Genomic DNA, 55,967 nt, shown 5'->3' with positions numbered 1-55,967 from the left:
TTCAAGCTGGGCCCGTCCGTTCGCAGCGGCGAGGGTGGTGATTTTGGTGGCGGTGGCGCGAGTGCATCTTTTGACGGCCCAGCGGAAGCCGAAACAGCTTCGCTGATGCAGACAGCAGAAGACACGACCAGCTCATTGTCAGATGCAGGTAACGCCCTGGACGGTGTGGCCGATGGCGACGAGCTGGTCATCCCCCTGCTGGTGATTGCGCTGCTGGTGAGGCTGGCGATGGCCTCACTCTATGTGGTGTACACGGCCCCTGCCCTGATGGCCGAGGTCGCACTGGACGGGGCGCTGTCCTACACCTTGTACCGCAAGCTGAAAAAAAGTGACCAGCAGCACTGGCTGCAAACAGCCGTCAGGCGCACAGTCTGGCCATTCCTGCTCACAGCCGTCTTTGTGACCCTGACCGGCTACGGGCTCCATGTGCTGGCTCCTGAAGCACGCACCATCAGCGAAGCGCTGCATCGCCCTCACTGAGGCTGTCCTGTCATGTTTCTTGAGTTGCTCCTCCTGCTGCTTGTTCTGGCCGGCATGGGCTGGTATGTTGTGCACCGCCAGCAAGCCATGAGCCGCGAACTGACCGCGGTTCGCATGGCCATCACCGAGCTTAACGAACAAGGGCAACTGACGTTCTCTGGCGCTACTGCACTTGTGCTGTGGGAAAGCACTACCCGAGGCGGAGATGCCAACACAGGACCCTGGCAGACGGGCTTCTTTTTGTGCCGCATGCCAGACGCCCACACACATTACTGGCTGGAGATCGCGTCGACACGAAAAGGCCAGCCCGCCCGATACAAGCTGGAGCAGCTTGGCGAGCTGGAACTGGCCTGCATCCGGGCCTTGCACCCGGATGCCATGAGCTGACCTGGAGGAGGCTTAACCGACCTTGGGCAGACGCGCCAGAGCAGCCTCAATGGCCTCTTGCGGGTACTCGTAGTCTTCCAGCTGACCGGCAAAATACTTGTCGTAGCTCGCCATGTCGAAGTGGCCGTGGCCTGACAGGTTGAAGAACAGCACTTTCTTCTCGCCTGTTTCCTTGCAGCGCAAGGCCTCGTCAATGGTGGCGCGAATGGCGTGGCACGACTCAGGCGCCGGGATGATGCCTTCGGTACGTGCGAAGGTCACCCCCGCATCAAAGGTTGCCAACTGAGGCACCGCCACCGCTTCGATCAGCTTCTCGTGATAGAGCTGTGAAACGAAGGTGCTGGCACCGTGGTAACGCAGGCCACCTGCGTGGATGGACGGCGGCATGAAATCATGCCCCAGCGTGTACTGCTTCATCAGCGGGGTGAGGCCCACGGTGTCACCAAAGTCGTAGGCATAGTGACCACGCGTCAGGCTTGGGCACGAGGTGGGCTCGACCGCCACCAGTCGCACCGGCTTCTTGCCCGCTGCCGTATCGGCGAAGAACGGGAAAGCCACACCACCGAAGTTCGAACCACCACCACAAGGCGCAAAGATCATGTCGGGCCAATCACCCGTCATCTCGAATTGCTTCTTGGCCTCCAGACCGATCACACTCTGGTGCAGCAGCACGTGGTTCAGCACGGAGCCCAGCGCGTAATTGGTATCAGGCCGGCTGGCAGCCTCTTCCACGGCCTCGGCAATCGCCAGGCCCAGCGAGCCAGGGTTGTCGGGGTTCTCGGCCAAAGCGGCCCGGCCTGCATTGGTCAGGTTCGTGGGGCTGGCCAGCACCTCGGCACCCCAGGTTTGCATCATGGAGCGTCGGAAAGGCTTTTGCTGGAAGCTCACCTTGACCATGTAGACGCGCACATCCACGCCAAACAACTGGCCAGCCAGGGACAGCGAACTACCCCACTGCCCTGCCCCGGTCTCTGTCACCAGGCGTGTGATGCCAGCTTGCTTGTTGTAGTAGGCCTGCGGCAGGGCCGAGTTGAACTTGTGCGAACCAGCCGGGCTGATGCTCTCGTTCTTGAAATAGATCTTGGCCGGCGTACCAAGGTGCTGCTCAAGCCGGTGGGCACGCACCAGCGGTGTCGGTCGCCATTGACGATACAGCTCACGAACCGGCTCAGGAATAGGCACCCAGCGTTCACGGGTGACCTCCTGCTCGATCAGCGCATCGGGGAAGATGGCCGACAGTGCATCAGGCGTGACAGGCTTGCCATCAGGGCCCAACACGGGCTCAGGTGGGCTGGGCAGGTCTGGAACAATGTTGTACCAGTGGGTCGGGATGTCGTTCTCGGAAAGCAGGAACTTGGTTTGCGGCATGTCTCAATACCCATGACGAGCGATAAGCCAGCAAACTTATCGAGTTTTGACCGTATGGTCAAACCCGCCCGCCGAGAAAACGACAGGACGTTGGCTCAGATCAACGGCGAGCCTTGTCGAGAGCCTGCTCCAGCGTGGCCTGAGTTCGCAGATCGGCACTCTGCGCCTGCCACTCGGCCACCGCGGTAACCACCTTGCGCTGCGCTTCTACAGCCCGCTCCTGGGTCTGCATGGCTTGCTCATCATCGGGCTGGCCAATCTGGGAGATGAAGCGAGCCATCATGGACTCGATCTGTTGCTGCCGCTTGGCTTCATCGGGCTCCACCTCTGCCAGCAAGACCCCAGCCATCAGATTGGCTTCGGCAGGTGTGAATTCGTTGCGCGACACCCGATCAGGCAACTCGGCCAACAGGTCCTTGGCCAATTCTTTCCGGTGTTGAACGTCCTTGGTCCCGTCCAGCCCCTGCCATGCCTCGAAGTGCCGCTGGTAACCCAGGTAGCTCACGACACGCTGCGCTTCAGCATCAGGGAACCCTGCCTTCTTCATGGCGCCTTGAATGGCCTTCCAGTCATCAGGCCTGACACTGTCTGATGGCATCGCCGTGCTTTGTGCCGCATGTCCAGCCGATTGGGGTGACACGCTACCAAAAGGCGAGGAGCCATCAGCCGGAGCCGAGGTTGACGTGACCGCATCAGACGAAGGTGAGCTCTGACCAAACCAGGCCCAGGCAGCCACACCCAGCACACCGGCCCCCACGACGCTGATGAAAAGCGGCTGCTGCCAGAAACGAGCGTTGTTGTAGACGATCATGAAACTAACGGAGTTCAGAAAACAGAAAATCCGTCAGATCGCTGACCAGACAAACTGGCCAACCGATCTGCCGGATATAAAGCGTATATCAGTTCGGGTTATTGAGCAGGCACGTATGCCTTGGTCGACACCGGCTTGCGCAGCTTCAGGGCGACGTCGATCAGGATCTTGCCGAAATCGGTGTCCTTCATGATGTATGGAGCGAACTTGGGCAGAGCCAGTGCAGTGGCCATGGTGGTGATGGCGTCGTCTGTCAGATAGAGGTTGCCCAGCTCTTCGTGGCCCGTCACACCCAGCGGGAAGATCTTCACAGACAACTTCAGTGCACTCAGCACGTCGAAATTGTAGACAGCGGCCTGGGCTTGCGTCACGCCACCGATGGGGGTGACGTCGGCCAGCACCTGGCCGGTTGCAAAGTTGATGGTGAAGTTGGCCAGTGTCAGGCCAATCTTGGTGCCGTCGGTCTTCACACGGGCGATTTCGAGGGCCGAACCCTTGGCTGCACCAGCGGTGATCTTCAGGCTGGAGTTGACCGTGATGCTGGTCACGGGCAGGTTGAAGGCACCTTCAGTCGACGTGGCGCTGGCATTGCCAAGCGGGGTCACGTTGATGCTGAACAGGCCGAATTGTTCGAGCGCGTCTGCCGAGAAGGCCTGCACCGAGTTGGCCTGAATGGCTTCAGTCGGGATGGTCAGAGCGCTGGCAGAAGCGGCACCGGTGGCCAGAACAGCGGCGACAGCGAACGAACGGATGGACATCTGCATCTCGGAGCTCCTAAGTGTGTCTTGCTCAGCGCAAGTTGTGTTGATGTGTCTCCATGTTGCCGCCCCTCGTTATATGCAAGCCCCCCTTGTTTGGGGGTTAAACCACATCAAACGCATCGCGTTCAGGGTAAGTGCTAGGCCATGCTGCAACAGATGAATTCGGGTTCGCCCGAGGAACTGGTAACAACCCGACAAAGAAAAAGCCGCCGGGCTTGCACCTCGGCGGCTTGCGCTGTCAGCAGCCGGTTCACACCGGCCAGCCAGATCAGTTCTTCGACTGGTCAACCAGCTTGTTCTTGGCGATCCAGGGCATCATGGCGCGCAGTTGGCCGCCAACCACTTCGATCGGGTGCACGGCGTTCAAACGACGACGAGCAGTCATGCTCGGGTAGTTGGTCTTGCCTTCCAGGATGAACATCTTGGCGTATTCGCCAGTCTGGATGCGCTTCAGAGCGTTGCGCATGGCTTCGCGCGACTTCTCGTTGATCACTTCCGTACCGGTCACGTACTCGCCATATTCGGCGTTGTTCGAGATCGAGTAGTTCATGTTGGCGATGCCGCCTTCGTACATCAGGTCGACGATCAGCTTTAGCTCGTGCAGGCACTCGAAGTAGGCCATTTCAGGAGCGTAACCAGCTTCGGTCAGGGTTTCGAAGCCCATCTTCACCAGTTCAACCGCGCCACCGCACAGAACGGCTTGCTCGCCGAACAGGTCGGTTTCGGTTTCTTCACGGAAGTTGGTTTCGATCACGCCACCCTTGGTGCCGCCGTTGGCAGCAGCGTAAGACAGAGCGATGTCCTTGGCCTTGCCAGACTTGTCCTGGTACACAGCGATCAGGGAAGGCACGCCGCCGCCCTTCAGGTACTCGGAACGCACGGTGTGGCCAGGGCCCTTCGGGGCAACCATGATCACGTCCAGGTCAGCGCGAGGCACGACTTGGTTGTAATGCACGTTGAAGCCGTGAGCGAAAGCCAGCACAGCGCCTTGCTTGATGTTGGGCTCAACGTTGTTCTTGTAGACCTCGGGGATGTTCTCGTCAGGCAGCAGGATCATGACGACGTCAGCGCCCTTGACGGCTTCATTGACTTCAGCGACCTTGATGCCAGCGGCTTCCACCTTGGACCAGGATGCGCCGCCCTTGCGCAGACCGACCGTCACGTTGACGCCGGAATCGCGCAGGTTTTGAGCGTGAGCGTGGCCTTGCGAACCGTAACCCACGATGGTGACGTTCTTGCCCTTGATCAGGCTCAGATCAGCGTCCTTGTCGTAATAGACCTTCATGTTGTTGCTCCGTCAGATAAACGTGTGAAGTGTGCTTGGGGGCCCAAGCGTGATGTTGATGTTGCGGGAGTTGCAGCCTGATGGATGAACCAGGCCTTAGACGCGCAGAATGCGCTCGCCACGCCCGATCCCGCTGGACCCGGTGCGCACGGTTTCGAGGATGGCCGCACGATCAATGCCTTCAATGAAGGCGTCGAGCTTGGATGCGTCACCCGTCAATTCGATGGTGTAGGTCTTGTCCGTGACGTCGATGATGCGACCACGGAAGATGTCGGCCATGCGCTTCATTTCTTCGCGCTCCTTGCCGACAGCTCGCACCTTGATCAGCATGAGTTCGCGCTCGGTGTAGGGGCCTTCAGAGAGGTCCACCACCTTGACGACTTCGATCAGGCGATTGAGGTGCTTGGTGATCTGCTCGATGATTTCATCGGACCCATTGGTCACGATGGTCATGCGCGACAGCGAGGCGTCTTCGGTCGGAGCCACGGTCAGGCTCTCGATGTTGTAGCCCCGGGCGGAAAACAGGCCCACCACGCGGGACAGCGCGCCGGGTTCGTTTTCGAGCAGCAATGCAATGATGTGTTTCATGGTGATCGTCCTTTCGGGCTCCTGGGCCGGGAGGCGGTAACCTGCCGGCTTTGGCCGCGTGGTGCGATAGGAAATGTGTCGGGTGTGATCTGCCGCGCCGAGACAGACTGCCCGCGCAGACACCGGCAAGCGTCTGGCTGCAGCCTGCCCCGCCGTGGCAGGGCTGTGAAGTCCTTACCGGATCAGAGCTCCTCGGAGCCCAGCAGCATCTCGGAGATGCCCTTGCCGGCACGCACCATCGGCCAGACGTTTTCGGTCGGGTCGGTACGGATGTCCAGGAACACCGTGCGGTCCTTGATCTTGATGGCTTCCTTCAATGCGCCTTCCACGTCTTCCGGACGCTCGATCAGCATGCCGACGTGGCCATAGGCCTCGGCAAGCTTCACGAAGTTCGGCAGCGCGTCCATGTAGCTGTGCGAGTAGCGGCCGGAGTATTCCAGCTGTTGCCACTGACGCACCATGCCCAGGTAGCGGTTGTTCAAAGACAGGATCTTGACCGGCGTGTTGTACTGCAGACAGGTCGACAGCTCCTGGATGCACATCTGGATGGAGCCTTCGCCGGTGATGCAGAACACGTCCGAATCAGGCTTGGCCAGCTTGATGCCCATGGCGTACGGCAGGCCCACACCCATGGTGCCCAGGCCACCGGAGTTGATCCAGCGGCGCGGTTCTTCAAACTTGTAGAACTGCGCAGCGAACATCTGGTGCTGGCCCACATCGGAGGTGATGTAGGTGTCACGCCCCTTGGTCAGCTTGCACAAGGTCTCGACCACGAACTGCGGCTTGATGACTTCATCCGAGTTCTTGTAGTGCAGGCACTCGCGCTTCTTCCACTCGTTGATCTGGTTCCACCAGGCGGCCAGCGCATTCTGGTCCGGCTTCTGCTGGGATTCCTTCAACTGGGCCATCAGCTCGATCAGCACGTCCTTGACATCGCCCACGATAGGGATGTCCACCTTCACGCGCTTCGAGATCGAAGACGGGTCGATGTCGATGTGGATGATCTTGCGCTCGACCTGGGCAAAGTGCTTCGGATTGCCGATCACGCGGTCGTCGAAGCGGGCGCCGATGGCGATCACCACGTCGGCGTTCTGCATGGTCATGTTGGCTTCGTACGTGCCGTGCATGCCCAGCATGCCCAGGAAAGTCTTGTGCGAAGCCGGGATGGCACCCAGACCCATCAGGGTGCTGGTGCTGGGGTACCCCAGCATCGTCACCAGGTCGCGCAGCTCCTTCGTGGCCTCGGCCATGATCACGCCGCCGCCCGTGTAGATGTAGGGGCGCTTGGCGTTGAGCAGCAGTTGAACAGCCTTGCGGATCTGACCGCCGTGGCCCTTGCGCACCGGGTTGTACGAGCGCATTTCAACCGTTTCCGGGTACTTGAAAGCCGTGGTCTTGAGCGACACATCCTTCGGGATGTCGACCACCACCGGACCGGGGCGACCGGTGCGGGCAATGTGGAACGCCTTCTTCAGGGTCTCGGCCAGGTCAGCGACATCCTTCACGAGGAAGTTGTGCTTGACGATCGGACGGGTGATGCCCACGGTATCGCATTCCTGGAAGGCATCCAAGCCGATGGCCGTGGTCGGCACCTGGCCGGTGATCACGACCATGGGGATCGAGTCCATGTAGGCGGTGGCGATACCGGTGATGGCGTTCGTCACGCCAGGGCCGGAGGTCACCAGGGCCACACCCACATCGCCAGTGGCGCGGGCATAGCCGTCGGCAGCGTGAACGGCGGCCTGTTCGTGGCGCACCAGCACGTGCTCGATGGAATCTTGTTTGTAGAGCGCGTCGTAGATGTAGAGGACGGCGCCGCCGGGGTAGCCCCAGATGTACTTCACACCCTCGGCTTGCAAGCAGCGAACGAGGATCTCGGAACCATTGAGGACTTCAGGATGAGTAGGAGAGGACATATCCATGAGTAAAAAAGAACCTTTCGGAATTTCTCTGACGAAAAACGATCGGTGCCCCTCCTCAAACAGCAACTGCGACAACGGATTGCCTGCGTGCTCGCCCTTGTGAGGCGGATTCGGAGCCTGCGCGGTCTGCCACTGATACCTTGTTCCGGTTGCAGCTCAAACCAGATCGAAAATGGCGCAAAGACGAACATTATCGCACCCCTTGGGAAAACTGCCAATGTCGCAGCGCAGCAAGATGCAGCATGCGCGGCAATGCCATAATCCGGCCGCGCAAAAAACTTTACTCCCGAGCGACTTGTTCGTTCCGCGTTTTGACACCGCTGCCCACTCCTTCCCCTGCCGAAGAGCTCAACAGTTTTCTGATGAGCGTTGAGCGACGCGCCTTCAAGCGCACTGCCTATGCCGTGCGTGACGATGACGCTGCGCTGGACATCGTGCAGGACGCCATGATCCGCCTGTCTCAGAGTTACGCGGATCGCCCCTCGAACGAGTGGCCGATGCTGTTTCAGCGCATCCTCTCCAACGCCACGCTGGACTGGTTCCGCAGGCAGAAGGTGCGCAACGCGGTTTTCCAGAACATGGGCGACATCGAGGCGGCTGTTGGCGACGAGGACAACGACTTCAATCTGCTGGAAGCCCTGCAGATTGACGAACCAGGCACGGAAGGTGCTGATGATTCAGCCAGCAGGACCGAAATCCTGACGCTCATTGAAGAGGAAATACAAAATTTGCCAGCTCGTCAACGAGAAGCGTTCCTGCTGCGTTACTGGGAGGAACTGGACGTTGCCGAAACGGCTGCGGCCATGGGGTGTTCCGAGGGCAGTGTGAAAACGCACTGTTCCAGAGCAGTCCAAGCCCTATCCAAAGCACTCAAAACCCGCGGTATTACATTGTGAAAAATCTTCCAGAAACCCCGCTGAGCGCAGCGCAAGTCGAGGCGCTGCAGGCCCGATTTGCCAAGCGCGTCAGTGCGCGCCTGGATGATGCTGCGCAATCGCTGCCGCACGACATCTCCGAGCGCTTGCGCGTTGCACGAGAACAGGCCATCAGAGCAGCCTTGAGCCGACAGGCTCAGGCGCAAGTGGTGGTCGCACCTGTCAGCGACCTGGTGGTCGCGCCTGCGCTGGTGCCCGCCGGTGCGCCGGGCATGACAACAGTCGAATCACAAGGCGATGCTGCCCCGAGCCTGGTTGACGAATTGGCCGAATGGTCGATCCAGCTGGTACAAGGGCGCAAGCACCCCACCAATCGCACCGGATTGGGTGAAGACAAAACCCCATGGGGATGGCGACTGGCTTCGCTGGTGCCAGCCGTGCTGCTGGTGGCAGGCTTGTGGGGCATCCATGTGTGGTCTCGACACGAACGCGTCCAGGCTGCTGCAGAAGTGGACATGGCGCTGCTGACCGATGACCTGCCGCCGGCAGCCTACACAGACCCAGGGTTTGAGGAATACCTCAAGGCCGACAATGCCCCCGCCCAGGCTCAAAGCCTGCCCGGCCAGGAGAAGGATCTGGATACCCCAACCCTGACAGACGACGAAGAGATCGATCCGAAGGGGGCCACTCAGCCATGAGCAAACATGCTGAACGAGGTCTGTCAGCATGTGTCTTGTGTCTGCTTATCCTGATCTGGGCAGCAGCACAGCATGCCCCTGCGCATGCGGCGCCGCCGGCGCATGCCACCCCGCCCAAAACGGCCTCTGCCCCTGATGCACCTGAGTGGAACGAGTTGACACCCGCACAACGGCAGGTGCTGCAACCGCTGGCCCACAGCTGGGGAAAAATGGACGATACGCGTCGCGAAAAGTGGATCAGCCTGGCCAACGGTTACAAGAACCTGTCTCAAGCTGATCAGCAAAAGATGCGCGATCGCATGATCCAGTGGTCGCAGCTACCCGCCAAACAGCGCGGGGAAGCTCGGCTGCGTTTCCAGGAAACGCGCCAGTTGACACCTGAAGAGCGACGCCAGAAATGGGAAGCGTACCAGGCGCTGTCACCAGAAGAGCGCAAGTCACTGGCTGATCAGGCCAAACGCAAGCAGGACCCTGTGTTGCTGCCCGACGACGTGCAAGGCCCACGCGAACAGGCGCAACAGGCACTCAACAAGCGCCGCGCCGCAGCCAGGGCTGACGGCGTCAAGACCAATGAAGTTCCTACGGCCGTACACGGCTCTGCCACGCCAACGGCTGTGGCACCATCCGTGATCAAGGCCGGGCAAGGCGCCACAACCAGCCTCGTCAACCAACGCCCGCAGCCACCTCTGCACCAGCAAACGGGGCTGCCCAAGATCAACGCAACCAGTGATTTTGTCGACCCGGTGACCTTGATGCCCAAGAAAGGTGCCCAAGGTGCCGGCATCACACCGGTATCGCCGTCGACGCCCTCTTCCCGCTGATGTTTCTCAAGAAATCTGCTGCCCCGACCTATGAAGCCGCAACGCCGGACATGTGCGTTGCCCGAGCCCAGGCTCCAGCACCTTCCCTGCGCCGCCGAATGGCGGCTTTTCTCTATGAAGGGGTGTTGTTGTTCGGCCTGGTGATGGCCGTCGCCCTGGTGTTTGGGATTGCCGTAGGGCAGCGACATGCCATGACCCACCGCGAAGGCCTGCAAGCCTGGCTGTTCCTGTCTTTTGCCCTGTATTTCATCTGGTTCTGGACACACGGTGGCCAGACCCTGGCCATGAAGACCTGGCACCTGCGCATGGTCAGCCAGGACGGGGGCACCATCAGCATGCCGCGCGCGCTGGCACGATTCCTGGCGTCATGGGTATGGTTCATACCCTCGCTGGCAGGATCCTGGCTGGCCGGATGGCACCAGTCCAAGCTGCTGTACGGTGCCATGGTGGGCTGGGTGGTGATCTATGCACTCAGCGCCCTGCTCAATCCCAAGCATCTTTTCTGGCACGACATGCTGTGCGGCACCCGCCTGATCGACAACCGAGCCAACCCCACGCCATGAGCCGTTTTTCCGTTTGTGTCTATTGTGGTTCCCGCATGGGGAACGAAGCAGCTTTTGAAGCTGCAGCCCGCGAAGTGGGCAAGCAGATCGGTCAACGTGGCTGGCAGTTGGTCTATGGCGGTGGCAGCACCGGGTTGATGGGCGCGGTGGCAGATGCCACCCTGGCGCACGGTGGCACCGTGATCGGCGTGATCCCTGAACGGCTGATGAACCGCGAGATGGGCCACAAGGGCCTGACTGAGTTGCATGTGGTCGACAACATGCACCAACGCAAGCACATGATGGCCATGCATGCCGATGCCTTCCTGGCGATTGCCGGCGGCATTGGCACGATGGAAGAGATCTTCGAGGTGTGGACCTGGCGCCAGTTGGGGTATCACCACAAATCGCTGGGCCTGCTCAACACCAACGGCTATTACGACGACCTGCTGCGCTTCATTGACCGCAGCCGTGAGAGCGGCTTCCTGTGGCCGGATGTGCAACAGCTGCTGATGGTTGACACCACGGCGAGCACCTTGCTCGACCGCCTGCACCACGAAGCACTGGCCCTGCAAAAACAAACGCCGCCAGACTCGGCTACAGCGAGCCCTGGCGGCGTGACGCCGGATATCTGAATCAGACGGCCGATTCGTCGGTCTCGCCGGTACGGATGCGCACGACCTGATCAACCGAGGTGACGAAGATCTTGCCGTCACCGATCTTGCCGGTCTTGGCTGCCTTGATGATGGCTTCAATGCAGCGATCGACATCGCCGTCCTTGACCACGACTTCGACCTTCACCTTGGGCAGGAAGTCCACCACGTATTCGGCGCCACGGTAGAGCTCGGTGTGCCCCTTTTGACGACCAAAGCCCTTGACTTCCGTCACGGTCAGCCCCGTCACGCCGACCTCGGCCAAGGCCTCACGCACTTCTTCGAGCTTGAACGGTTTGATGACGGCGGTGATCTGTTTCATGGGGGAACTCCGAAATGGGTCAGATAGAAGTCAATGACCTTGATTATCAAGGATCAATACACAATCGACGTGATTATCGTCACGCGCGGAAGCGGGAAGTGATGGGATAACGCCAATCACGCCCGAAAGCACGGTGCGTGACACGGATGCCGACTGGCGCCTGGCGGCGCTTGTACTCGTTGATTTTGATCAGACGCGTCACTTTGTCAACATCGGCGGCATCAAAACCTGCCGCAACAATGGATTCAATGGGCTCGTCGTGCTCCATGTAGCGCTCAAGAATGGCGTCCAGCACCTCATAGGGCGGCAGGCTGTCCTGGTCTTTCTGGTCTGGGCGCAACTCGGCTGACGGTGGCCTGGTGATGATGCGCTCGGGAATCGGCTCAATTTGCCCCTGGCGGACTGCTTCGCTGTTGCGCCACAGCGCCAGCTTGTACACCAGCGTCTTGGCCAGGTCCTTGATGACCGCGAAGCCCCCGGCCATGTCGCCATACAGGGTGCAATAGCCGGTTGCCATCTCGCTCTTGTTGCCCGTAGTCAACACGATCGACCCAGTCTTGTTGGACAGCGCCATCAACAAGGTGCCGCGGATACGCGCCTGGATGTTTTCTTCTGTGGTGTCTTCTGGCAAGCCGGCGAACATGGGCGACAGCGCCTGCTTGAAGCTTTCAAACGTGGGGGCGATGGCAATTTCTTCGTGACGCACGCCCACACGCTTGGCCATGTCCTCGGCATCGATCCAGGAGATGTCTGCCGTGTAGGGCGACGGCATCATCACGGTACGCACCTTGTCCGCCCCCAGCGCATCAACCGCGATGGCGAGCACCAACGCCGAGTCAATACCCCCCGACAGACCGATGATGGCCCCCGGGAAACCATTTTTGCCCACATAGTCGCGCACGCCGCAGACCAGCGCAGCCCAGATCTCGGCTTCGGGTGACAAACCCGGTGCCATGGGCCCGGACACACTGCCATCAGCCGACACCGACACATGCAGACAAGCCGCTTCGAAGCTGGGCGCACGCGCAGTCACGCCACCACCCGCATCGACCGCAAACGAGGCACCGTCGAACACCACCTCGTCCTGACCGCCCACCTGGTGGGCATACAGCAGCGGCAAACCGACACGGCGGGCCCGGTCACCCATGCGCGCCTCACGCTCGGTACGCTTGCCGGCGTGGAAGGGCGAGGCATTGATGACGGCCAGCACTTGTGCACCCTGCTCTTTGGCCGCCTTAGCGGGCTCATCGAACCAGGCATCTTCACAGATCAGCAAGCCCACCCGGTGGCCCTGCACATTGAATACCAAGGGGGCCAGGCCCGCTTCACGCCCGCTCACGAAATAGCGGCGCTCATCGAAGACCTGGTAGTTGGGCAACTCGCGCTTGGCATAGTGCCCTTCGATCTGCCCGGCGCGCAGCACCGAGGCGCCGTTGAGCAGGCGCGGCGCCGAGAACGAACGTGAGTGCAGATCTGGCACCCCGCCTTGCAAGGGGTGCCCCAGCACCAGCGCCAGATCGGGCAAATCAGCCAGCGAGGCGGCCACTTGCTGCAACACCTGCTCACAGGCCAGCAGGAAGGCCGGACGCATCAGCAGGTCTTCCGGCGGATAGCCGCAGATGCCCAACTCTGGGGTCAGGATCAGGCGAGCCCCGTCGGCATAGGCCTTGCGAGCCCCTTCGATGATCTGCCGTGCATTGCCCGCGAGATCACCCACCGTGGGGTTGAATTGGAGCATCGCCACGGACAAATCCGAGGTGGCAGACACTGTCGACACTGCAGCAGGTGATTCGAGACTCATGGGAAACATGGACAACGGTAAGGACGCTCAAGGCAGCATGGTAGCCGCCCTGGAGGTGTTTCATCACACCGAGGGTGATGCAAGCTGGTCCGAGCAGTGGCATGCCAGCCCGGCCACACTGCCCGAAGTGGCATGGGACAGCCTCGCTGCAGGTCAGGAGGGAGGCTCGCCCTTTCTACGCTGCGCGTTTCTGAGTGCCTTGCATGACAGCGGCAGTGCCTGCCCCGAGACAGGCTGGTCACCGCAGTTTCTGACCCTGCATGATCAGACAGGAGCGCTGCGCGCAGCCTGCCCCTTGTATGCCAAGACACACTCCTACGGTGAATATGTGTTCGACTGGGCCTGGGCCGACGCGCATGATCGGGCGCTGAGGTCTGCAGGCCTGCGCTACTACCCGAAGCTGCTTTCGGCCGTGCCCTTTACCCCAGTGGCGGGGCCACGCTTGTGCAGCGACCAGCAACTGCCACCAGAGGCCCGGTCGCGATGGCGAACACGCTTGCTGCAAGCGATTGAAGCACGTGTGGCCGCACAAGGCTGGTCATCGGCGCATGTGTTGTTTCCGCCTGCACAAGAGGCTGTCGAATCGGCGCCACGCGGCTGGCTGTTGCGCGAAGGGGTGCAGTTCCATTGGCACAACCGCTCCACAGGGCCATACCAGGACTTTGATGACTTCCTCAACGCCCTGCACCGGGACAAGCGCAAGAAGATCCGCCAGGAGCGGCGTAAGGTGGCCGAGGCCGGCGTGGTGTTCAAAGTCAAGGAAGGTGCGCAGATCACCGCGACAGACTGGGCCTTCTTTTACCGCTGCTATGCCCAGACCTACCAGGAGCGGGGGCAGCACCCTTATCTGACCCCGGCATTCTGGGAAACCGCAGGCGCGGCACTGACGGACCATTGGGTGTTGTTTGTGGCCGAGCGTGCGCAGCAGCCCATCGCCTGCGCCCTGCTGGCCGTTGACCGATCACACCGGCGCGCCTTTGGCCGCTATTGGGGGGCGGTGGACAACGTGTCATGCCTGCACTTCGAGGCCTGCTATTACCAGCCGATTGAATGGTGCATTGCGCAGGGTTTTCTCGACTTCGAGGGTGGAGCCCAAGGCGAACACAAGCTGGCGCGCGGGCTGGAGGCTGTTCCCACGCGGTCACTGCACTGGATTGCGCAACCTGACTTCAGGGATGCGGTGGCCGACTTCTTGCAACGAGAGCGCCATCACGTTCACTCGTACATCGACGAACTGGACGACCGGAGACCGTTCAAATACCTAGACGATGTAAATTAAATGAGTGGCAGACTTCCTGCCACATCAATAAACAAACACAGGCAGGCTCTTTCATGTCAACTCCAAACTCCCCTCCAAGGGCGCCCGACCATCCGCCATCCATCATGGACATCGAGGCCTCGGGCTTCGGTCTGGGCAGCTATCCGATCGAGATCGGCATCGTCATGCCTGACGGGCGTGCCTGGTGCAGCCTGGTCCGCCCAGAAGCCGACTGGCAACACTGGGATCCGAATGCGGCGGCCATGCACGGCATCACCCGCGAACAGCTGCAACTGTATGGGCGCAGCCCGACTGAGATTGCAGACATGCTCAATGAGTGGCTGCACGGCGAGGTCATCTATTCAGACGCCTGGGCGCACGACTTCACCTGGTTGAGCAAGCTCTACGACGCCGCCGAACGCACGCCGCATTTCCGCCTGGAAAACCTGCGGCTGCTGCTGTCCGACGACGAAGCGGCCTCCTGGCACGAACTCAAGCGCCAAGTGGCATCCACCCTGGCGCTGGAACGACACCGGGCCAGCGCAGACGCCCGGCTGCTGCAAACCACGCTGATGGCACTGCGGCAGGCGGAAGCAGCCTGATCAGTAGCTGCGGTTGCGGTTGGCGTCTTCCATGTCGCGCATGCGCTTGCACTCAGCATGGCCCTCGTATTCAGGGCGTGAGCAATGGCGCTTCATGCAAATGGCCAGACTGATGAAGGTCCGGTCGCCACAAGCCAGACGGGGGTTGAGCGGCTGACGCGTGGCCGCCGAGGCAACAGCCGACGCTTGGCTCGCCTTGCTGCTGGCTTTGGCAACGCTGGCTTTGGGAGCCGGAGTCGAGGCGGCCACTGCCGTCGAGGCTGCCGACGCCACGGCCGATGCCTCGCCCACCGGTGCCGCCTCGGCCGCATGGCGGTGCTTCCACCACCCGGCAAGGGCCAACACCACACACGTGGCGACGAGCGCCCCTCGCCACCACGTCCGTCCAGATTGCCCTGCTGTGGCGACCGAGTCCGCTGCCAAGGCATCTTGGCTGCTTGACGGCGCCTCGACGGGCGCCGTGGGGTCCGGTATCGGGATCGTGACGGGCATGGGCGCGTGGGCCGGTCGTTCACTGTCCGGTGTGGGCACGCGGTGCGCAGGCACGGTGGTCATGTAGGCCGCAGCCTCAATGGCCACGTGACCCTCGGGCCGCTCGCCTGACTCCGGACGGACAAGAATGGTAGGTTGAACCGCCGGGCTCGACTGAGCTTCCGCTTGGGCAGAAACCACAATGCCCGACAACTCCTGGCGCCATGCGGCCACCGACTCAGGGCGATCTTGAGGACGCACCGCCAATGCATGGTCAATGGCCAGCACGAAACTGTCGCTGAAGGAGCAGCCAAACCCGCTGTTGAGGCCTTCGCGGAGTTGCGCGAGCATGGGCATGTCATCGTGAACCGCCCGTGCGCTGGCCGGCACAGGGGGCCGACCGGTGATGCAAAAGTGCACCACCGCAGCCAGCGCATAGAGATCGGTCCATGCCCCCTGACGCAATTGAACCGTTTCGGCGTATTGCTCGATCGGGGCAAAGCTGGGCTTGAGGATCGCCGTGAGGGCCTGTGTCTGGTCGCCAATCACCCGGCGAGCGGCCCCCAGGTCCAGCAACACCGGGCATGGCCAGTCACCTCGGTCATGCTCCAGCAACATGATGTTGTCTGGCGCGATATCGCGGTGGTAGATGTGTTCGCGGTGCAGCAAATCAAGCGCACCCAGCAAGGGGTTGACCAGCTGCCGCAGCCAGTTTTCATCAGGCGGCGCGCTCATCTCTCGGCGAGCCTGCTGCAGGGTCCGGCCTTTGTAGTAGGGCATGACCATGTAGGCCGTACCCTGCTCTTCCCAGAACCGGTAGACCTTCACCAGCGCCGGGTGATCAAATCGCGCCAGCAAGCGCGCTTCGTTGATGAACGATTTGAGGCCCAGTGCGTAGGTTTCCGCATGCGCCTGAGAGCGCAAGGTCACCCGGTGCTCAGCATCTCGAACAGCCAGCGCACCCGGCATGTACTCCTTGATCGCGACCTGGCGCTCCAGCGCATGGTCCATGGCCAGGTAGACGATGCCGAACCCACCTATCCCCAACACTTGCAGGATTTCGAATTCGCCAAGTCGGCTTCCAATGGGCAGGGTGTCGTGATCGACAGCAGCGGGCATGAACGGACAAATTTCAGAATGTGGGGTAGAGCTTAACCGAGACACTTGGCAACATCTGTCAGGGACATCGGCTCCCCACCCACGTAGCAGAAGAGACTCCAAATAAGTCTCAATTTGCAGGGGGAGTCCGAATAACTTGACGCGTATCGGTCACAGATTGTCTGTTTGTGTCATATCCCCGCAAGGTGGGGGTGCACCAAGCCGGTGCAAACGCCATGACCCGTTGAATGCACTGGTATAACCCCTTGGTGCCAGGTGTCATCAGCATGAAAAAACACAAACTCGATACGACCAACCTTCCCCGCGTTGTGATCATTGGCTGTGGCTTTGGCGGCTTGGAAGCCGCCAAGGTTTTGTCGCACGGCCCCGTAGACATCACCGTGATTGACCGGACCAACCACCATCTGTTTCAGCCGCTGCTGTATCAGGTGGCGACGGCCGGTCTGCCAGCGCCAGCCATTGCCGGGCCCATTCGACATATCCTGCGCACGGAAATCGCCCGTGGCAACACCACGGTGCTCATGGGCGAGGTGATGTCCATCGACTCGGCATCGAAATGCGTGGTGCTGGATGGCGGTGAGCACATCCATTTCGATTTTCTGATCCTTGCAGCAGGTGCCACCCACAGCTATTTCGGCCGCGATGACTGGGCGAAATACGCGCCGGGCCTGAAAACGCTGGGGGATGCCTTCACGATCCGCCGCCGCGTGTTGACCGCCTTTGAAAACGCAGAACGTGAAACCGACCCGGTGCGGCGCGAGCCCTGGTTGACCTTTGCAGTGGTGGGCGCAGGGCCCACCGGCGTCGAAATGGCCGGCACGCTGGCCGAGATCGCCCAGCAGACGCTGCGTGCGGAATTCCAGCGCATTGACTCGCGCCGTGCCCGCGTGGTGCTGCTCGAGGGTGCGCCACGCGTGCTGGGCACCTTCCCGGAAGATTTGTCCGAGCGTGCCAAAGAGCAGCTCGAAGGGCTTGGCGCCGAGGTCCTGCCGGGCGCCAAGGTCACCAACATCAATGCCTTTGGCATCCACTACGACATGGTCGAGGTGGGGCCGGATGGCAGCAAGCAGACGGTATCGCATTTCCTGCCCACACGCACCGTGGTGTGGGCCGCAGGGGTCGCGGCCTCGCCGCTGGGCAAGGCACTGTCCAAGAGCACAGGCTGCGAACTCGATCGGGCCGGGCGAGTTATCGTGCAACCGGATCTGTCCATCCCCTCGCACCAGAACATCTTTGTGGTGGGTGACTTGGCCTCGGCCAAGAGCTATCTGGACCCCGACAACCCGACGCTGGTACCCGGCGTGAGCCCCGGAGCCAAGCAGATGGGGCGCAAGGCTGCCCGCAACATCCTGCGGCAACTGGCCGGACAGGAAACCCAGGCATTCCGCTATTTCGACTACGGCGCACTGGCCACCATTGGCAAACGTGCGGCTGTAGCCTTGGTCGACATCCCCTTCACCAAGAAGAAGATCAAGTTCAGTGGTTTCCCAGCCTGGCTGTTCTGGCTGTGGGTCCACATCTACTTCCTGATCGGGTTCCGCAACCGCACCGTGGTGTTCATGGACTGGGCCTGGGCCTATTTCACCTCGCAGCGACACGCCCGCGTGTTCCCGGACCCCCACGCACTGGAGCCCAATGCCGTGGTGGTGCACAGGGATCCGAACGCACCGTCACCCGACACGAAGTGAGTCGTGGCAACATTGGGCGGTATCCAATCCGACCCATGTTGCGCTGATGTCCGACTCCCTTGCTGCCTCTGCCCTCTCCTCCGTGCCACAACGCCTGGCAGCCCTGCGTCAGCGCATGGTTCAAGAGGGCTGGCAAGCCTGCCTGATCCCCTCGAATGACCCTCACTTGTCGGAATACCTGCCGCCTCGCTGGCAGGCGCGCGAATGGCTGAGTGGCTTCACCGGGTCTGCCGGCACGCTGCTGGTTGGCGCCGAACATGCGGCATTGATGACCGACAGCCGCTACTGGGAGCAGGCTGAGCGCGAGTTGCAGGGCTCAGGCATTGACCTGGTCAAGCTGGACGGCCCGCCCACACCGACCATCACCAGCTGGCTGCAACGCCTTGGGCGCCCGGCCGAGGAAGTGAAAGTGATGGCCGCCGACGGACTGGTGCTGGGCCTCGCCCAAGGGCAGGCCCTGCGCGATGCTCTCACGGATGCAGGCTGGCTGCTGCAAACGGACCGCGACCCTGTAGACGGTATCTGGGCCGACCGCCCGTCCGTGCCCATGAACCCGGTGTCCGAGCATGCCGCCCCCTATGCCTCGACACCACGTGCGGACAAGCTGGCAGCCTTGCGGCTGGCCCTGCAGGACAAAAGTGCCACCCACCACTGGATTGCCACGCTGGACGACATTGCCTGGCTGCTCAATCTGCGTGGCAGCGACGTGGACTACAACCCGGTGTTTGTGGCGCATGCCCTGGTCGATGCGCACCAGGTGACCCTGTTTGTCGACGCCGAGAAGGTATCGGCTGAGCTGGCAGGCCGCCTGCAGGCGGACCACATCGTCTGCCGCCCCTACGAAGAGGCACTGACTGCCGTGAAGGCCCTGCCTGCGGACGCCACACTGTGGATCGACCCCAAACGCATCACCTGGGGGCTGCGTGAGGCCGTGCCGGCGAGCGTCAAGGTGATCGAAGCGCTGAACCCGACGGTGCGGGCAAAGTCTCGCAAAACAGATCAGGAGGCCCACTTCATCCGGGAAGCGATGGAGCGTGACGGGGCCGCGATGGCCGCGTTTTACGCCTGGTTTGAGTCGGCGCTGGGACATGAGTACATCAGTGAACTGACCGTGGACGAGCGCCTGTCCGCCGAACGGGCAGCTCAACCCGGCTTCGTGTCGCTGAGTTTTCCGACCATCGCGGGCTTCAATGCCAACGGGGCACAGCCCCATTACCGCGCCATGCCGGATGCGTTTGCAGTGTTGAGCACGCCTCAGGGTTTGACCGCCCAGGGGCTGCTGCTCATCGACTCGGGCGCACAGTATGTGGGCGGCACCACGGACATCACCCGTGTGTGGGCCATTGGCGAGCCCACCGCCGAACAGAAACGCGACTTCACGCTGGTCCTCAAGGGCACCATGGGTCTGTCGCGCATGGCCTTCCCGAAGGGGACGTTGGCGCCGATGCTCGATGCGGTGGCGCGCGCCCCACTGTGGGCGCAAGGCATGGACTTTGGCCATGGAACTGGACATGGCGTGGGGTACTTCCTCAATGTGCACGAGGGGCCCCAATCCATTTCAAAAGCCATACCCACACCCGATCACGCCATGCAAGAAGGCATGGTGACGTCGATCGAGCCCGGCTTGTACCGGCCTGGCCAATGGGGCATCCGCATCGAAAACCTGGTGCTCAATGTCGCGCGTGCACCTGCCGTGCCGAGTGCACCGATTGGCACGCCCGAATATGGGGAATACCTCGCCTTCGAGACACTGAGCCTGTGCCCCATCGATACGCGCTGCATCGACCTCAAGCTGCTGCGCCCGGACGAGATCGACTGGTTGAACCGCTACCACGCCGAGGTGTGGCGCCGGGTCAGCCCGCTGGTCGAAGGCCCGGCCAAGGCCTGGCTGGCCCAGCGCACCCAGGCTCTGTGAAGGGCCGCACCGCAGCGGTGCACGCCACCCGCTTTTCCACTCAAAAAAGCTGGCACTCTTATTGCATGTAGTCAGGCATGAGAGGAGCGATGTCTGATCGTTTCTTCGACAGGGTAGCTAGGGTTCCGGCCTCGCGCAGTTTGGCGAGGTGACTGGTCCGAGAGCTGCCGGCCTGGTGTCGGTATCGACTGGCTCAGGCTCCACGGCGGGACAAAAGCCCGGGAGGTTCGCTTCATCGTACAGACGAAGTGTCCTCTCTCATTTGTCCAATCTGCCTGGAGCTCTCTATGCGTCGAATCACCCGCACCCCGCTGTCAGCCCCGTCTTCCCATGAGGCGTGCTCTGCTCGCCTGACAGGGTCTTCGCTGTCCCAACGACTGAAGACCCAGGTGCTGAGCGCCATGGCCGCGGTCGCCGCCGCCATGGCCCTCTCAGCACCCTTGCCTGCTGCCGCCGAAGTCAAGGTCGGCGTGTCCGACTGGCCAGGCTGGGTCGCCTGGTATGTGGCCGAACAAAAGGGCTTCTTCAAGAAACATGGCGCCGACGTGAAGCTCGTCTGGTTTGCCAACTACACCGATTCGATTTCTGCCCTGTCGTCCGGCCAACTGGATGCCAACTCGCAGACTTGGTCGGACACCATGGGCCCGCTGGCCAAAGGTGTGCCCGTCAAGACCATCCTGGTCAATGACAACTCTGCCGGCAATGACGCGGTCGTGGTGTCGCCCAAGATCAAGTCCTTCAAGGACCTGAAGGGCAAAACCGTGGCGCTGGAACAGTACAGCGTGTCGCACTTCGTGCTGGTCAATGCACTGGCCAAGAATGGTCTCAAGCAAAGTGACGTCAAGATCGTCAACCTGAGCGCCGGCGACGCTGCTGCTGCCTTCATGGCTGGCCGGGTCGATGCGGCCGTGGTGTGGAACCCCTGGATCCACCAGATCGAAGTCAGCGGCAAGGGCAAGGCGCTGTTCACCTCCAAGGACATGCCCGGCCTGATTCCCGACTTGCTGGTCGCGCAGGACAAGGCCATCAAGGCCAAGCGCAAGGACCTGGTCGGGATGATCAAGGCCTGGTTCGACACCGTGGCGTTCATCAAGGCCCAGCCCGATGAGGCCGCCAAGATCATGAGCAAGATCGTCAGCCTCAAGCCCGACGAATACAAGGTGCTGTTGCCCGGTACCAAGTTCTTCGACGCAGCAGCCAACAAGGCCGCCATGGATGCCAAGGACCCGCTGTCGCTGATTGCCGTGGCCCCGACCGTGACCAGCTTCTTGTTGGACAACAAGCTCATCGACGGCAAGCCCGATGTGAGCAAGGGCGTGGATGCCAGCCTGCTGGCCGAAGCCCTGAAATAAGTCTCTCACTGCGCCATCAGAAGGACGCTCCGCATGCAGGCATCAAGCAAGCCCCCCTCCCGCCCCAACCGGTTGCTGGCCATTCGCCAAGGCATTCCTGGCTGGCTTTACTGGACTCTCGCGGTGGCAGGCTTGCTGCTGCCTGTGCTGGTCTGGATCATCGCCACCTCGATAGGTCATGTCGACCCGGTCTTCCTGCCCAGCCCGGCCAGCGTGCTGGAGCGCACCAAGGCCTGGTGGGACGATGACCTGCTGGGCGACATCGGCATCAGCGTGATGCGGGTGGTGGTGGGCTGGGCCTTGTCAGCCCTGCTGGCGATGCCCCTGGGGCTGCTGATCGGCACCTGGCGAGGCTTCCAAGCCTTGATGGAACCGCTGATGGACTTCATCCGCTACATGCCGGCCGTGGCCTTCATTCCCCTGGTCATGGTGTGGGTGGGCATCGATGAAAGTGCCAAAGTGGCGGTCATCTTCATCGGCACGTTCTTCCAAATGGTGCTGATGGTGGCCGAAGACGTGCGGCGCGTGCCAATGGCCCAGATCGAGGCGGCACAGACCATGGGGGCCACACGCGGAGAAATCATCGAGAAGGTGATCGTCCCCTCGGCCAAGCCGGCCCTGCTGGACACCCTGCGCGTGACCATGGGCTGGGCCTGGACCTACCTGGTGGTGGCCGAGCTGGTGGCCGCCAACTCGGGCCTGGGTTACGCCATTCTGAAAGCGCAGCGCTTCCTGCAGACCGACAAGATTTTTGCCGGGATCCTGCTGATCGGTGTCATCGGTCTGGTGATCGACCAGCTCATGCGCTTTGCCCACCGCAAGGCCTTCCCCTGGATGTATGCCCGCCACTGAGGAGTCAGACCATGAGCATCCAATGTGAACACCTCTTCAAGACCTACCCCGGCGCCACGGCCCCTGCCCTGCAGGACGTGAGCCTGAGCGTTGCGCCCGGTGAGTTTGTGGTCCTGGTCGGCGCGTCCGGCTGTGGCAAATCGACTCTGCTACGCACCATGGCCGGCCTGGAGGACTACAGCGAGGGCACGCTGATGACCGATGGCCAGCCAATTTGCGGCCCCGGCCCGGATCGGGCCATGGTCTTCCAGCACTACAGCCTCTACCCCTGGCTGACCGTGCAGCAGAACATCCGCTTTTGCCGACAGCTCAAGGCCCACACGCGCGACCGCAGCAGTGCAGACGTGGAAGACGCCGCGGGGCGCGCCGATGCCCTGCTGCGCCTGATGGGCCTCACCCATGTGGCCGAGGCCTACCCCAGCCAGCTCTCGGGCGGCATGCAGCAACGTGTGGCCATTGCCCGCGCGCTGATGAGCAAGCCGCCCATCTTGCTGATGGACGAGCCCTTTGGTGCGCTGGACGCCCAGACACGCGAAGTGATGCATGACCTCATCAAGTACGTGCACCACCTGGAGCGCACCACCATCATCTTCGTGACCCACGATGTGGAAGAAGCCATCTACCTGGGTGACCGCGTGGTGCTGATGGCGCCACGCCCAGGACGCATCGACTCGATCCACACCGTGCCGCTGCCGGCGAAGCGCTCGCAGGACATGCGCATGTCGCCCGAGTTTCTACAGCTCAAGCGCACCCTGCTGGATCGCATCCGCGAGACCTCCGGCATGAAAACCGATTTCGAACTGCTCGACAAGCTCAGCCGCTCGGCCGAGGCCGTTGCCTCTGGTGCGCAATGAGGCGCGAAGCTGTCGACAAGGAGCCCCACATGACCTCGTCTTTCCTTTTTGAAGTTCCCGACAACCCACCTGTGGCCAACCCGGTGGATGCCCCTGCCTTCTGGCGCCGTTTTGCGGCTGATCTGCCCGAGGACCGCGTCATGTGGTCGGAGATCGTGCCCGGCGGCTGTCACTGGTCGTATGTGATGCCGCGCGGCAGCCGCCTGCGCATGGTCGCGCTGGATGCGGGTGCCAACCTCAGCATGGTGCTCTACCACGCCCGGGAAAAGCTGGAGCGCTACAACATGCCCGACTCGCTCAAGGCCCAGCACACTGCGCACTACACAAGGGGCCATGTGCTGATGAGCGACATGGGCCGCTCCCTGGCCAGCATCACGGCAGACACCGTGGGCTGGCACGACCCGCTGGGCGCTCTGCTGGACCACGAACGCATGCTGGCGAAGTACGGTGACCACAGCTTCCACGACTACCGCAACGGCATGTTCCGCAGCGGCAAGGATGGCCTGCTCATCGAAATTGGCAAATATGGCCTGAGCCGCCGCGACCTGATCGCCCCGGTGAACTTCTTCAGCAAGGTGGCCGTCGACGCCGAAGGCCGATTCCAGTTTGCGCCCGACCATGCGCCCGCCGGCAGCATGGTGGAGCTGCGCTTCGACATGGACACCCTGATCGCCCTGTCGACCGCACCGCACCCCCTCAACCCATCGCCCAGCTACGCACCCGGCAAGGTGGGCCTGGCGGCCTGGAAATCAGGCCCTGCGCCGGCAGACGACTACTGCCGGGCATTCCGCGGCGAATGCGCCCGGGCCATGCACAACGCCGACATGCTCTACCTGTGAGCCGCGAAGGAGAACCCCGATGACTGCTGCTGCCATCCGCATCCAGGAAAGCGCCCTGCAACCCGAACAGGCCGTGGTCAACCACGTGCTGCCCTCCGGCGAGCCCTACCTGCTCCAGTTCAACCAGGGCCAGACCCTGCGCATTGTTGACCTCGAAGGCAACCAGGCCGTCGACGTGCTGTTCTACAACGCCAACGACCTGGCCGAGCACTACAGCGCCACCGACACCATGCTGGCCCAAAGTGGCATCTACCTGACCACCGGTTCAGTACTGATGTCCAGCGAAGGCAACCCCATGCTCACCATCGTGGCCGACACCTGCGGCCGCCATGACACGCTGGGTGGTGCCTGTGCAGCCGAAAGCAACACCGTGCGCTACGCCCTGCAAAAGAAGTTCATGCACAGCTGCCGGGACAACTACCTGATCGCACTGCAGCATGCCGACATCGGGCTGGGCAAGCGCGACCTGGTGCCCAACATCAACTTCTTCATGAATGTGCCCGTGACCAGCGATGGCGAACTCACATTTGCCGACGGGGTATCCGGACCGGGCAAATACGTCGAGCTGCGCGCAGAGATGGACATCCTCATGCTGGTCTCCAACTGCCCGCAACTCAACAACCCGTGTAACGCCTACAACCCCACCCCAGCCCAGTTCCTGGTGTGGGACCCCGTCTGACGCAGCTCCCCTGACCGGGGCATGTGCCCCGCCCGGCAGGACGACCTGCCGCGTGCCATTCCCTCACGCAGGACGACCTGCATGCGCTGCTGAAAGCCCGCCCTCATGACTTCCGCTGCTGCTCCTCGCTTCGACACGGTCCTCATCGCCAACCGTGGCGCCATTGCCTGCCGCATCATCCGCACCCTGCGCAAGATGGGTCTCAAGGCAGTGGCCATCTACTCGGAGGCCGATGCCGATGCGCGCCACGTGTCCCTGGCCGACGCCAGCGTCTGCGTGGGCCCGGCCCCTGCTGCCCAGAGCTACCTGAATGTCGAGCGCATTCTGGAGGCCGCCCGCCAGACCGGCGCGGGAGCCATCCACCCCGGCTACGGATTCCTGTCGGAAAACCCGGGCTTCGCCCAAGCTTGCGAAGAAGCCGGCATCGCCTTCATCGGGCCCTCGCCCGAGCAGATGCGGGCCTTCGGCCTCAAGCACACAGCACGCGATCTGGCTCAGCAACACCAGGTTCCGCTGTTGCCGGGGACCGACCTACTGCACGATGTGGTGCAGGCCAAAGCCGAAGCCCAGCGCATTGGCTACCCCGTGATGCTCAAGAGCACGGCCGGTGGCGGCGGCATCGGCATGCGCCTGGTGCGCACCGACGCCGAACTCGAAGCCGCCTACGACGCCGTGGCCCGTCTGGCGCAGTCCAATTTCAAGGATGCCGGCCTGTTCCTGGAGAAATTCGTCGAACGCGCCCGTCACATCGAGGTTCAGCTGTTTGGGGATGGGCGCGGCCAAGTCGTCGCCCTGGGTGAGCGCGACTGCTCGGCCCAGCGCCGCAACCAGAAGGTCATTGAAGAGACCCCCGCGCCCGGCTTGTCGGCCGACACCCGCAGCGCCCTGCTCGACTGTGCCGTGCGCCTGGGCCAGGCGGTCAGCTACCGCTCCGCCGGCACAGTCGAATTCGTGCTCGATGCCGATACCGGTGCCTTCTACTTCCTGGAGGTCAACACCCGGCTGCAAGTCGAACATGGCGTGACCGAACAGGTCACCGGGGTGGACCTGGTGGAGTGGATGGTGAAACTGGCCCGCGGTGACGTGTGGAAGCTGGAAGCGCCGTCTCCCCAAGGGGCCTCGATTCAGGTGCGGCTCTATGCCGAAGACCCCGCCCGCAACTTCCAGCCCAGTGCCGGCGTGCTCACGGAAGTGGTCTTCCCCGACAACGTGCGCCTGGATGGTTGGGTCGAAACCGGCTCGGATGTCCCGCCCTACTACGACCCGATGCTGGCCAAGCTGATCGTCACCGCCCCGGATCGGGCACAGGCCGTCGCCAAACTCCAGCAAGCGCTGGCGGACACCCGTCTGGCCGGCATCGAAACCAATCTGCGCTACCTGCGTGCCGTCACGGCCGCACCGGTGTTCGTGCAAGGCGAAGTCGTCACCCGCACCCTGGGGCAGTTCGCCTGGCAACCGCGTGCGCTCGAAATCATGGAAGGTGGTGTGCAGACCACCGTGCAGGACTGGCCGGGCCGCACCGGCTACTGGGATGTGGGCGTGCCACCTTCCGGGCCCATGGACGACCTGCACCTGCGGCTGGCCAACCGCCTCATTGGCAACGATGAAGGTGCAGCAGCGCTGGAGTGCACCGTCGGTGGCCCCACCCTGCGCTGCCATGCGGACACCGTGATCGCCCTGACCGGTGCGCCCATGCCCGTCACCCTGGACGGCCAGTCCCTGCACCACGACCAGGTCTTCAACCGTGCGCTGCCCCTGAAAGCTGGCAGCGTACTGAAGCTGGGCACCGCGCCGCTGGCCGAAGGCGGCGCCCGTACCTACCTGGCCGTGCAAGGCGGGCTGGACGTGCCCCTTTACCTGGGCAGCCGCAGCACCTTCACCCTGGGGCAGTTTGGCGGACACGCCGGCCGCACCCTGCGCACCGGCGACATGCTGCATGTGCACCCGGCCCCGGAAGGCGCCCTCGCATTCGCCGACCTGGGGCTGGATGCGCCACGCCACCCGGCACATGCCCTGCCCCAGCAACTCACGCCCACGCTCAGTCGCCACTGGGATATCGGCGTGCTATACGGCCCGCACGGCGCTCCAGACTTCTTCACGCCGGAAGACATCACCACCGTCTTCGCCACCGACTACCAGGTGCACTACAACAGCAGCCGCACGGGCGTGCGCCTGATCGGCCCCAAGCCGCAATGGGCGCGCACCGATGGTGGCGAGGCAGGCCTGCACCCATCCAACATCCACGACAACGCCTACGCCATCGGCGCCATCGACTTCACCGGCGACATGCCCGTCATCCTGGGGCCTGATGGCCCAAGCCTGGGCGGCTTTGTCTGCCCGGCCGTGGTGGTATCCGCCGAGCGCTGGAAACTGGGCCAATTGAAGGCCGGCGACACCGTGCGCTTCCACGCCATCAGCCATGAACAGGCCGAGGCCATGCAGGCCGCACAAAACCGCCTGCTGGCAGCCGTGGGCCAGACCGTGGTGCCCGATGCCGTCAGTGCCCCTGCACTGCCCGAAGGCACACCGGCCGATGAGGTGGCCAGCACGCTGACGCCTGTGCTGTCTCGCCGAGAAGCCAGCCAGAGCGAGCACGACCTGCCCGCCCGCTGTGTTCGCCAAGCCGGTGACCGCTACATCCTGGTTGAATACGGCCCGCTGGTCCTCGACCTGGAGTTGCGCTTCCGCGTGCATGCCCTGATGACGGCGCTGCAAGCGCTGCGTGATGCCGGCAGCCTCGTCGGCATCATCGACATGACCCCTGGCATCCGCTCGCTGCAGATCCACTTCGAGCCAACCCAACTATCTCGTGGCGACTTGCTGGGCGCCATTGATGCAGCCGAAGCCAGCCTGCCCGCCATCGACGACATCACCGTGCCCACCCGCACAGTCTGGCTGCCGCTGAGTTGGGACGACAGCGCCACCCGCCTGGCCATCGAGAAGTACATGCAGTCGGTGCGGCCTGATGCACCCTGGTGCCCCAGCAACATCGAGTTCATTCGCCGCATCAATGGCTTGGACAGCATCGAGGAGGTCAAGCGCATCGTCTTCGAAGCCCGCTACCTGGTCATGGGCCTGGGCGATGTCTACCTGGGTGCACCCGTGGCCACGCCCCTGGACCCCCGCCATCGCCTCGTCACCACCAAGTACAACCCGGCTCGCACCTGGACCCCCGAGAACGCCGTGGGCATCGGCGGTGCCTACATGTGCGTCTACGGCATGGAAGGCCCCGGCGGCTACCAGTTCGTCGGGCGCACAGTCCAGATGTGGAACCGCTGGCGCGACGAGCGGGGCGGTGCAGCCGACTTCGAAGCCGGCAAGCCCTGGCTGCTGCGCTTTTTTGACCAGGTGCGCTTCTACCCTGTCGGCGAGAAGGAGTTGCTGCAGATGCGCCGCGACTTCCCGGCCGGCCGCATGAAGCTGCGCGTCGAACACGGCACCTTCAGCCTGGGCGAATACCGTCGATTCCTGGCCCACGAGGCCCACAGCATCGCAGCCTTCAAGGCGCAGCAGCAACAGGCCTTCCATGAAGAGCGTGAACGCTGGAAAGCGTCAGGGCAGGATGGCAGCCTGAGCGAGCCCGACATGGCTGAAGGCGTGCCGGAAGAGGCCCTGCCGGAAGGTGCCACAGCCGTAGGCAGCCCCGTACCCGGCAGCGTCTGGAAGGTGCTGGTGACCGAAGGGGACACCGTGACCGAAGGTCAGACCGTGGCGGTCGTGGAGTCCATGAAAATGGAATTCCCGGTGCTGTCCCCGGTTGCAGGCCAGGTGCTGAGTGTGCGCTGCAAGGAAGGCAGCGGCGTCACGGCTGGGCAGCAGGTGGTGGTGGTGGGCTGAGGCCCGCCCTCCTGCTGAAACCAGCTGCGGGGATGCGGCTTAGCGCAGGCGCCCCACGTAACGCTGTTCGACCTGGCGCATGGCAGCCACGTTTTGCTGCAACGACGCCAGCACGCTGTCAGGCCAGGTTGAGACCTCGGCTGTCGGGGCCGGTGCGGCCGGTGCTGCCACAGCAGCTGGCGAAGCCTCGACAGGCTTCGCATGGCGGCGCGGACGCAGGTCATCCAGTGCAGCCTCCAGCTTGTCTGCCCAGGAAGCGAGATCGGGGTCGTTCTCCGCACGGCAGACCCGGATGATCTCGGTGGCGTACTCCAGATTGCAGGCCATCCACTCGGTATCCGTGACACGTCCGAGCTTGCGACGGATCAGCACATGGATATGAGCAGCAATGGCCAGGCGTGAACTTTCTTGACTCATGTTCGGGGTACTCCTTCTTGGGGATCACCCGTATGCAACATGGATGCCAGACCATTTCAGCTGCTGACAAAGAGGCAGAGCAAATTGATCAGGTAGCAGCGCACCACACCGGTGCGCATGGCGCCCAACTCACTGCCCGATCAACACCGGACCGCCCTTTGCCAAGGCCTGCTGGTAGGCTGGCCGGGCATGCATCTGGTCGCGATAGCGCAGCAGATTGGGCGTCTGAGACAGATCGCCCCCGCGCGACAGCAAGGCCTCGACTGCAAAGCTCATCTGGAAGTCGGCCAGGGCGATCTGATCCCCCGTGAACCAGGCATGTGTCGCCAGGTGCTTTTCAATGAAGGCCGTGGCATTGGCCAGATTGGGATCGATCAGCTTCTTTTGAACCTGTGCACACAATTGTCGGGCGATCGGCCTGACGAAAAAAGGCATGGGCTGCGTCGGAATGGTCATGAACACCAGTTTCATGACCAGCCAGTTCATCAGCGAGCCTTCGGCATAGTGCATCCAGAAGCGCTGCTGGAAGTGGGCGTCAGCACCGGCAGCCGGCACCAGGTTACCCAGCGATGCAGGCGCCTGCGCCCCATAGCGCTCGACCAGATATTCCAGAATGGCGGCCGACTCGGCCACCACCAGATCACCATCGGTGATAACCGGCGACTTGCCCAGCGGATGCACCTGCTTCAACTCAGGCGGTGCCAGTTTGGTCTTGGGGTCTCGCTTGTAGACCTTGATCTGATACGGTAGCCCCAACTCTTCGAGGAGCCACAACACGCGCTGCGAACGCGAAAATTCCAGGTGGTGTACGGTGATCATGCAACGGATGATAGATGAAGCCGCATCACTGCGCCGAAGGGCTCAACATGTCCCCACCCAGCGCCTGATACAGCGTCACGGCGTTGTTCAGGCGGTTCAGACGGTTTTCTGCCAGGCTGTTTTCCGCCGTGCGGCGAGACTCCTGTCCATCCAGCCAGGTCTTGAGCGGAATGGCACCTGCGCGGTACTGCACCTCATACAGGCGCTCGACCTTGCGCGCAGCAGCCAAAGCGATTTCGAGCTGCTCAGCCTGCGCATCGTATTGCTGGCGAGCCGACAAGGCATTCTCGACATCAGCCAGCGCCTGATACCAGGTCTGGCGGAAGGCCACGATGGCCACATCGGCGTCGGCCTGCGAAACCGCCACATTGCGCTGCATGTCGCGCCACTGCACGAAAGGCAGCACCAGCCCCGCACCCAGGGTGCCGATCGGGTGTGCCAGCACGTCAGACAAGGCTGAGCTGCTGCCCCCTACGCTGCCGGTCAATGTCAAGGTCGGGTAGTAGCCAACCCGAGTGGCATCGACCGTGGCCACGTTCTCGCGCAGGCGCAATTCAGCCGCCTTCAGATCCGGCCGACGGGTCAGCAAGGACGCCGGCAGTCCAGCCTCCACTGCTGGCAGCCCTGCATCCGGCAACCGCGCCAATTCCGGGAAGGCCGCACCGGGTGGGCCATCAAACAGAATGGCCAAGGCATTGCGTGCCTCCACCCGTTGCTGAATCAACTGGGTATGTGACGCCAATTGCGACGTCAAGGTCTGGGTTGCTTCGGCTTCTTCCAGACCGGAGGCACTGCCCGCACGGTGCTGAGCCTGCACCAGCTCCAGCGTCTTGCGCGCATAGGCAATGCTTTCCTCGCTGGCCACAATGCGCTGGTTCAGATAGGCAATCTGCCAGTACAAGTCCGTGACGGTGCCCACCAGAGACAAGCCTGCCGCCTGCCGGTCTTCTTCCGTGGCCTGCGCCTCCCAATCAGCCACATCGCGCAAAGCGGCCAGACGCCCCCAGAGATCCAGCTCCCAGCTGACCTCGGCAGCGGCCGTGTTGGTCCGGGTGGTCGATCCGCCCGACAGGCGACGGCTGTTCGAACTGCTGGCCGACACGCTCACGGTCGGCAACTGGTCACTGGCTGCCAGGCCCGCCTTCAACTGGGCCTTGCGGACCTTGATGGCCGCCTGAGCCAGATCCCCATTGCGTTGGAGCGCTTCCGCTACGAGCTTGTCGAGTTGGGCATCTCCAAAGCGGGTCCACCAGCGGTCAGCCGACTGCGCATCTGGCTGGGCCGTCGTACCGGCTGCTGCCGAAGCTTGCTGCCAGGATGCCGGCACCCTGACATCAGGACGCTCGAAGGCAGTGCGCTGGCTGGCACACCCAGCCAGCAGGCTCATCGACACCATCAGGGCCAGGGGAATCAGGCGCGGTTGGTCCATGTTCATCTTCAACACTGTTTCACCACTTTCACTGACGGGCCAGCGCCTCGACAGGATCAAGACGCGCGGCACTGCGCGCCGGCAGGAAGCCGAACATCACCCCGATCAAGGAGGACACGGCCACGGCCAACACGATGGAAGCCACCGAATAGACCATCTGGAACGAGCCCCCGACCAGGGTAAAGACTTCACCAATCAACAAGGCCAGGGCAATGCCGAGGATCCCGCCAAGCAGACAGACCAGCACGGCCTCGATCAGGAACTGACGCAGGATATCGCTCTGACGCGCCCCCACCGCCATGCGCACCCCAATCTCCTGGGTCCGCTCGGTCACCGACACCAGCATGATGTTCATCACCCCGATGCCGCCCACGATCAGCGAGATCACGGCAATCGACGAGATCAGCAACTTCATGGTTTGCGTGGTGCTCTCGATGGTCTGCCGGATGCTGTCGCTGTTGCGCACAAAGAAGTCCTGAGAGCCATGTCGCTGCGTCATCAGCTTGGTGATACCTTGCTCGGCTGCAGCCGATGACACGCTATCACTGACCCGCACCGTGATGCTGCGCACATAGGACTGCCCCAGCAAACGGCGCATGCCTGTGGTGTAAGGCACCCAGACATTGAGGTTGTCGCTGGCCATGAAGGCGCTGTCCTGGGGTTTGGTCACCCCGACCACTCGCACCGGCACACTGCCCAGGAAAATCACGGCCCCGATCGGGTCCTCCCAATCCGCGAAGAGCGCCTTGAGGGTGTTCGGGTCGATCACGGCTTCCTGACCTTGGCGACGCACGCTCTCGGCATCAAAGGCCTGGCCCAGATCCATGTTGTAGCCCTTCACCCGGAAGAACTGGTCTCCCACCCCGGTGACGTTGGCTGTGGCCTCCAGGTTGCCACGTCGAGCCGTCACGCTGGTGCTCACGCTGGGCGACACGCTGTCGACATAGCTCAGCTTGGCCAGCGCCTCGGCATCGCGCGGCACCAAGGTGCGGATCTTGCTCGCCTGCCGGTCACCAAAGTTCTTGCCCGAGAAGATGTCGATCGTGTTCGTCCCCATGGACGCGATGTCCTTGAGCACCCGCTGCTGCGAGCCTTCACCCAAGGCCACCATGGACACCACGGATGCGATGCCAATGATGATGCCCAGCATGGTCAGCAGCGTGCGCAAACGATGCCCGGCCATGGCGCGCAAGGCCATGACAAACGCTTCCTGGAACTGATCCCAGCGCGCCCGCCAGGGGTGTGGGTCTGCCGGCGTGTGTGACGCGCGGACCTGGCGGGACGTGTCCGCCCCGTCCCGCACGCGGTCTGAAACGATCTCGCCATCGGCAATCTCGATGATGCGCTGCGCGTGCTCGGCCACCTTGGCATCGTGGGTCACGATGATCACGGTATGGCCCTCAGCATGCAACTCACCCAGGATCTTCATCACCTCGGCACCGCTGGTGGTGTCGAGCGCCCCGGTCGGTTCGTCCGCCAGGATCACGTCACCCCCGTTCATCAGCGCACGTGCAATGCTGACGCGCTGCTGCTGGCCGCCTGAAAGCTGGCCAGGCCGGTGGTGCACGCGGTCACCCAGCCCCAAGCGGGTCAACAAAGCCTTGGCACGCTCGTCACGCTGAACTGCGCCGTAGCCCGCATAGATGGCCGGGATCTCGGCATTGCCAAGGGCGGTCAGGTCCCCCAGCAGGTGATAACGTTGAAAGATGAAGCCGAAGTGCTCGCGACGCAGCCGTGCCAGATCATCCGGCCCCATCAGGCTGGTCTCCTGCCCGGCCACCTCGTAAACGCCACGCGTCGGCCGATCCAAACAGCCGAGGATGTTCATCAAGGTCGACTTGCCCGACCCCGATGCCCCCATGATGGCCACCATTTCGCCGGCATGAATCGTCAGGTTGATGTTCTTGAGAACGGCAACTGTGCCTTCCCCGGAAGGGAATTCACGCCAGAGGTCCTTGACCTCCAACAGTGCTTGGGTCATGGTCTGCCCCTGTGATCAGAACATCGGAGGGCCACCGCGGCGCGAACTGCTGGACGATGACGAGCCTCCGCTGGCTTCGCCCACCACCACCTTGTCACCCTCTTTCAGACCTTCCAGCACCTGAGCCTGCACGCGGTTGTTCAGCCCCACGCGCACCTTGCGGGCGACCAGTCGCTGAGCCTTGCCTTCCTCACCTTCGAGGACGCGCACCGTGTAGCGGCCATCCTTGCCTTTCTCGCCCAGCGCGGTCGCCGGGATCACCAGGGCATGGTCGGCCTTGTTCAGCACGATGATGACCTGGGCCGTCATGTCAACACGCAACTTGCCATCCGGATTGGGCACCTGGAACAGGCCGTTGTAGTAGATGGCCGACGTCGTGCTTGAAGACGAAGACGACGAAGTGGATGTCGAAGAACTGCTGGACGTCGACGTGCTATCGGTCTGCTCAGAATCCGGAGCCGGCTCAATCTGCTTGAGCGTCGCGTCGTAGCGCTTGTCTGGTTCACCCATGATGGTGAAATAAACCGGCAGACCAGGCTTCACGCGCACCACGTCAGCTTCGGAAATCTGGGCCTTGATCTCGACCGTGTCCAGCTTGTTGATCTTGATGATGGTTGGCGCCGACTGCGAGGCATTCACCGTGCGCCCCTCTTCGGCCAGCACGGCAATCACCACACCGTCAATCGGTGCCACGATCTTGGTGTAACCCAGGTTGGTCTTGGCGGTGTCCACAGCAATGTGGGCCTGCTTGATCTGCGCCTCGATCTCGCCGATGGCAGCCTTGGCTGTCAGCATGGTGGCCTCGGCATCTTCGTAATCGGCGCGCGAGCCCGCATCCTGGTCCAGTAACTCTTTTTGCCGCTTGTAGGCCAGCGTGGCCTGGTTCAAGGTGGCTTGCTTGGCGCGCAACTGTGCTTCATACAAAGCGACATCCGCCTCGGCGTTATGCAAGCTGTTGGTTTGCGTGGTGGAGTCAATCTCTGCCACCAACTGGCCCTTCTTGACGGTGTCGCCCACATCCACATACAGACGCTTGATCTGACCGGAAGCCTGCGCACCCACCTTCACTTCGGTGGCAGCCTGGATGGTGCCACTGGCCAGCACGGTGTCTTCCATGTCCTGGATGGAGGCCTCCGATGTGATCACCGCCGGCAGAGCTGGCGGCGTGAAGAAGTATTTCTTGATGCCCCACGCCGCAGCGACCAGCACCACCAGGATCACCACCAGACGCCCAGGGGTGAACCACGCAACAAACTTGTTTTTGTTCATGAGGTCAAATATCTTCCGCAAACGTTTACGTAACGTAGTCAGCGGGTAAAGCAAAAGTAAAGCCTACCTGAAACCGGGCCATTGTGCCGTGCGCAATTTGAATGCCGATATGCCAATTTGGTTCCCCGGGCTGTCATGAGCCCGTCATCTGTCTTGCCTAAACTGCCAGCTGTCCCGAGGAACAGGCTCTGAGAGGCCATCCGAGGATGAGGGTTCACTCCGGCCCGTCGGACACCGCAGTCGACTTGTGAGCCTTCAATCCTCCGCAGGGACACCTAATAACTCCAGCATCAGGGCGACTCTGGCCTGCGCAACGGTGACATCGCCAGCCGCAGGCCAGATATCACCGTCCCGCCGCTGGACCCCGCCCCTGGCGACGCGCGTACTGCGCCACACCTGCACCCCCAAGCGTTCGGCATGAAACAGCACCTGCTCCAGTTGATGGTGCACCGTGCCATGCCCTGTACACGCCACCACAATGCCATTCGGCATGGTGTCGGGCGAGCGCAGGGCTGCATCCAGCAAACGCCCATCGGCCCCCGCATGGCTGACCACGATATCGACACGGGGCTGAGCATGGTCCAGCAAAACAGACCACCCAGCGCCACAGGCCTGCGGCCAGGCTGCCAAGCTACCCAGCGGGCCGTCATGCCCCATCAAAGCCAGAGGATCTTGCCCGCCGCCATCGAACGCGTCATCGATGTGCCAACTGTGGGCCTTGCGTACAGCACGTGCCGACCAAACCCGCCCCGCCATCACTGCACAGACGCCGTGCACACCGGTACGCGCAGCCTCGTTCACCAGCCGAACAGCATCCAGCAGATTACGCGGCCCATCAGCCTGCGCTGAAGTGGCCGGCCGCATCGCCGCCGTCAGCACCACCGGCTTGGCCACATCAACCAAGCGATGCAGCAGGTACGCGGTCTCTTCCAGGGTGTCGGTGCCGTGGGTGATCACCACGCCAGCCACATCATCTCGGGCCAGACCTTCGCGCAACGCACGTGCCAGCACCTGCCAGACAGCCCAATCCATGTCCTTGCTGTCGACCTGCGCCACCTGCTGCACATCCAGGATGAAGTCAGACAGCGCCGGCACAGCGGCTACCAGTTGCTCGACGCTCAACTGTGCCGCGGCATAGCGCAAGGCATCCGGCCCATCTCCGACACCGGCAATCGTGCCGCCGGTGCCCAGCACCAGCACGGTCTGTCCCATCAACTGTCTCCAACGCCTTCAAAAAGTACTGGACAAATCAACAGCCCTGTATAAAATGACAGCAAACAGCCATCCAGCAACTGCGAGATGAACGATAAACCCAAACTCACGCCGCGCCAGCAAGAAATTTTCGAGCTGATCCAACGCGCCATCGCCCGCACGGGCGCGCCGCCTACACGCGCCGAGATCGCGGCCGAGTTGGGCTTTCGCTCTGCGAACGCGGCTGAAGAGCACTTGCAGGCACTCGCCCGCAAAGGGGTCATCGAACTGCTCGGTGGCACCTCCCGCGGCATCCGCCTGAAGGCAGGCACGCTGCGCACCGTCAACGAAACACGCAAGAAGGTGCCCGCTGCCGATGCCATGCCTTTCAGCATGACCCTGCCTGGGCTCGAGCAACTGGTCTTGCCTCTGGTGGGCCGTGTAGCCGCAGGTCACCCTATCCTGGCCCAGGAGCACATCGAACAGTCTTATGCGGTCGAGCCCAGCCTCTTTGCCAAACGCCCTGATTACCTGCTGCGCGTACGCGGCATGAGCATGAAAGACGCGGGCATCCTCGATGGTGACCTGCTGGCAGTGGCCCGCGCACGCGAAGCCCGCAATGGCCAGATCGTGGTCGCGCGCCTCGGTGACGAGGTCACCGTCAAACGATTCAAACGTACCCCTCAGGGCATCGAGTTGCTGCCCGAAAACCCCGATTTCGAACCCATCCTGGTGTCACCCGACCACCCCGACTTCGAGCTGGAAGGCCTGGCAGTCGGGCTGATCCGAAACCAGCCTCTCATGTAAATCCACTGCCCTTGTGGCAACGCCCCCGTACGGGTGGCGGGCATTCGCACGCCTGTTCAAGGTCGTGCAGTCCCGTACGCTGGCGTCCGTCTGGAATCCTGCCGAACTTCCTCAGTCTGTTACGGAGTTCAACATGATCCATTACCTCGCTCGTGCCTTGTTCCTCCATCCATCGCCTTCGGCCCGCCCTATCGTGGTTCGAACCGAACCCCAGATGGCCGCGGAACGCACCACACCCGTGCGCCCAGCCAGCCCGCTGCGCATCTGCAGCGATCCGAGCGATGCCCGCCGCACAGTCATCACCGGCCGCTTTGCCGATGTGTGCGCGGCGCTCGACAAACTGGTGATGGAACAGGAAGCGCAGTCCTGCTGAGCATGAAAAAAGCCCCGGGCCAATGGCGCGGGGCTTTTGAGTTGAATTGGCTGCACAAGGCAGCCAGGTATCAGCCCATGTGCAGACCACCGTTGACGGAGAAGTCTGCCCCGGTAGCGAAACCGGACTCCTCTCCGGCAACCCAGGCCACCATCGAGGCGATTTCCTCGGGCATGCCCAGACGCTTCACAGGAATGGTGGCCACAATCTTGTCCAGCACGTCCTGACGGATGGAGCGGACCATGTCGGTGCCGATATAGCCAGGCGATACGGTGTTCACCGTCACACCCTTGTTGGCCACTTCCTGGGCCAGCGCCATGGTGAAGCCATGCATACCGGCCTTGGCAGCCGAGTAGTTGGTCTGACCAAACTGGCCCTTTTCACCGTTGACCGAGCTGATGTTGATGATGCGGCCCCAGCCACGCTCAACCATGTCATCAATGACCTGCTTGGTCACGTTGAACAGGCTGTTCAGGTTGGTGTCCATCACGGCATCCCAATCGGCCTTCGTCATCTTGCGGAACATGCCATCGCGGGTGATACCGGCGTTGTTCACCAGCACATCGATCGGGCCATGCTCGGCTCGGGCCTTCTTGAAGGCCTCCACGGTCGACTCCCACTCCGACACATTGCCCACCGAGGCGAAAAACTCATAGCCGAGCGCATGTTGCTCGTTGAGCCACTTTGTGAAATCCCGGCTGGGACCACAACCCGCAATCACCTTGAAACCATCTTTATGCAGGCGTTGGCAAATGGCGGTACCGATACCGCCCATGCCCCCTGTCACATAGGCGACTTTCTGACTCATGTTTCTCTCCTCTAAATGAACATCGTTAATGTGGTTGAGCGTAAGCCCTTAATCAGCGTTCGACTGTCAGGGCAACCCCCATCCCCCCCCCAATGCAAAGGGAAGCGATCCCCTTCTTGGCGTCGCGCTTTTGCATCTCATGCAGCAGCGTCACCAAAATCCGGCAGCCGGAAGCACCGATCGGGTGACCAATGGCAATCGCGCCACCGTTCACGTTGACCTTGCTGGTGTCCCAGCCCATTTCCTTATGCACGGCACATGCCTGCGCAGCAAAGGCTTCGTTGATCTCCAGCAGGTCCAGATCGGCAGGCTTCCAGCCAGCACGCTCCAGCGCACGGCGCGACGCGGGAACGGGGCCCATGCCCATGTAGGCGGGGTCGAGCGCGGCATTGGCGTAGGAAGCGATACGGGCCATGGGCTTGAGGCCCAACTGTTGCGCCTTGGCAGCAGACATCACCATCACGGCAGCGGCCCCGTCATTGATGCCGGATGCATTGCCAGCCGTCACCGAGCCGGTCTTGTCAAAGGCCGGGCGCAAGCCAGCCAGCGCTTCAGCGGTTGTCTTGCGGTTCGGGTATTCGTCGGTGTCAAACACCAGCGGATCGCCTTTGCGCTGTGGGATCACCACCGGCACGATTTCATCCTTGAAGCGCCCACCGTCAATCGCGGCAATGGCCTTGTGCTGGGAAGCCAGCGCCAGCGCATCCTGCTCTTCGCGGCTGATGCCGTACTTCTTGGCCACATTCTCAGCGGTGATGCCCATGTGGTACTGGTTGTAGACGTCCCACAGGCCGTCGTTGATCATCGAGTCAACCAGTTGCCAATTGCCCATGCGCTGACCATCGCGCGAAGCAGGCAGCACGTGCGGCGACAGGCTCATGTTTTCCTGACCACCGGCAATCACCACTTCGGCATCGCCATCACGGATGGCTTGTGCAGCCAGCATCACAGCCTTGAGGCCAGAACCACAGACCTTGTTGATGGTCATGGCCGGCACGGCCTGCGGCAAACCGGCCTTGATCACGGCCTGGCGCGCCGGGTTCTGACCACAACCTGCTTGCAGCACCTGACCCAGGATCACTTCGCTGATCTGATCACCCGGCAAGCCCGTGCGCTTGAGCAGATCCTGAATGACCAACGCACCCAACTCCGCGGCCGGGCTCTTGGCCAGGGTTCCGCCGAATTTGCCTACGGCCGTCCGCGCGGCGGCAACGATCACGATGTCAGTCATGGTTAGCTCCTTATGTGGGTGCAATCTGTCGAGAAAAAAGGGCCCGCGCCTTGTGGGCTCAGACCTTGCGAAGGACGTAGCGACCGGGTGCCGGCTCGATCACCGGATACTGCCGGCTCCCCAACTGCTTGGGTGCGGCCACCTGGGCACCGCCCTGATCCGCCAGCCAGGTCGACCAGGTGGTCCACCAGCTGCCGGGGTGTTCTTCTGCCGTGGCCATCCATGCCTGCGCGGTAGCTGGCAGGGCCTGGCCTTCGGGTGTCGTCCAGAAACTGCGCTTGCGCTTTTCTGGCGGGTTGATGACCCCTGCGATATGCCCGGAAGCACCCAGCACGAATGTCTTCGGGCCGCTGACCACGCGGGTTGAGGCATAAGCGCTGTCCCACGGCACGATGTGGTCTTCGCGCGAGCCATAAATGAAGGTGGGCATGTCCAGCAGGCGCAGGTCCAACGGCTCACCGCACACGGTCACGGCATCGGGCTTGACCAGGTTGTTTTCCAGATAGGTGTTACGCAGATACCAGCAGTACATGGGGCCCGGCAGGTTCGTGCTGTCGGCATTCCAGTACAAGAGGTCGAATGCCGGCGGCTTTTCCCCTTTGAGGTAGTTGCCCACCACATAGTTCCATACCAGGTCGTTGGCGCGCAGGAACGAGAAAGTGGCAGCCAGCTCGCTGCCCTTCATCAGACCGCCGCCTTGCGGACCGCGCTCGCCAATGGTCACCTCGCGCAACTGCACCATGGGCTCGTCAACAAACAGATCCAGCGTGCCGGTGTTGCAGAAATCAAGGAAGGCCGTCAGCAGGGTCAGGCTGGCCAGCGGCTTCTCGCCTCGGCGCGCCAGCACCGCCGCCGCTGTGGCGACCAAGGTGCCGCCAATGCAGAAACCCAGTGCGTTGATCCGTTGAGACCCGCTGATGTCCTGCACCACCGACATGGCCTTCATCACGCCTTGCTCGATGTAGTCATCCCACGAGGCCTTCTCCAGGCTTTCGTCGGCATTGACCCAGCTGACCACGAACACGCGGTGGCCTTGCGAGACCGCATAGCGGATCAGGGAGTTGTCCGGCTGCAGATCGAGGATGTAGTACTTGTTGATGCAGGGCGGCACCAGCAGGAAAGGCCGCTCGTAGACCTTGGCCGTCAAAGGCTTGTATTCGATCAGTTGGAAGAAGGGGTTTTCGTAGACCACCGCCCCTTCGGTGGTGGCCACATTGCGTCCCACCTCGAAAACCGACTCGTCGGTCTGAGAGACATGCCCTTGACGGATGTCGTTGAGCAGCAGTTGCATGCCTTGTGTCAGGCTCTCACCATGGGTATCGAGCGCCTTCTTCTGGGCCTCGGGGTTCAGGGCCAGGTAGTTGGAGGGCGAAGCCGCGTCCACCCACTGCTGGACCGCGAAACGGATGCGCTCGCGCGACTTGAGATCACCCCCTGTGACGCTGTCGGCCATGCGCTTGAGCGTCTGGGCATTGAGCAGGTACATCGACGCCATGAAGGCGCTTGCTGGGTTGCTGCTCCACTCAGGCGCAGCGAAGCGGCGATCGCTCGGGTGCAACTGATCCGGCTTTTCCAGGGCCTGATTCCACAGGGCTGTGGCCTGCTGCAGGTAGTCCTGCTGGATCTGCGACCATTGCTCGACCGGCACACTCAGACCGGCCATCGACTGCAAGGCCTCGCCCATGCTGTGGGTCAGTGCGGCCAGTTTGGGGTCTTCCTGCACGGCTTCTGTCGTGCTGGCCGTTTCTGGCCCCTTCTTCTCGCTCTTGCTTGTGGTTTTTCTGGTGCGAGAACGGGTAGTGACTGACATATCTCTCCTTGCTTGTCTGTTTGGATCATGCAGCGGGAATTTGACAGTTCCATGTTGCTGCAATCAATGCACAGTGTCGTTGAGCCACGGACAATATCAAGCAAACTTCAGGCCCCAAACCCACCAAATTAAGGAAAACCCTAGGTCATGTGGATGTGGATCATCGCCATCGGCTGGATGTTCGTCGTCGTCATCGCCGCCCTTGTGGAAGCCTTCGGCACGCCCGGATCCGTGCTGGGTGGCATCGTCACCCTGCTCTTCTATGGCGTGGTGCCACTGGGGCTGCTGATGTATGTGCTGGGAACGCCGCTGCGACGCAAGGCGCGGCTGGCTCAGGAACAGTTGGAACGCGAAGTGACGCCTGCCGACACGACGCCATCAGTCGAGCAGCCAGATACAGGCGGCCTGCCGACCGGTGACCCGCTCCCGCCGATAAGAAAAGAACCGTGAACTGTCGCTGACGGTGCACAGCGCTCCTCCACTGACCTGCTGAACGCCGAGCACCGCCAGACGGTCTCTCGCGAGACCAGGCAAGTCAGCCAGCCACCGAGGCACGCCATCAGCGCCACGCACTGGCTTGAAATGGGCATGGGGCTCAGCCGGATCGGCTCCGAAACCGATCAGCACATCAGCCCCCACCTCGAAGGCGGTCGGGCCAATACAGGGCCCCAACCACACCCGCAGGTCGACGGGGTCTACCGAGGCTGCCTCGCACAGTGCCGCGACCCCTGTTTCCAGAATGCCCCGCCCCGCCATGACGCCCGCACCAGCCAGCCCTCGCCAGCCCGCATGCAAAGCGGCCACACCACGGGCATCGGGCGCCGCCACCAACACGGGCAGGCAATCAGCCACCATGGCCGTGCAGACCACACCAGGCTCGGTTGTCAGCGCCCCATCGGCGACGGGTTCGTCCACTCGCCCCGCATCGTGCGCAGTGAGTCGAAGCACATCGTGGCCATGCACCTGCTGCATCCAGACGGCACCGGCTTCGGTCAGCCCGGCCAAGGCGGCACGGTTCGCCAGCACATCATCCAGCCGATCCCCCACATGGCTGCCCAGGTTGAAGGCATCGTAGGGTGCAGTGCTGCCGGCCCCCACCCAGCGACGGGTCGTCATGACCGCGCCCACACCGGGGCCCATGTCGGGGTGCAGCCAATCAGCTGGCCAGGAAGGTGAAGTCAGGGATATCATCGCGCCCCGATGCTACCTCGTCGCACAGCCGTCCGCCCTGCTCGTTCATCGCGTCCACGCGCGCCCCGCCCTGTCCGGCCGGTTGACCCGCGCGCGCAGGCCTGGCTGACCGCTCCCGGCTCCCTGACTGCTCGCCTGCGGGCCCACGGCCATGTCGATGTGGTCGTGCTGTTTCAGGGCAGTCGTCGGCTGTGGCCGATCGAGTCGCGCGACTTGTGTCAGCCCAATGGCCATGTGCGGGAAGTGATCTTGCGCATCGACGGCCGACCTGCCGTCTGGGCACGCAGCACCACACCGCACCGTGCCTTGCGCGGCCCCTGGAAGGCCTTGTTGGGCCTGGGTTGCAGGCCCCTGGCCGAACTGCTGTTTCAGCGGCGCCATGTCTGCCGCGACCCGCTGCAATCGCATCACCCGAAACGCCACAGTCTGGCCATGAGCCATCTGCAAACACAGTGGCAACCATTCGCCCCGCACGACCGACCTGGCCAAACGCCCTTGTGGGCCCGCAGTTCCGTGTTCTGGCGCAGCGGACAACCCTTGCGCGTACTGGAAGTCTTTGCCCCCTGGGTACTGGCGCTCGATGCCCACGAAGTTGCTCGCCAGCGCTGAATCTGCTGTCCTTCATGCCCTACACTGGCGGCATGTTTTTCTCACGCCGAATCGAGCACTGCCAGGTGTGTGGCACCCGGGTTGAATACCGGATTCCCGCTGACGACAACCGCGAACGTGCGGTCTGTCCGGCCTGCCAGCACATCCACTACGTCAACCCGTTGAACGTGGTGGGCACCTTGCCGATCTGGGAAGACAAAGTCTTGCTCTGCAAGCGCAACATCGAACCCCGCAAGGGCCTGTGGACCTTGCCTGCTGGCTTCATGGAGCTGGGTGAGACCACGGAAGAAGGTGCCGTACGAGAAACCGATGAAGAAGCCGGTGCGCGCATTCAGGTGCTCGGGCTCTACTCGGTGCTCAATGTGGTGACAGCCGGTCAGGTTCACTTCTTCTACCGTGCCAAGCTGCTCGACACCGACTTCAACCCCGGACCGGAAACGATGGAGGCCCGCCTCTTCACGCAAGCCGAGATCCCGTGGGACGAATTGGCGTTCCGCACGGTCCGCATGACACTGCAAAACTACTTTGACGACCGGCGCGAGGGTCAATTCGGCATCCACTGTGCCGATATACGCTGAGTCGGCCTCTTTGGGCCTTGCTCTGCCGGTGCAGCCCCTGCACATCGCCGGACACTGTCCATGAACACACCCGATTCGGATCAAGCCCCCGCACCCGCCACGCCAGACGACATTCATCTGCGTGAAGACCTGATTACACCGGACCCGTTGCTGGACTGCCTGATCGAGGTCTGCCGCATCCATGGCCTGCCTGCTTCTCGGGCATCCCTGTCAGCCGGCTTGCCGGTGGCCAAAGGCCCCCTCCCGCTGAATCTGGCCGAACGAGCCGCCCACCGCGGTGGCCTGGCTGCCAAGGTTCAGCGTGTGGCCCTCAAGGACATCGACACCAAGGCCTTGCCCGCCATCCTGCTGCTCAAAAACAAGCAGGCCTGCGTTCTGCTCAAGCACGATGCACAGGGTGTAGCCCATGTGCTGTTGCCACAGACCGGCCAGGGTGAAGTCACCCTCACACCGGAAGAACTTGCTGACCGCTATACCGGCGTGATGCTGTCGGCCCGCCCCTACTTCCGCTTTGACGGTCGCACGCCAGAGGTGCGCGCCACCCGACAAGGGCACTGGTTCTGGAGCGCTGTTTTCGCGCAACGCTTCGTGTACCGCGATGTGCTGTCGGCGGCCCTGCTGATCAACATCTTCGCCCTGGTCTTCCCGATGTTCTCCATGAACGTCTACGACCGGGTGGTACCCAACCATGCGGTGGAAACGCTCTGGGCCCTGGCCATCGGGGTGGTGCTGATCCTGTGCTCGGACCTGCTGATCCGCATCATGCGCAGCCATTTCGTGGACGAAGCCAGCGCGCGCATTGACCTGAAGATCTCGGCCACCCTGATGGAACGGGTGCTGGGCATGCGCCTGGAGTTCCGACCGCAATCGGTCGGCTCGTTTGCATCCAACCTGCGAGGCTTCGAGCAGGTGCGCGACTTCATTGCATCGAGCACCGTGACGGCATTGATCGATCTGCCGTTTGCCATCCTGTTCATCGTCGTCATCGGCTGGATCTCGCCCTGGCTGATCCTGCCGGTGCTGGCCATCTTCGCGATCATCCTGATTGCCGGCTATGTGCTGCAACACCGGCTGCACGAGCTATCGGAAGCCACCTACCAGGCCGCAGCCCAGCGCAATGCGACGCTGGTCGAAGCCTTGAGCGGCATCGAGACCATCAAGACCCAGGGGGCAGAAAGCACCATCCAGTCACGGTGGGAGCGCGCCAACCAGTACCTGTCTGCACTGAATGTACGCATGCGACGCCTGTCTTCGGGCGCCATGTACTTCACAAGCATGATGCAGCAGGTGGTGTCGGTCAGCATCATCGTGATCGGTGTGTACCTCATTGCCAACCGCGACCTGACCATGGGGGGCCTGATCGCCTCCACGATGCTGGCGGGGCGGGCCCTGGGCCCAGCGGGGCAGATCGTCGGGCTGCTGATGCAGTACCAGAGCGCCCGGACCGCGCTCGAATCGCTCAACAAGATCATGGCGCAGGAGATCGAGCGCCCCGATGGCAAAACCTTCATCGAGCGGCGCGAATTCAAGGGTGAGATCGAATTCCGCCACGTTTCCTTTGCCTACCCGGGGCGCCGTGATGCGGCCCTGCATGATGTGAGCTTTAGGGTTCAGCCCGGCGAAAAGGTAGCCCTGATCGGCAAGGTGGGCTCGGGCAAGACCACCCTGCAGAAGCTGATCATGGGGCTCTACCGGCCAGCCGAAGGGGCGGTGCTGATCGACGGCATCGACCTGCGCCAGCTGGACCCGGCCGACGTCCGCCGCAATGTGGGCTATGTCTCGCAGGACGTGAACCTCTTCTACGGCACGCTGCGCGACAACATCACCTTCGGGATGCCCCATGCACAGGATGACGCCATCGTCTCTGCCGCCGACCAGGCTGGCCTGAGCGAGATGGTCCACCGTCACCCGGAAGGCTTCCACATGCAGGTGGGCGAACGCGGCGAGTTGCTCTCGGGCGGCCAGCGCCAGGGTGTCGGCATTGCACGGGCCATCCTGCACAACGCGCCCATCTTGCTGCTGGACGAACCCACCAGCGCCATGGACTTCTCCACCGAAGCCTTCGTGACCCAGCGCATGAAGGCCTTCTGCACGGGCAAGACCGTGGTGCTGGTCACCCACCGTACGTCCATGCTGTCCTTTGTGGATCGCGTCATCGTGATCGACCAGGGCAAGGTCGTGGCCGATGGCCCGCGTGACCAGATCATGCAGGCCTTGTCCTCTGGCCGCATTGCCCGCGCATCCTGACAGGAGCCACACCATGAACATGAACAAGCTCATGAAGCTCGGTCAGATCTCGATGGCCGCGCTGGAATCGATCCGGGTTCGCATCGCCCCGTTTACCGACAAGGTGCTCGACAAACTCGCCGGCCCCCGTGTCACCCCCACCGTGGCGGTCGAGGCCGGCATGCCCGCCTTCGAGCAGGAAGTCGACGCCGTGATGTCGACTCAGCAGACCTACCGCGCCCAGACGCTGGTGCGCACGGCACTGATTGTGACGATGGGGCTGCTGGTCTGGTCGGCCATTGCCCAAATCGATGAAGTCACCAAGGGTGATGCCAAGGTGATCCCGTCACGCCAGTTGCAGATCGTGCAATCGCTAGATGGCGGCGTGGTGTCGCAGATCCTGGTCAAGGAAGGCCAACAGGTCGAAGCGGGCCAGTTGCTGCTGAAAATTGATGAAACCCGCGCGTCTTCAGGCATGAAGGAAAGCGAAGCCCAGACCTTTGCGCTGCGCGTGCGCATGGCTCGCCTGAAAGCATTGGCCGAAGGCACCACCTTCATGCCGCCTGTGGCCGACTTGGACAGCCCTGAAGACCAGCGCGTGGTCGATGAAGAGCGCCAGCTCTATGACAACAAGCGGGCCGAACTGTCCGCCATGGTGTCCATCAACCAGCAACAACTGATGCAGCGCCAGCAGGAGTTGACCGAAACCCGTGCACGGCGTGATGCAGCAGCCCGTTCGCTGGATCTGTCCCAACAAGAGCTGAACAAAACCCGCCCGCTGCTGGCTTCTGGCGCGGTGTCCGAAGTGGAAATCTTGCGGCTTGAGCGGGATGTCACCCGCGCCAGAGGCGACATGGAACAAGCCGCGGCCCAGAGTGGCCGGGTGATGGCTGCCATCGGGGAAGCCCAGCGCAAGATCCAGGAAACCGAACTGCAGTTCCGCAATGACGCCCGCAAGGAACTGTCCGACGTGTCGATCAAGCTCAATGCCATGAGCGAAGGTGCCGTGGCGCTGGCGGACAAGGTGGACAAGTCCCAGGTGAAGTCACCTGTCCGGGGGCGTGTGCAGCGCCTGCTGGCGAACACGGTGGGCGGTGTGGTCCAGCCCGGCAAGGACATTGTTGAAATCGTGCCGCTGGACGACGCCCTGGTACTGGAGGCCCGCGTGCAACCGCGTGACATCGCCTTCATTCACCCTGGGCAAGCGGCCACCGTCAAGCTCACCGCCTACGACTTTTCCATCTATGGCGGCCTGGACGCCGTGGTGGAAAACATCAGCCCGGACACGGTGACCGACGAACGCGGTCAGAACACCTACTACGTGGTGCGGGTGCGCACGCACAAGAGCAATTTCAGCGAGAAGATGCCCATCATCCCCGGCATGACGGCCGAGGTGGACATCCTCACGGGCAAGAAGTCCGTGCTGTCCTACCTCCTGAAGCCAGTGCTCAGGGCCAAGGCTTACGCCATGACCGAGCGCTGATCAACTAGGCAGCTTGACTGCGGGACCGGTGACACCATCGATACCGCAGTCCATCAGGGCAGACAGATCCAGCTCGTCAGACACGCCTTCGGCATAAACATGCAGCCCCAGGCTGTGCAACATGCTCACCGTGCGTGACACAAACGCCGCGCGGGCAGGGTCAAGGGACACCCCCTGCACCACGGACGCGTCCAGCTTGATGTAGTCCAGCCCGGCCTCGAACAGGAACTCGATGCGCGCCAGACGCTCACCCGCGTGCTCCAGGCCGATTTTCACCCCCAGCGGACGGAGCTGCTTGCACAGCTCGCGTACCAACTCGAAGCGGTCGACCGCAGCCACCTCGGCCACCTCCAGCCACAAATGGCTCGCGGCCCCAGGTGCAGCAGTCAGCAAGGCACGCAAACGTGGCACGAAACCGCTGTCAGCCAGCGATGCCGGCGCCACATTGACTCCACGCGGCCGACCATCTTGCGCAATTTGCGCCAGCGCCAGCGATGCAGCAGCCTCGTCAATGCGGGCTGTCAGCTTGCAGCGCAAGGCCATGGGCAACCACAAGGCTGCCGACTCGAACGCGCCAGAAGGCTCCAACTGCATGCGCATCGGGCACTCCAGGTGCACCAGCTCAGAGCGGCGCCCCAGCACCGGGAAGCCCGTCAGACGGATCCGCTGCTGGCTCAAGGCATCGCTCAGGCGTTGACGCCATTCGTCTTCGCCCAGGACACGGGCCTCGCTGAGGCCCAGGCCCACCCGCTCCACAGCAAACGCGCCACGGCACTCGGCGCGGGCCAAGGCCGAGTCAGCTGCCGCCAGCACCTGGGCCATCGGGGTACCCCGCTCCCAGCGGGTGGTACCCAGCACCACGGAGGCATCCACCGCCATCTCGACAAAAGCACGCTTGATGGCATCCGCAAAGTGCTCTGCATCGGGCAGCGGCACATCCGAACTGGTCAGGCAAACCGCGAAATCGCCCCCATTGAGCCGGCCAGTGGCCACACCGGGCACACCCACCGACACTTCCTTCAGCACCGCTGCCAGCTTTTGCAGCAGCACGTCGGTCTGTCGGTGCCCCATCACCCGGTTGACGGCGCCCAGATCGACCACGCGGATCATGTAGAGAGAGCCACGCCCCGAGCCTTCGTCATCAGCCAGGGCTGCCTGCAACTGCGCCATGAAGTGCGTGCGGTTCGACAAACCGGTCAAGGCATCGCAATGCGCCTCCTGGCGAAGCTGCTCCACCTGAAACGCCTGCTCGTCAAACTGGAAGCGCAAGCGCTCGACCACCGCATTCATGGCCTGACTCAAGCGGGCCAGCTCAGGCACGTTGGGCTCTTCCACCGTGATGAAGCGCCGCTCCATCAAGGCCTGCGCCTGCCCCACGGTGGCGTCCAGTGGTCTGCGGATACGGCGGACACCCAAAGTGGCCACCACACCAGCCAGCACGCCCAGGCCCAGCAGCCACACCAAGGTGCGCATCGTGCCTGACCACAGCTGGTCATAGGCATAGGCAGAGTGGCTGACCACCTCGACCGAACCGAGCGCACGCCATCCGTCTGACACCTGGGCCAACCCCGGCGCCGATTCGATCGGGACCAGCTGCATGAACCACTGCGGCGCACGTGGGCGGGACACAGACGGGTCAGCCTCGTGCTCGGCGATCACCTGTCCGGCAGGGTCTTTCAACACAATGCGCTGGTAATAGCCCGTGTCGAACTGCGCCGCCACAGCCAGCTCCATCAACGCCTGATCGCCCTTTTGCTGCGACAAGGTCAAAGCCAGCGCCTGTGCGTTATCGGCGTTCTTGACCCTTAACTGGGTCTCAACGTAGCCCCTGGACGAGGCCATCCACACAGCAAAGCTGCCCATGAAGGCCATCAGCAAGGTTGCCAGCAGCAACACCCAGATTTGTCGAATCAGAGACATGGGGTCTCGGCTCCCATATGAATCACCACCATCCTTCGGCACGCACCTTGGCCAGCAGATCTCGCCAGCGCGACAAGCGTGCCACAGGGTCTCCCGCGGAGGCGCCCGTCACCCCCTGCCAAAGACCCTCTGCATTGAAACTGAAGACCGGCGCCAGATCGGGTCGACGCGAAGCCGGCCGAATCTCGCTGATCAGATTATCCAGAATGACCGGTTCGCCATTCGGCTCTGCATAGTACGCCAGCACCATGTGGGCGACGGCACTGCCCCCCAGATCGGCGCGCACATACACCAGCCGCATGCGCGCCGGCGGCGTTCCTGCAGCAATGAGCGCCAGGTACTTCGCTATGGCGTAGTCTTCGCAATCACCCGCGCCCTTGCCAAGCGACTCCAGCGGTGTTGCCCAGTAGTCGGGCACACCCCACACATCACGGTCATCCCGGTATTCGATGCGGCGGTTGAAAAACGCATTGACGGTTTTGAGCCGGGCGTTGTCAGGCTCATTGGCCGCATCGGCAATCATTTGGACCATGGCTTGCGCCTGAACCAACGTGGCGGGCCCCATCTTCTGAGCCGCCCCCAGCAAGCGCTGAGATTCCCAGGCATCGCCACGGCCAAGCAAAAGCAGCACCGCGGCGCACAAAACAAGCCTGCCAGCAACCAGAGCGCCCCGACCGGTACATGCGATCGCCAATGCACGTACCACACACAACATGGCACGAGCAGGAGGAACCGACCAAAGGGTAAGGACAAATGATGGCATTCGGACACCGATGGGCTTGAATCGGCGGATTCATGCAAAACTTGACCTAATCTGTACATCTCCAACCAAATCGTGAAAAACCCCGCGACCCGGGGACCCCTTTTGAAACAATTGGTGACAGAATCCCAGGGTTTCGCCTTAGGCTATCCGGACACCCGAACACAAGAGAGACAAGGTCGAGCATGAAATCCGTGCAGTTCCAACTCTGCCTGACCGCCATCACCCTGGCTGTGGCAACTTTCAACAGCGTCGCCCAAACCACCCCCACAACGGGCTTGAGCGCAGCAGCTCAAAAAGCCATCGACAGCAACCCAGACGTCACCGCTCGCCTGAATGCCCTGCGTGCGGCCACCAATGAAGTGGATGTCGCGCGTGGCGGCTATTTCCCACGCGTAGATGTCGATGGGCGCGCTGGCCGGGTCAGCGAAGGCTACTCCGGCAGCACCAGCGCCAAAGACTTCTCGGCTACCGGCATCTCGATTTCGGCCAAGCAGATGCTGTGGGATGGCCTGGCCACCCGGCACGAGGTCGAGCGCATGGGCCACGCCCGCCTGACCCGGTACTTTGAATTCCTGCAAGCCACCCAGGACGCATCCCTCGAAGCCGCGCGCGCCTATCTGGATGTGCTGCGCTACCGCAAGCTGGTTGATCTGGCCGAAGACAACTACATCCAGCACAAGTATGTGCAAGGGCAGCTGCAATCGAAGGTCAAAGCGGGTGTGGGTCGCGGTGTCGACTTCGAGCAAGCTAACGCACGGCTGGCCTTGGCCGACTCGAACCTGACAACCGAAGTCGCCAACCTGCACGACGTCAGCACCCGCTACCTGCGGGTGGTGGGCGAAGCGCCTGCCAAAGACATGCCTGCGCCAACCGGCCTGGACAGAGGCCTGGCCGCTACGCAGACCGAGATGACCAACCAGGCCGTCGCAGTCAGCCCGACCGTGGAGGCTGCCGTTGAAAACATGCGCGCAGCGCGCCTGCAGGCGCAACGCCAGGAGGCGGCCTACCAGCCGACCGTTGAAGCCCGCATCCGCTCTGGCGTGGGTCACAACTACGACACCAACCAGGACATGCGACGCGAAACGGTCGCCGAGCTGGTCTTGAACTGGAATCTGTTCAACGGCGGCTCCGACCGCGCCCGTGCACGTCAATATGCCGACCTGATCAACCAGGCCGCCGATGACCGGGACAAGGCCTGCCGCGATGTGCGTCAGACAGCTTCCATTGCGTACAACGACATCCAAAAACTGAAAGACCAGTTGCTGGCCCTTGACCGCAACGTGCTGGCCATTGAAAAGACGCGCAACGCCTACCGCCAGCAGTTCGACATTGGTCAGCGCAGCCTGCTGGACCTGCTGAACGCTGAAAACGAGCTCTACACCGCCAAGCGCTCTTATGCCAATGCGGAGTTTGATCTGCAACTGGCTTACGCCCGCACGCAAGCCGCCCAAAGCTCGCTCACCACGGTGCTGGGGCTGAGCCAGGGCCAGAACAACGAGACCTCATCCCAAGCGACCGGGGAAGACGGCGCCCAGCGCTGCCCGGCCACGGTGATCGAGTTGCCTGAAGTCAACCGTGATCGCCTGGCTGCCGAAGCCACCAAACTCGAAGGTGCTGCCCGTCCAGCGACAGCCCCGACGCCAGCAACCGACACGCCTGCCACACCGGCCCCGAGCAGCGCCACCCCACCCAATACCCATGTGGTGGCTGACCGCCTGCGTGCCTGGGTCGCAGCCTGGCAAGCCAAGGATGTGGCAAAGTACCTGAGCTTCTACAGCAGCGACTTTGCCCCCAAGGCCAGCACCCATGCCCAATGGCAGGCCAGCCGCCAGCGCGCGTTGAGCAAAGACGGCACCATTGAGATCAAGCTGAGCAACATCTCGGCTGAACGGCGCGACGATCAGGTCATCACCACCTTTGACCAAACCTACAACCACGCCACCTACCAGGACCACACGACCAAGGTGCTGACCTGGAAGAAGCAGGCTGATCAGTGGGTCATCGTGGCAGAAAGCAACCGCTGACCCGTTCCTGCCCCCTTAGCCCTTAGCCCTTGGCCTGCAAGGCCAGAGGGTTGGGGGTGGCCTCACCGACCTTGTGCAAGGTATTGCGGTCCGTGTGGTGGAACAACTCCTCTTGCCCGCGAATGCGCATGACGGTGTCCTCGTCATAAGACCAGGTGCCATCGTCATGGACGGTCACCTTGATACGGAACTCCACCGTGTCAAAAGCATGCAGCAGGAACGGCGCCGAACAGATGCCGTTCGACTCAGCGCCCTTTGTCGCCACCAGCTCGAACGAGCGGGCATCTGCTGACGCCTTGCCCGACGCCATCACCACCTGCGCACGCGGAATGGTGAGCGTGTGGATCACCGTCTCGGTAGCCGGCTCCCACAGCCAGTAGCCAACCTGGTCGTGATAAGTCTTGACCTGCTCAGGCTTGGTCACGTGGGTGTGATAACGCAGACCGTAATAGACCTGAGGCCCGTTGGTCTGTGGGTCAATGGGCTGCAGTTCAATCCGTTCGACATAAGCCTGCTTGCGTGGGCCATCTGCCTTGGGCTTCACATCCAGACCACGCACACCTTCCCAGATGCCAGCCATGCCACTCAATGGCCCCAGGTTCTTCAACGTGTCGACATCCAGACCCTTCGGCTCGGTGTAAATGTCTTCAGGAAAATCTGCCATCCGCGTGCTCCAACTTCGGGTTTGTCACAGTGTGCAATCAGTTTAGCTGCTTGCTCACAAAACCCCTCAAACGGGCGCTCGCTGGCCTCTATTGATGGGCGTAAAGTCATTGTCACACCGGCGTCTCTTTCCTTTCGTGGGCAGCGGTGCCTGCTGTTTCTCATCACGAAAGGAATGGAGTACCACCATGCACAACGACGACCGTTCCGAGCAAGCGCGCAAGCAGTTGCTGGAGATGCAAGCGGCGTTGTTCAACCTGCGCGACGGGTTGATGAACCTGAGCATGTCCCTGCGTGATCTGGCCTGCCTGACCGACGAACACGGTCAACAGCAAGCCTCGATGGAAGCCGAACAACTGCTGGGTCGACTGCGGGGCTGATACACCCCCTCACACACGCAGGTCAACCAGCCGTGTACGGCGGGCGTTTTCTCCTAACCTACTTGCATTCAGGAGCGAACGCCAGATGCTCACCATCCGTTTCCGGTCTCGTGCCGCACACCTCGTCTTCGTCACGCTGGCTCTGGTCGGCTGCGCGACCGACCAGGCCGTCATGGCCCGCGACTACGACAACGACTACGATGGCCCGGCCCGAGTCGGCCGCCTCAGCTACATTTCGGGGCGCGTTGACGCCTACACCGACGAGCAATCTGCCTGGGGGCCGGCCTACCTGAACCTGCCGGTTACCAGCAACACCGGTATCTGGACAGGCCGCGACGCCAAGGCCGAGGTCACCATCGGCAGCACCAGCATCCATATTGATGACGACAGCGAAGTCGACTTCGATGAACTCGACGATGACGGCATCGAGATCGACCTTGAAAACGGCAATTTCGTCCAGCGCGTGCGACAGCTTCCTCGTGACGAGCGCTGGTATGTCCACGCAGGCGACACCCGCATCCAGTGGACTGGCCCTGGTAGCTACAGCGTGGCCTACAAAGAGCACGCCCATGTTGTCACCGTGAAGGTGTTCAGCGGCTCGGCTCGCGTCGACAGCCGCCGTGGCAACTACACCGTGTACAGCGGCCAGCAGCTCACGCTGGATGAAGACGACGGTTCGAGCCAGATCTCCAACCGCGTGTCGAGCACCAACTTTGAAGAATGGGCTGAACGCCGCAACCGGGCCTTCGACCAGTCAGATGCCAGCCGCTATGTCTCGCCTGAAATGACCGGGGCAGAGCAGCTGGGCAACTATGGCCAATGGTCTCAGGATGTCACCTATGGCGCCGTCTGGTTCCCCACCCAGGTGGTGGTCGGCTGGGCACCTTACCGCTATGGTCACTGGGCATGGATTGCACCCTGGGGCTGGACATGGGTGGATGACGCCCCATGGGGCTTTGCACCCTTCCACTATGGCCGCTGGGTACAGGTTCGTGGCCGCTGGGCCTGGTGCCCGGGCCCACGTGTCGCCCGCCCCGCCTTTGCGCCAGCCCTGGTGCGCGTTCAGGAACATGACAACCACCGCCCGACACGCTGGGTGCCCCTGGCGCCCAAGGAACCATTCCAGCGCGACTTCTTCAAGCCAGTGCCGAAGCCTCAACAGCCCGTGCAACGCCCTGGCAGTGAGTGGAACCGCAACCAGCAACAGACCGCGCCACGTCGACAAGACGACCAACGCGACCAGCATGGCTGGAATGACCGCAGTGGTCAGCAGGATCGCAACCGCGACCGAGACGGGGACAGAAATCAACAGCCCAACCAGGGTAACACCCGCCCGCCCGTGGTCCAGCCAGTGAGCCCGAGCCGCCCGGCTCAGACCCAGCAACCGGTGCAAACGCAGCCGAGCAACCAGCCAGGCCAGTCATCCGACCGAGATCGTGACCGCGATCGAGACCGTGACCACGATCGGAGCAACAACAAGCCCATCTCATCGCCCCGAAGAGACGAGCAGCCCGCCAATGCGCCGGCTGTGCAAACACCGAGCAAGCCGACGCAGCAGCAGGCGCAACAGGCCCCTCAATGGCGCCAACCGCAGGCTGCACAGCAAGCCGGTGACACGGCCAACAGCCGCAACAACAACGAACGTGGTCGTGAACGGGAACGCCAACAGCTGCCGCAACAACAGCAACAGCAAACGGCCCAACAGCCGAATCAAGCAGGCCAGACACCCTGGCAGCGAGGCAAATCACGCAACCAGGGCGATGATCAGCCAAACTGATACAAGCCGATATCCATCCAACGAAAAGGCAGCCGAATGGCTGCCTTTTTTTGATGCAATGAAAGGCTTCCCCTGGGGGATGTGAAGTTCCTCAACGTTTCCCAACAAGGTTATCCACAGATTTTGTTGATAACCTGGAGAGTCAGATCAGGCCGCCACTTCGGCCATCACATCCCATGCCTTTAACGCCTCGGCCGCGTACATCAGGTTGGGCCCGCCGCCCATGTAAACACAGACCGAGAGCATCTCTTCCAGCTCGGCACGGGTGGCACCCAGCTTGTGCAACGCCTTCACATGAAAGCCGATGCAACCCGAGCAATGCTGACTGACCCCGATGGCCAGGGCAATCAACTCCTTGTTCTTGGCTGAAATGGCACCATCGGCCATTGCAGACTGGGCCAACTGAGAAAAGCCCCGCATGGCCTCGCTTTGCGACTTGCGAAACGGCCCCAGGCATGCGTTGATGTCGTTCATCAAGCTGGCGTGGTCAAACGTGCTCATATTGATATGTCTCCTCGGTAAGCTGAAAGTGATGTGCGTGCCACGCTCATGACTTGCGGGTGGCATCCAGCAAATGACGCAGGTGGAAGCCATCGGCATCGGGCTTCAAACCCTCCTGCTCTCGATGCGCCTCAACGATCTCGGCCACATCTCTTGTGGCGTCCAAACCCAACTCGGCCAGCATCCTGGCCATGAGGTCGCACCGCAGAGCCAGCAGCCCTCGCAACTCTTCCCACTCACGGGCAATGCGCCGCCCATGAGCCCCCAGCACTGCCGCATCCAGCGCCGCATGGCGAGCAAAGAATGGATGAGTGCGATCCAGAATGTGCTGCACCGTAGCCTCGGTGGCGAGATCTGCGCCCAGGACACGTGCTAGCGTGCCGATGCGGGCGTTGAGATCCTCCAGCGCATCAGCGAAATGCGCGCCACGCCGCAAATGAGCAGACTGACTGTCTTCGCTGGCCATCGTCATGCTGAACCCTCACTGTGATGTGAACAGCTTCAGCATAGCAAAATACCCCCATAGGTATATGACACAGATCAGACCTTGATGAAGCCCGACATGTGCCGTCGAGGCTCATGTGCCCGCCAAGCCCCCCAAAAGAGGGAAGTGGGCTGTTTGACCACCCTTGGTGGACTGCGTATGCTTACGCAGAACATCTTGTTACTGAACCAACAAGTGACGCATAACCTGGGAGGAATGGCCATTGAAGAGCCAAAAACCAATGCGCGACAAGCACTTAGGCCCTGATGTAGTTAATGGGTTAGGCCTCACTTTGCGCCTGAAACCACTTTGTTATGCGTCAGTATTGACGTCTAAATTACGTTAGGCCACGCATTACATGCGCTCAGACATTCGTAAGACTTAAGCAATCGAGATCCCAATGAAGGCAACAGACTTCCCTCCAATTCAAGAGACGTTCTCAGAGGTTTTCAT

51 protein-coding genes and 1 riboswitch (1 of these 52 running past the window's edge) are annotated in these 55,967 nt (G+C 62.2%); of the genes, 27 read left to right on the top strand and 24 right to left on the bottom strand.

What is annotated here, in order from left to right; translation table 11 throughout:
* Window positions 1-480, top strand: partial view of a hypothetical protein gene (locus ACE3PH_RS15595; protein WP_374320738.1) — the 3' portion only. 306 nt of this gene lie to the left of the window's left edge; only the last 480 of its 786 coding nucleotides appear in the window; the start codon falls outside the window, past its left edge; it ends in the stop codon at window positions 478-480.
* A gap of 12 nt (window positions 481-492) precedes the next feature.
* The gene (locus ACE3PH_RS15590; RefSeq protein WP_374320736.1) at window positions 493-867 is read left to right on the top strand and encodes a hypothetical protein; all 375 of its coding nucleotides are present in this window, start codon (window positions 493-495) and stop codon (window positions 865-867) included.
* A gap of 12 nt (window positions 868-879) precedes the next feature.
* Here ACE3PH_RS15590 and ACE3PH_RS15585 read toward each other — a convergent pair whose 3' ends face one another.
* From ACE3PH_RS15585 to ACE3PH_RS15560, 6 genes are all read right to left on the bottom strand, one after another.
* Window positions 880-2,235, bottom strand: coding sequence for a TrpB-like pyridoxal phosphate-dependent enzyme (locus tag ACE3PH_RS15585; protein WP_374320734.1), 1,356 nt, complete (start codon window positions 2,233-2,235; stop codon window positions 880-882).
* Window positions 2,236-2,335: 100 nt separating this feature from the next.
* Window positions 2,336-3,046 carry a hypothetical protein gene (locus ACE3PH_RS15580; protein ID WP_374320732.1) on the bottom strand — a complete coding sequence of 237 codons (711 nt, stop codon included), beginning with the start codon at window positions 3,044-3,046 and terminating at the stop codon, window positions 2,336-2,338.
* Between the two features lie 98 nt (window positions 3,047-3,144).
* Complete coding sequence (locus ACE3PH_RS15575) at window positions 3,145-3,810, bottom strand: hypothetical protein (RefSeq protein ID WP_374320730.1); 666 nt, start codon at window positions 3,808-3,810, stop codon at window positions 3,145-3,147.
* A 265-nt stretch (window positions 3,811-4,075) separates the two neighbouring features.
* Window positions 4,076-5,092: a ketol-acid reductoisomerase gene (gene ilvC / locus ACE3PH_RS15570; RefSeq protein ID WP_374320729.1), complete on the bottom strand. Its 1,017-nt coding sequence runs from the start codon at window positions 5,090-5,092 to the stop codon at window positions 4,076-4,078.
* A gap of 96 nt (window positions 5,093-5,188) precedes the next feature.
* Window positions 5,189-5,680, bottom strand: coding sequence for an acetolactate synthase small subunit (gene ilvN, locus ACE3PH_RS15565; protein ID WP_374320727.1), 492 nt, complete (start codon window positions 5,678-5,680; stop codon window positions 5,189-5,191).
* 182 nt (window positions 5,681-5,862) lie between these two features.
* Window positions 5,863-7,602, bottom strand: a complete 1,740-nt coding sequence (locus ACE3PH_RS15560; protein ID WP_374320725.1) for an acetolactate synthase 3 catalytic subunit — start codon at window positions 7,600-7,602, stop codon at window positions 5,863-5,865.
* Window positions 7,603-7,964: 362 nt separating this feature from the next.
* Between ACE3PH_RS15560 and ACE3PH_RS15555 the strand changes: the two genes are divergently transcribed.
* The 5 genes from ACE3PH_RS15555 to ACE3PH_RS15535 are packed head-to-tail and all read left to right on the top strand — an operon-like array spanning window position 7,965 to window position 11,173.
* The gene (locus ACE3PH_RS15555) at window positions 7,965-8,498 is read left to right on the top strand and encodes an RNA polymerase sigma factor (RefSeq protein ID WP_374320771.1); all 534 of its coding nucleotides are present in this window, start codon (window positions 7,965-7,967) and stop codon (window positions 8,496-8,498) included.
* Window positions 8,495-9,175 carry a DUF3619 family protein gene (locus ACE3PH_RS15550; protein ID WP_374320723.1) on the top strand — a complete coding sequence of 227 codons (681 nt, stop codon included), beginning with the start codon at window positions 8,495-8,497 and terminating at the stop codon, window positions 9,173-9,175. The genes ACE3PH_RS15555 and ACE3PH_RS15550 overlap by 4 nt, the downstream gene beginning before the upstream one ends.
* A complete protein-coding gene (locus ACE3PH_RS15545) occupies window positions 9,172-9,996 on the top strand; it encodes a DUF3106 domain-containing protein (RefSeq protein WP_374320721.1) in 825 nt (274 codons plus the stop codon). Before ACE3PH_RS15550 ends, ACE3PH_RS15545 begins: the two co-directional genes overlap by 4 nt.
* Complete coding sequence (locus ACE3PH_RS15540; protein ID WP_374320719.1) at window positions 9,996-10,559, top strand: RDD family protein; 564 nt, start codon at window positions 9,996-9,998, stop codon at window positions 10,557-10,559. Before ACE3PH_RS15545 ends, ACE3PH_RS15540 begins: the two co-directional genes overlap by 1 nt.
* A 35-nt stretch (window positions 10,560-10,594) precedes the next feature.
* On the top strand, window positions 10,595-11,173 hold the full coding sequence (locus ACE3PH_RS15535) for a TIGR00730 family Rossman fold protein (protein ID WP_374320717.1): 579 nt from the start codon (window positions 10,595-10,597) through the stop codon (window positions 11,171-11,173).
* 1 nt (window position 11,174) lies between these two features.
* On the opposite strand, the gene ACE3PH_RS15530 is transcribed toward ACE3PH_RS15535, so the two are convergent.
* On the bottom strand, window positions 11,175-11,513 hold the full coding sequence (locus ACE3PH_RS15530; protein WP_374320715.1) for a P-II family nitrogen regulator: 339 nt from the start codon (window positions 11,511-11,513) through the stop codon (window positions 11,175-11,177).
* Window positions 11,514-11,592: 79 nt separating this feature from the next.
* On the bottom strand, window positions 11,593-13,314 hold the full coding sequence (locus ACE3PH_RS15525; protein WP_374320713.1) for an NAD+ synthase: 1,722 nt from the start codon (window positions 13,312-13,314) through the stop codon (window positions 11,593-11,595).
* A 7-nt stretch (window positions 13,315-13,321) separates the two neighbouring features.
* Between ACE3PH_RS15525 and ACE3PH_RS15520 the strand changes: the two genes are divergently transcribed.
* Window positions 13,322-14,593, top strand: a complete 1,272-nt coding sequence (locus tag ACE3PH_RS15520) for a GNAT family N-acetyltransferase (RefSeq protein WP_374320711.1) — start codon at window positions 13,322-13,324, stop codon at window positions 14,591-14,593.
* 104 nt (window positions 14,594-14,697) lie between these two features.
* The gene (locus ACE3PH_RS15515) at window positions 14,698-15,174 is read left to right on the top strand and encodes a hypothetical protein (protein WP_374320709.1); all 477 of its coding nucleotides are present in this window, start codon (window positions 14,698-14,700) and stop codon (window positions 15,172-15,174) included.
* On the opposite strand, the gene ACE3PH_RS15510 is transcribed toward ACE3PH_RS15515, so the two are convergent.
* A complete protein-coding gene (locus ACE3PH_RS15510) occupies window positions 15,175-16,764 on the bottom strand; it encodes a serine/threonine protein kinase (RefSeq protein WP_374320707.1) in 1,590 nt (529 codons plus the stop codon).
* Between the two features lie 266 nt (window positions 16,765-17,030).
* On the opposite strand from ACE3PH_RS15510, the gene ACE3PH_RS15505 reads away from it, so the two are divergent.
* The 8 genes from ACE3PH_RS15505 (at window position 17,031) to uca (ending at window position 28,780) form a co-directional block, all read left to right on the top strand.
* Window positions 17,031-18,452 (top strand): NAD(P)/FAD-dependent oxidoreductase, encoded by a 1,422-nt coding sequence (locus ACE3PH_RS15505; protein WP_374320705.1) that lies wholly within the window; start codon window positions 17,031-17,033, stop codon window positions 18,450-18,452.
* Window positions 18,453-18,498: 46 nt separating this feature from the next.
* Entirely contained in the window at window positions 18,499-20,367 is a 1,869-nt protein-coding gene (locus ACE3PH_RS15500; RefSeq protein ID WP_374320703.1) for a M24 family metallopeptidase, read from the top strand.
* A 106-nt stretch (window positions 20,368-20,473) separates the two neighbouring features.
* Window positions 20,474-20,594, top strand: a riboswitch (guanidine-I (ykkC/yxkD leader).
* 60 nt (window positions 20,595-20,654) lie between these two features.
* Complete coding sequence (locus tag ACE3PH_RS15495; protein WP_374320701.1) at window positions 20,655-21,719, top strand: ABC transporter substrate-binding protein; 1,065 nt, start codon at window positions 20,655-20,657, stop codon at window positions 21,717-21,719.
* A 33-nt stretch (window positions 21,720-21,752) separates the two neighbouring features.
* On the top strand, window positions 21,753-22,571 hold the full coding sequence (locus tag ACE3PH_RS15490) for an ABC transporter permease (protein WP_374320699.1): 819 nt from the start codon (window positions 21,753-21,755) through the stop codon (window positions 22,569-22,571).
* Window positions 22,572-22,582: 11 nt separating this feature from the next.
* Window positions 22,583-23,425, top strand: a complete 843-nt coding sequence (locus tag ACE3PH_RS15485; RefSeq protein WP_374320697.1) for an ABC transporter ATP-binding protein — start codon at window positions 22,583-22,585, stop codon at window positions 23,423-23,425.
* 140 nt (window positions 23,426-23,565) lie between these two features.
* Window positions 23,566-24,264: an urea amidolyase associated protein UAAP1 gene (locus ACE3PH_RS15480; RefSeq protein ID WP_374320769.1), complete on the top strand. Its 699-nt coding sequence runs from the start codon at window positions 23,566-23,568 to the stop codon at window positions 24,262-24,264.
* A gap of 19 nt (window positions 24,265-24,283) precedes the next feature.
* Window positions 24,284-24,943, top strand: a complete 660-nt coding sequence (locus tag ACE3PH_RS15475; RefSeq protein ID WP_374320695.1) for an urea amidolyase associated protein UAAP2 — start codon at window positions 24,284-24,286, stop codon at window positions 24,941-24,943.
* Window positions 24,944-25,048: 105 nt separating this feature from the next.
* On the top strand, window positions 25,049-28,780 hold the full coding sequence (gene uca / locus ACE3PH_RS15470) for an urea carboxylase (protein WP_374320693.1): 3,732 nt from the start codon (window positions 25,049-25,051) through the stop codon (window positions 28,778-28,780).
* A gap of 39 nt (window positions 28,781-28,819) precedes the next feature.
* Here uca and ACE3PH_RS15465 read toward each other — a convergent pair whose 3' ends face one another.
* The 6 genes from ACE3PH_RS15465 to ACE3PH_RS15440 all read right to left on the bottom strand — a co-directional run bounded on the left by ACE3PH_RS15465 (window position 28,820) and on the right by ACE3PH_RS15440 (window position 35,907).
* On the bottom strand, window positions 28,820-29,197 hold the full coding sequence (locus tag ACE3PH_RS15465) for a hypothetical protein (protein WP_374320692.1): 378 nt from the start codon (window positions 29,195-29,197) through the stop codon (window positions 28,820-28,822).
* Window positions 29,198-29,326: 129 nt separating this feature from the next.
* Window positions 29,327-30,016 carry a glutathione S-transferase family protein gene (locus ACE3PH_RS15460; protein WP_374320690.1) on the bottom strand — a complete coding sequence of 230 codons (690 nt, stop codon included), beginning with the start codon at window positions 30,014-30,016 and terminating at the stop codon, window positions 29,327-29,329.
* A 25-nt stretch (window positions 30,017-30,041) separates the two neighbouring features.
* Window positions 30,042-31,445 (bottom strand): efflux transporter outer membrane subunit, encoded by a 1,404-nt coding sequence (locus tag ACE3PH_RS15455; protein ID WP_374320688.1) that lies wholly within the window; start codon window positions 31,443-31,445, stop codon window positions 30,042-30,044.
* A gap of 28 nt (window positions 31,446-31,473) precedes the next feature.
* A complete protein-coding gene (locus ACE3PH_RS15450) occupies window positions 31,474-33,426 on the bottom strand; it encodes a MacB family efflux pump subunit (RefSeq protein WP_374320686.1) in 1,953 nt (650 codons plus the stop codon).
* 15 nt (window positions 33,427-33,441) lie between these two features.
* Window positions 33,442-34,695, bottom strand: a complete 1,254-nt coding sequence (locus tag ACE3PH_RS15445; RefSeq protein WP_374320684.1) for an efflux RND transporter periplasmic adaptor subunit — start codon at window positions 34,693-34,695, stop codon at window positions 33,442-33,444.
* A gap of 255 nt (window positions 34,696-34,950) precedes the next feature.
* Window positions 34,951-35,907, bottom strand: coding sequence for an asparaginase (locus ACE3PH_RS15440; RefSeq protein ID WP_374320682.1), 957 nt, complete (start codon window positions 35,905-35,907; stop codon window positions 34,951-34,953).
* A gap of 87 nt (window positions 35,908-35,994) precedes the next feature.
* Here ACE3PH_RS15440 and lexA point away from each other — a divergent pair, with 87 nt between their 5' ends.
* Both lexA and ACE3PH_RS15430 read left to right on the top strand, forming a co-directional pair.
* Window positions 35,995-36,693 carry a transcriptional repressor LexA gene (lexA, locus tag ACE3PH_RS15435; RefSeq protein WP_374320680.1) on the top strand — a complete coding sequence of 233 codons (699 nt, stop codon included), beginning with the start codon at window positions 35,995-35,997 and terminating at the stop codon, window positions 36,691-36,693.
* 133 nt (window positions 36,694-36,826) lie between these two features.
* The gene (locus ACE3PH_RS15430) at window positions 36,827-37,066 is read left to right on the top strand and encodes a hypothetical protein (protein ID WP_374320678.1); all 240 of its coding nucleotides are present in this window, start codon (window positions 36,827-36,829) and stop codon (window positions 37,064-37,066) included.
* Window positions 37,067-37,136: 70 nt separating this feature from the next.
* Here ACE3PH_RS15430 and phbB read toward each other — a convergent pair whose 3' ends face one another.
* From phbB to ACE3PH_RS15415, 3 genes are read right to left on the bottom strand one after another with little or no spacing between them, the layout of a single operon-like run.
* Window positions 37,137-37,874 (bottom strand): acetoacetyl-CoA reductase, encoded by a 738-nt coding sequence (phbB, locus tag ACE3PH_RS15425; protein WP_374320676.1) that lies wholly within the window; start codon window positions 37,872-37,874, stop codon window positions 37,137-37,139.
* Window positions 37,875-37,926: 52 nt separating this feature from the next.
* The gene (locus tag ACE3PH_RS15420; RefSeq protein WP_374320674.1) at window positions 37,927-39,105 is read right to left on the bottom strand and encodes an acetyl-CoA C-acetyltransferase; all 1,179 of its coding nucleotides are present in this window, start codon (window positions 39,103-39,105) and stop codon (window positions 37,927-37,929) included.
* Between the two features lie 58 nt (window positions 39,106-39,163).
* On the bottom strand, window positions 39,164-40,789 hold the full coding sequence (locus tag ACE3PH_RS15415) for a PHA/PHB synthase family protein (RefSeq protein WP_374320767.1): 1,626 nt from the start codon (window positions 40,787-40,789) through the stop codon (window positions 39,164-39,166).
* A gap of 273 nt (window positions 40,790-41,062) precedes the next feature.
* On the opposite strand from ACE3PH_RS15415, the gene ACE3PH_RS15410 reads away from it, so the two are divergent.
* Window positions 41,063-41,365: a hypothetical protein gene (locus ACE3PH_RS15410; RefSeq protein WP_374320672.1), complete on the top strand. Its 303-nt coding sequence runs from the start codon at window positions 41,063-41,065 to the stop codon at window positions 41,363-41,365.
* On the opposite strand, the gene pgeF is transcribed toward ACE3PH_RS15410, so the two are convergent.
* The gene (pgeF, locus tag ACE3PH_RS15405; protein WP_374320670.1) at window positions 41,294-42,106 is read right to left on the bottom strand and encodes a peptidoglycan editing factor PgeF; all 813 of its coding nucleotides are present in this window, start codon (window positions 42,104-42,106) and stop codon (window positions 41,294-41,296) included. The two genes, ACE3PH_RS15410 and pgeF, sit on opposite strands and share 72 nt — an antisense overlap.
* Window positions 42,107-42,115: 9 nt before the next feature.
* On the opposite strand from pgeF, the gene ACE3PH_RS15400 reads away from it, so the two are divergent.
* From ACE3PH_RS15400 to ACE3PH_RS15385, 4 genes are read left to right on the top strand one after another with little or no spacing between them, the layout of a single operon-like run.
* On the top strand, window positions 42,116-42,715 hold the full coding sequence (locus tag ACE3PH_RS15400) for a chorismate lyase (RefSeq protein WP_374320668.1): 600 nt from the start codon (window positions 42,116-42,118) through the stop codon (window positions 42,713-42,715).
* A gap of 32 nt (window positions 42,716-42,747) precedes the next feature.
* Window positions 42,748-43,293 (top strand): NUDIX hydrolase, encoded by a 546-nt coding sequence (locus ACE3PH_RS15395; RefSeq protein WP_374320766.1) that lies wholly within the window; start codon window positions 42,748-42,750, stop codon window positions 43,291-43,293.
* Between the two features lie 60 nt (window positions 43,294-43,353).
* Window positions 43,354-45,540: a type I secretion system permease/ATPase gene (locus ACE3PH_RS15390; protein ID WP_374320667.1), complete on the top strand. Its 2,187-nt coding sequence runs from the start codon at window positions 43,354-43,356 to the stop codon at window positions 45,538-45,540.
* A gap of 13 nt (window positions 45,541-45,553) precedes the next feature.
* Window positions 45,554-47,002 (top strand): HlyD family type I secretion periplasmic adaptor subunit, encoded by a 1,449-nt coding sequence (locus ACE3PH_RS15385; RefSeq protein ID WP_374320665.1) that lies wholly within the window; start codon window positions 45,554-45,556, stop codon window positions 47,000-47,002.
* On the opposite strand, the gene ACE3PH_RS15380 is transcribed toward ACE3PH_RS15385, so the two are convergent.
* On the bottom strand, window positions 47,003-48,922 hold the full coding sequence (locus ACE3PH_RS15380; RefSeq protein WP_374320664.1) for a LapD/MoxY N-terminal periplasmic domain-containing protein: 1,920 nt from the start codon (window positions 48,920-48,922) through the stop codon (window positions 47,003-47,005).
* A 22-nt stretch (window positions 48,923-48,944) separates the two neighbouring features.
* The gene (locus tag ACE3PH_RS15375) at window positions 48,945-49,553 is read right to left on the bottom strand and encodes a transglutaminase-like cysteine peptidase (RefSeq protein WP_374320662.1); all 609 of its coding nucleotides are present in this window, start codon (window positions 49,551-49,553) and stop codon (window positions 48,945-48,947) included.
* 314 nt (window positions 49,554-49,867) lie between these two features.
* On the opposite strand from ACE3PH_RS15375, the gene ACE3PH_RS15370 reads away from it, so the two are divergent.
* On the top strand, window positions 49,868-51,709 hold the full coding sequence (locus ACE3PH_RS15370) for a TolC family outer membrane protein (protein ID WP_374320660.1): 1,842 nt from the start codon (window positions 49,868-49,870) through the stop codon (window positions 51,707-51,709).
* 22 nt (window positions 51,710-51,731) lie between these two features.
* On the opposite strand, the gene ACE3PH_RS15365 is transcribed toward ACE3PH_RS15370, so the two are convergent.
* On the bottom strand, window positions 51,732-52,373 hold the full coding sequence (locus tag ACE3PH_RS15365; RefSeq protein ID WP_374320658.1) for an FABP family protein: 642 nt from the start codon (window positions 52,371-52,373) through the stop codon (window positions 51,732-51,734).
* 187 nt (window positions 52,374-52,560) lie between these two features.
* Here ACE3PH_RS15365 and ACE3PH_RS15360 point away from each other — a divergent pair, with 187 nt between their 5' ends.
* Together ACE3PH_RS15360 and ACE3PH_RS15355 are read left to right on the top strand one after the other, a co-directional pair.
* The gene (locus ACE3PH_RS15360) at window positions 52,561-52,752 is read left to right on the top strand and encodes a hypothetical protein (protein ID WP_374320656.1); all 192 of its coding nucleotides are present in this window, start codon (window positions 52,561-52,563) and stop codon (window positions 52,750-52,752) included.
* 85 nt (window positions 52,753-52,837) lie between these two features.
* Window positions 52,838-54,529 carry a DUF6600 domain-containing protein gene (locus ACE3PH_RS15355; protein ID WP_374320654.1) on the top strand — a complete coding sequence of 564 codons (1,692 nt, stop codon included), beginning with the start codon at window positions 52,838-52,840 and terminating at the stop codon, window positions 54,527-54,529.
* Between the two features lie 147 nt (window positions 54,530-54,676).
* Here the strand turns inward: ACE3PH_RS15355 and ACE3PH_RS15350 are convergent, their stop codons facing one another.
* Together ACE3PH_RS15350 and ACE3PH_RS15345 are read right to left on the bottom strand one after the other, a co-directional pair.
* Window positions 54,677-55,030 carry a carboxymuconolactone decarboxylase family protein gene (locus ACE3PH_RS15350; protein ID WP_374320652.1) on the bottom strand — a complete coding sequence of 118 codons (354 nt, stop codon included), beginning with the start codon at window positions 55,028-55,030 and terminating at the stop codon, window positions 54,677-54,679.
* Window positions 55,031-55,076: 46 nt separating this feature from the next.
* Window positions 55,077-55,502 carry a hypothetical protein gene (locus ACE3PH_RS15345; protein ID WP_374320650.1) on the bottom strand — a complete coding sequence of 142 codons (426 nt, stop codon included), beginning with the start codon at window positions 55,500-55,502 and terminating at the stop codon, window positions 55,077-55,079.
* Window positions 55,503-55,967 lie beyond the last annotated feature (465 nt).

The organism is Aquabacterium sp. (genome assembly GCF_041909175.1).
Lineage (GTDB): Bacteria > Pseudomonadota > Gammaproteobacteria > Burkholderiales > Burkholderiaceae_C > Aquabacterium.
Note: the sequence above shows the minus strand (reverse complement) of the source record. Positions and strands in the feature narration are given on the sequence as shown.

What these genes read in the sequence shown, in the direction of transcription:
- ACE3PH_RS15590 (WP_374320736.1), top strand. Translation starts at nt 493, where the DNA reads ATGTTTCTTGAGTTGCTCCTCCTGCTGCTTGTTCTGGCCGGCATGGGC.
- ACE3PH_RS15585 (WP_374320734.1), bottom strand. Translation starts at nt 2,235, where the DNA reads ATGCCGCAAACCAAGTTCCTGCTTTCCGAGAACGACATCCCGACCCAC.
- ACE3PH_RS15580 (WP_374320732.1), bottom strand. Translation starts at nt 3,046, where the DNA reads ATGATCGTCTACAACAACGCTCGTTTCTGGCAGCAGCCGCTTTTCATC.
- ACE3PH_RS15575 (WP_374320730.1), bottom strand. Translation starts at nt 3,810, where the DNA reads ATGCAGATGTCCATCCGTTCGTTCGCTGTCGCCGCTGTTCTGGCCACC.
- ilvC (WP_374320729.1), bottom strand. Translation starts at nt 5,092, where the DNA reads ATGAAGGTCTATTACGACAAGGACGCTGATCTGAGCCTGATCAAGGGC.
- ilvN (WP_374320727.1), bottom strand. Translation starts at nt 5,680, where the DNA reads ATGAAACACATCATTGCATTGCTGCTCGAAAACGAACCCGGCGCGCTG.
- ACE3PH_RS15560 (WP_374320725.1), bottom strand. Translation starts at nt 7,602, where the DNA reads ATGGATATGTCCTCTCCTACTCATCCTGAAGTCCTCAATGGTTCCGAG.
- ACE3PH_RS15555 (WP_374320771.1), top strand. Translation starts at nt 7,965, where the DNA reads ATGAGCGTTGAGCGACGCGCCTTCAAGCGCACTGCCTATGCCGTGCGT.
- ACE3PH_RS15545 (WP_374320721.1), top strand. Translation starts at nt 9,172, where the DNA reads ATGAGCAAACATGCTGAACGAGGTCTGTCAGCATGTGTCTTGTGTCTG.
- ACE3PH_RS15540 (WP_374320719.1), top strand. Translation starts at nt 9,996, where the DNA reads ATGTTTCTCAAGAAATCTGCTGCCCCGACCTATGAAGCCGCAACGCCG.
- ACE3PH_RS15535 (WP_374320717.1), top strand. Translation starts at nt 10,595, where the DNA reads ATGGGGAACGAAGCAGCTTTTGAAGCTGCAGCCCGCGAAGTGGGCAAG.
- ACE3PH_RS15530 (WP_374320715.1), bottom strand. Translation starts at nt 11,513, where the DNA reads ATGAAACAGATCACCGCCGTCATCAAACCGTTCAAGCTCGAAGAAGTG.
- ACE3PH_RS15525 (WP_374320713.1), bottom strand. Translation starts at nt 13,314, where the DNA reads ATGAGTCTCGAATCACCTGCTGCAGTGTCGACAGTGTCTGCCACCTCG.
- ACE3PH_RS15520 (WP_374320711.1), top strand. Translation starts at nt 13,322, where the DNA reads ATGGACAACGGTAAGGACGCTCAAGGCAGCATGGTAGCCGCCCTGGAG.
- ACE3PH_RS15515 (WP_374320709.1), top strand. Translation starts at nt 14,698, where the DNA reads ATGGACATCGAGGCCTCGGGCTTCGGTCTGGGCAGCTATCCGATCGAG.
- ACE3PH_RS15510 (WP_374320707.1), bottom strand. Translation starts at nt 16,764, where the DNA reads ATGCCCGCTGCTGTCGATCACGACACCCTGCCCATTGGAAGCCGACTT.
- ACE3PH_RS15505 (WP_374320705.1), top strand. Translation starts at nt 17,031, where the DNA reads ATGAAAAAACACAAACTCGATACGACCAACCTTCCCCGCGTTGTGATC.
- ACE3PH_RS15500 (WP_374320703.1), top strand. Translation starts at nt 18,499, where the DNA reads ATGTCCGACTCCCTTGCTGCCTCTGCCCTCTCCTCCGTGCCACAACGC.
- ACE3PH_RS15495 (WP_374320701.1), top strand. Translation starts at nt 20,655, where the DNA reads ATGCGTCGAATCACCCGCACCCCGCTGTCAGCCCCGTCTTCCCATGAG.
- ACE3PH_RS15490 (WP_374320699.1), top strand. Translation starts at nt 21,753, where the DNA reads ATGCAGGCATCAAGCAAGCCCCCCTCCCGCCCCAACCGGTTGCTGGCC.
- ACE3PH_RS15485 (WP_374320697.1), top strand. Translation starts at nt 22,583, where the DNA reads ATGAGCATCCAATGTGAACACCTCTTCAAGACCTACCCCGGCGCCACG.
- ACE3PH_RS15480 (WP_374320769.1), top strand. Translation starts at nt 23,566, where the DNA reads ATGTGGTCGGAGATCGTGCCCGGCGGCTGTCACTGGTCGTATGTGATG.
- ACE3PH_RS15475 (WP_374320695.1), top strand. Translation starts at nt 24,284, where the DNA reads ATGACTGCTGCTGCCATCCGCATCCAGGAAAGCGCCCTGCAACCCGAA.
- uca (WP_374320693.1), top strand. Translation starts at nt 25,049, where the DNA reads ATGACTTCCGCTGCTGCTCCTCGCTTCGACACGGTCCTCATCGCCAAC.
- ACE3PH_RS15465 (WP_374320692.1), bottom strand. Translation starts at nt 29,197, where the DNA reads ATGAGTCAAGAAAGTTCACGCCTGGCCATTGCTGCTCATATCCATGTG.
- ACE3PH_RS15460 (WP_374320690.1), bottom strand. Translation starts at nt 30,016, where the DNA reads ATGATCACCGTACACCACCTGGAATTTTCGCGTTCGCAGCGCGTGTTG.
- ACE3PH_RS15455 (WP_374320688.1), bottom strand. Translation starts at nt 31,445, where the DNA reads ATGGACCAACCGCGCCTGATTCCCCTGGCCCTGATGGTGTCGATGAGC.
- ACE3PH_RS15450 (WP_374320686.1), bottom strand. Translation starts at nt 33,426, where the DNA reads ATGACCCAAGCACTGTTGGAGGTCAAGGACCTCTGGCGTGAATTCCCT.
- ACE3PH_RS15445 (WP_374320684.1), bottom strand. Translation starts at nt 34,695, where the DNA reads ATGAACAAAAACAAGTTTGTTGCGTGGTTCACCCCTGGGCGTCTGGTG.
- ACE3PH_RS15440 (WP_374320682.1), bottom strand. Translation starts at nt 35,907, where the DNA reads ATGGGACAGACCGTGCTGGTGCTGGGCACCGGCGGCACGATTGCCGGT.
- lexA (WP_374320680.1), top strand. Translation starts at nt 35,995, where the DNA reads ATGAACGATAAACCCAAACTCACGCCGCGCCAGCAAGAAATTTTCGAG.
- ACE3PH_RS15430 (WP_374320678.1), top strand. Translation starts at nt 36,827, where the DNA reads ATGATCCATTACCTCGCTCGTGCCTTGTTCCTCCATCCATCGCCTTCG.
- phbB (WP_374320676.1), bottom strand. Translation starts at nt 37,874, where the DNA reads ATGAGTCAGAAAGTCGCCTATGTGACAGGGGGCATGGGCGGTATCGGT.
- ACE3PH_RS15420 (WP_374320674.1), bottom strand. Translation starts at nt 39,105, where the DNA reads ATGACTGACATCGTGATCGTTGCCGCCGCGCGGACGGCCGTAGGCAAA.
- ACE3PH_RS15415 (WP_374320767.1), bottom strand. Translation starts at nt 40,789, where the DNA reads ATGGGCGAGGCCTTGCAGTCGATGGCCGGTCTGAGTGTGCCGGTCGAG.
- ACE3PH_RS15410 (WP_374320672.1), top strand. Translation starts at nt 41,063, where the DNA reads ATGTGGATGTGGATCATCGCCATCGGCTGGATGTTCGTCGTCGTCATC.
- pgeF (WP_374320670.1), bottom strand. Translation starts at nt 42,106, where the DNA reads ATGATATCCCTGACTTCACCTTCCTGGCCAGCTGATTGGCTGCACCCC.
- ACE3PH_RS15400 (WP_374320668.1), top strand. Translation starts at nt 42,116, where the DNA reads ATGCTACCTCGTCGCACAGCCGTCCGCCCTGCTCGTTCATCGCGTCCA.
- ACE3PH_RS15395 (WP_374320766.1), top strand. Translation starts at nt 42,748, where the DNA reads ATGTTTTTCTCACGCCGAATCGAGCACTGCCAGGTGTGTGGCACCCGG.
- ACE3PH_RS15390 (WP_374320667.1), top strand. Translation starts at nt 43,354, where the DNA reads ATGAACACACCCGATTCGGATCAAGCCCCCGCACCCGCCACGCCAGAC.
- ACE3PH_RS15385 (WP_374320665.1), top strand. Translation starts at nt 45,554, where the DNA reads ATGAACATGAACAAGCTCATGAAGCTCGGTCAGATCTCGATGGCCGCG.
- ACE3PH_RS15380 (WP_374320664.1), bottom strand. Translation starts at nt 48,922, where the DNA reads ATGTCTCTGATTCGACAAATCTGGGTGTTGCTGCTGGCAACCTTGCTG.
- ACE3PH_RS15370 (WP_374320660.1), top strand. Translation starts at nt 49,868, where the DNA reads ATGAAATCCGTGCAGTTCCAACTCTGCCTGACCGCCATCACCCTGGCT.
- ACE3PH_RS15365 (WP_374320658.1), bottom strand. Translation starts at nt 52,373, where the DNA reads ATGGCAGATTTTCCTGAAGACATTTACACCGAGCCGAAGGGTCTGGAT.
- ACE3PH_RS15360 (WP_374320656.1), top strand. Translation starts at nt 52,561, where the DNA reads ATGCACAACGACGACCGTTCCGAGCAAGCGCGCAAGCAGTTGCTGGAG.
- ACE3PH_RS15355 (WP_374320654.1), top strand. Translation starts at nt 52,838, where the DNA reads ATGCTCACCATCCGTTTCCGGTCTCGTGCCGCACACCTCGTCTTCGTC.
- ACE3PH_RS15350 (WP_374320652.1), bottom strand. Translation starts at nt 55,030, where the DNA reads ATGAGCACGTTTGACCACGCCAGCTTGATGAACGACATCAACGCATGC.
- ACE3PH_RS15345 (WP_374320650.1), bottom strand. Translation starts at nt 55,502, where the DNA reads ATGACGATGGCCAGCGAAGACAGTCAGTCTGCTCATTTGCGGCGTGGC.